The organism is Acinetobacter sp. WU_MDCI_Abxe161 (genome assembly GCF_025514355.1).
In the GTDB taxonomy this organism is placed as follows: domain Bacteria; phylum Pseudomonadota; class Gammaproteobacteria; order Pseudomonadales; family Moraxellaceae; genus Acinetobacter; species Acinetobacter pittii_E.
In genome coordinates this window covers 55,048-112,718 of sequence record NZ_JAHPTU010000006.1, presented here as the reverse complement: position 1 = coordinate 112,718, position 57,671 = coordinate 55,048, and the positions used below count along the sequence as shown (strand labels likewise).

The window sequence follows — 57,671 nt, the reverse complement described above, 5'->3', positions numbered from 1 at the left end:
CGCAATGCGCTATATGAAACAGCTTAAAGTTGATGCAGTTGCAGGCTTTGGCGGTTATGTGGCGGGGCCGGGTGGTTTAGCCGCACGTTTGTTAGGTATCCCTGTACTTATTCATGAGCAAAATGCAGTTGCAGGTTTTACCAATGCGCAGTTATCTCGCGTTGCTAAAGTGGTGTGCGAAGCATTTCCAAATACCTTTCCTGCTGGTGGAAAAGTCGTAACCACAGGAAACCCTGTGCGTCGTGAAATCACGGATATTTTAAGCCCAAAGTGGCGCTATGATGAGCGTGAGCAAGCGGGTAAACCTCTAAATATTCTAATTGTTGGCGGTTCTTTAGGTGCTAAAGCACTCAACGAACGCTTACCTCCAGCATTAAAACAATTACAAGTTCCACTCAATATTTTTCACCAGTGTGGCCAGCAACAAGTTGAGGCAACTCAAGCACTCTATGCTGATGCACCAGCTCATTTAACTGTTCAAGTTTTGCCTTTTATTGAAGATATGGCAAAGGCTTATAGTGAGGCGGATTTAATTATTTGCCGAGCTGGAGCACTCACGGTAACAGAAGTTGCAACAGCAGGTGTGGCCGCAGTTTTTGTACCACTTCCTATAGCAGTTGATGACCACCAAACTGCAAATGCCAAATTTCTGGCTGATGTCGGCGCTGCGAAAATTTGCCAGCAATCGACTATGACACCAGATGTTTTAAATGAATTGTTCACTTCGCTGATGAACCGCCAATTACTTACCGAAATGGCAGTGAAAGCGCGTCAACATGCCCAACCAAATGCGACTCAGCATGTGGTTGATCTTATCCAAAAAATGTAATCGGATTTACTATGTCTCCATCAACAGCTGCGAACCAAGCAAAAAAACTGATTAAAGTGCCTGAAATGCGCCGTATCAAACACATTCATTTTGTGGGGATCGGTGGCGCTGGGATGTGTGGCATTGCAGAGGTTTTGGGTAACCAAGGCTATAAAATTTCCGGTTCAGACATTAAAGCGTCTAAAACTACAGAACAATTAGAGAATAATGGCATCAAGGTTTATATTGGCCATCAACCGGAAAATATTAAAAATGCCAATGTGCTTGTAGTTTCTACAGCAATTGATCCGGAAAATCCGGAAATTAAAGCTGCGATTGAACAGCGTATTCCAATTGTACGTCGTGCAGAGATGCTAGGCGAACTGATGCGTTATCGTCATGGTATTGCTGTAGCAGGTACACATGGTAAAACCACAACTACAAGTCTTTTGACGACGATGTTGGCTGAAGAAAACCTCGACCCAACTTACGTTATTGGTGGTTTACTTAACAGTACAGGCGTAAATGCAGCGTTAGGTGAAAGCCGTTTCATCGTAGCTGAAGCTGATGAATCAGACGCATCTTTCCTTTATTTGCAACCAATGGCAGCGATTGTAACGAACATTGATGCTGACCATATGGATACCTATGAAGGTAGCTTTGATAAATTAAAAGATACATTTGTACAGTTCCTTCATAACTTACCATTTTATGGTTTAGCCGTAGTGTGTGGTGATGACGCCAATATTCGTGAGATTTTGCCGCGTGTAGGCCGTCCGGTTATTACTTATGGTTTTAATGAAGATAACGACATTCGTGCAATTGATATTGAACAAGATGGTATGCGCTCGCACTTTACTGTGTTGCGTAAAGGCCGTGAACCATTACGTCTAACGATTAATCAACCGGGTTTGCATAATATTTTAAATGCCTTGGCAGCAATTGGTGTTGCAACAGATGAAGGTGTTTCTGATGATGCAATTAGCCGTGCATTAGAAGGATTTAGTGGTGTAGGTCGCCGCTTCCAAGTGCAAGGTGAGTTTGAACTTGCTGATGGCAACGTTAAGTTAGTTGATGACTATGGACACCATCCTAAAGAAGTAGAAGCAACCATTAAAGCTGCTCGTCAAAGCCATCCGGATCGTCGTTTGGTTATGTTGTTCCAGCCACATCGTTACTCTCGTACTCGCGATTGTTTTGATGACTTCATTGAAGTGCTCTCTCAAGTCGATCAATTATTATTATTGGAAGTTTACCCTGCTGGTGAAAAACCTATTGTGGGTGCAGATAGCCGTACTTTGGCGCGTAGTATTCGTTTACGTGGACAAGTAGAGCCGATTTTGGTCGATCCGGTTGAAGGTAATTTGCAAAACATCATGCAAAATGTGTTACAACCAAATGACTTGTTATTAACGCAAGGTGCGGGTAACGTGGGAGCAATTTCAGTAGAACTTGCACAACACCATTTGTATGTGAAATAAACAAAAAGTATTGAATTATCGGGTTAAGGATTTAAACGTGTCAAATGCTACAAAATTCGGCAAAGTTGCCGTGTTATTTGGTGGGAAATCGGCTGAGCGTGCTGTGTCTTTAGATAGTGGTCAGGCAGTTTTGGACGCTTTGTTACGTTCAGGTGTTCAGGCTGAAGCATTTGATCCGCAAGACCGCAGTGTGACTGAACTTGTAAATTATGATCGTGCATTTATTGTATTGCATGGTCGCGGCGGTGAAGATGGCCAGATTCAAGGTGTTCTTGAATGGTTAAATCTGCCTTATACAGGAACCGGTGTACAAGGTTCTGCTATTGGCATGGATAAAGTTAAAACCAAGCAAATCTGGCAAGGTAGTGATTTACCTACAGCGCCATATCGCATTATTACTAAAGAAACAGATTTAGATGCGGTGATTGCTGAGTTGGGCTTACCTGTCATTATCAAACCTGTACATGAAGGCTCAAGTGTGGGCATGAGTAAGGTTGAGAAAGCAGAAGACTTTGCTGCAGCAATTGAAAAAGCGACTCAGCACGATGCTGTGGTGATGGCCGAAAAATGGATCACTGGTCGTGAATTCACAATTTCTTTCCTAAATGGACAGCCATTGCCGGTTATTCGTTTGCAGCCACCAGCAGATGTTGCTTTCTATGACTATGAAGCGAAATATCAACGTAATGATGTAGAGTATGGGATCCCTTGTGGTCTCAGTGAGACTGAAGAGAAAAACCTGCAAGCATTGTGTTTACGTGCTTTTCAGGCTGTTGGTGCAGAAGGCTGGGGGCGTATTGATGCAATGCAGGATGAGCAAGGTAATTTCTGGCTTTTAGAAGTAAATACTGTCCCAGGTATGACCAGCCACTCTTTAGTTCCAAAAGCTGCTAAAGCTGTTGGTTATAGCTTTGATGAATTGTGTGTTGCAATTCTTGAGCAAACATTGGAAGGTACGGCTTAAATATGGCACAACTTCCGGCTTCCATGCGCCGTAAACGTGCGGCCATCACCTCTATTCATGATAAACCGCCTACACGTAAGCAGAAACTTGCGAATGCTGGTGGATGGGTGCTGTTGGTTATTGCTTTTGTAGTGCTGGCAGTCGGAGTTTATGGGTTATATAAAGTTATTACAGATGCAAAAGTTGCAAAACTAGAAGTTGTCGGTTCAGCCTCATCGGTTGAAACACAACAAGTGATGCAACATGTTGCTCCAATTATAAAAGCAAATTATTTCACATCTGACTTAGAGCAGATTCGTGACAAAACATTAGAAATTTCATGGGTAGACCGAGTTGTTGTATCTCGTGCTTGGCCCAATGGTATTCGTGTTCGTGTCATGCCTCGACATGCTATCGCCCGTTGGGGAACAGGTCGCTTGTTAAGCGATGGAGGCGATGTGTTTAGTGAGGCGGAGCCAACAATTCATCCTGAACTTCCGTTGCTTCATGGGCCGGTAAGTCAGTCAAAAATGATGATGCGACGCTATAATGAAATTAATCAATTATTCCATCCTGTCAATTTACGCTTAAAAGAGTTATATCTGACTGAGCGAATGACTTGGTTTATGCAGTTTGACTCTGGTTTACGCATTATTGTTGACCAAGATCAAACAATGAATAAGTTGCAACGTCTAAGTCATTTGGCACAATCTGACTTAAAACAGGTGTGGCCGAAAATCTCAGCCATTGATTTGCGATATCGTAATGGATTATCTATTCAATGGAAGAACGCAACACCACCTAAAATTGTGAATGGTCAGTTTGTTGTAACGATTGATGACACAAGCATTGCAGGTGGAACAAAAGCAAAGCCATAATACGTGGCTTTAAAATAGGCAATTTGCCTGGTATTAAACAACAAAGAAATGGTATGAGTGATGAGTGAAGCTGTTCCCTCAGTTGTTGCGATTGACATTGGGACGCATAAAGTTTCAGTTTTGATTGGAAAAATTCATGCGCCGGATAACATTCAGGTTATCGGTATGGCAACTGCTCGCAATCGAGGCATGAATAAAGGAAAAATTGTAAGCCTCGATAAAGTCATTGCTGCGATTAAAAATGCTGTTGCGGAAGCGGAAAATATGGCCGAATGTCGCATTCATAGCGCATGGGTATCTATTCCGAGTACCGAGTTGCAAAGTTTTTATGCCTCTGGTCGCACACCAGTATCTAATCCAGCACATGTGATTACAACAAATGAAGTTGTGCGCGCGTTAGAATTGGCAAAAGCAAGTCATGTGACTTCTGATTACTATTTAGCAAGTGCAGTACCGCTAGGCTTTGAATTAGGTGATTCTGCTGAATGGGTTCAGAATCCAATTAATATGACTGCCCATAGTATGACTGGACATTATCAGTTAATGATGATGCCTATAGCGACTATGCAAAACCTTGATCGTGCGATGAAAGGCGCAAATATCGGGGTTGAAAAAATGGTGGTGTCTTGTCTGGCAACCGCTGAGGCAAGCTTGCTGAAAGATGAAAAAGAGTACGGTGTTTGTCTCGTTGATATTGGCGCAGGCATTACCAATCTTGCAGTTTATCTTGATGGACGTTTAGCGCTAGCGCGTACATTGCAGCGTGGTGGTGAGCATGTCACACGTGATATTGCCGCTGTATTGCAAACTACGACAGAAGAAGCTGAACGAATTAAAATTCTACATGGTTGTGTCGATTTAAGTGCTGTTAAGCCAGATCACATGATTCAAGTAGAAGGGATTGATGGCCCTCAAACTATTAGCCGGATTGAGTTGTCAGAAATTATTATTGCTCGTTATGAAGAGATCTTTAGCCAGATTCGCGATGAACTCGAACAAAGCGGTGCAATTCATGGTTTATACCATGGTGTAGTATTGACAGGGGATGCTTGTCAAATAGAAGGTATGGTGAGTTTAGCTCGTCGTATGTTGGGTGTATCTGCACATTTGGGTAATCCACCGTTACAGGTTTATGCTGATGATCAACATCAAGCAGCCTTACGTCGTTCTATGTATGCAACAGCAGCTGGTTTGCTCATGTTTAGCCAAAGTGAGTTGCAAGATGCTGTTGAAGAGCCTGAAGAGGCAAATGACCGTTCGGTATGGGAACGAATGGTAAATGGCTGGAATGCGTTTAATAGCAAGTTAAAAGCCATTTTTTAGGATGTATGTATTTATTGGTAGAATTGTTAGGAAGTTGTAAGAGAAAACCGCTGTACTTGACAAGGTTGGTATTGCACAGCATTCTTAAAATTAGTTATTTTTGAAAATCAAGGCAGTATACGGGCTGAAGTGACTGCCATAATGTATTAGGAACCCTAAAGGTCATGGCCTCATTTGAATTTATAGAAGATGAACTAAACGATGGCAACGGTCAAGCCCGTTTCACTGTATTTGGTGTAGGTGGTGGTGGCGGTAATGCCGTTCAACATATGGTGCAGTCTGATATTCAAGGTGTTAAATTCGTTTGTGCCAATACAGACAAACAAGCACTGGACTGTATGAATGCACCTTTTAAAATTCAGTTAGGCGAGCAAAGTACACGTGGTCTAGGTGCTGGTGCTAACCCTGAAGTAGGGCAAGTTGCAGCAGAAGAAAGCCGTGAAATTATTCGTCATCACCTTGAAGGTACCGATATGGTTTTCGTTACCGCTGGTATGGGTGGTGGTACAGGTACTGGTGCAGCACCTGTGGTGGCTGAAGTTGCCAAAGAAATGGGTATTTTGACTGTTGGTGTAGTTACAACTCCATTTAACTTTGAAGGCCGTCGCCGTTTAAAATCTGCTGAACGCGGTATTGAAGCACTTGAAGCACATGTTGATTCATTGATTATTATCCCTAACCAACGCTTATTGAGCGTATATGGGGATATTTCAATGAAAGATGCTTACAAAAAAGCTGATGATGTATTGTTAAACGCTGTACGTAGTATTTTTGACTTGGTTGTTAACCGTGGTCACATTAACCTTGACTTCGCCGATTTGAAAACTGCAATGAGTACACGCGGTTACGCAATGATGGGTGCTGGTTTAGGTCGTGGTGAAGACCGTGCGCGCCAAGCTGCTGAACAAGCGATCCGTAGTCCATTACTTGATAATGTTAATATTATTAATGCCAAAGGCGTGTTAATTAACATTACGGGTGGTGATGATATTACGTTACGTGAAACAGAAATCATTACTGATGTTGTGAACCAGATTGTTGACCTTGATGAAGGCGAAATCTTCTACGGTACAGTATTTGATCCAGATGCACGTGATGAATTACGTGTAACAGTGATTGCAACCGGTTTAACTCGTAATGCAGCAGATGCTGAACCGAGAAAGCGTAATACGGTAAGCCATGCATCAACTCAATCAGCTCAATCTGTTGATGAAGATGATGTTCCTGCAATCAATAAACGTCAAAATACTGATAATGAAGTCAGTAGCGCAGCAAGTTCTACTCCGCGTTCTTCTCCAATGAGTATTCAAGATTACTTGAAAAATCAGCAACGTAAGTAAATAATCGTTAGATTTAATGAAAGGCAGTGTTTAAACACTGCCTTTTTTTATTTTTGATCAATGACTAAATATGCTAACGTATAGCGGTTTTAAAAAAGAAGTTACAAAGCATGGTGAAACAACGTACTCTCAGTCGTGTGGTAAAAGCGAGTGGAATAGGTCTTCATAGCGGTCAAAAAGTGATGATCAATTTCATTCCACATACCGTGGATGGAGGTATTGTATTTCGCCGTATCGATTTGGATCCACCGGTTGATATCCCTGCCAATGCATTATTGATTCAAGAAGCTTTTATGTGCTCCAATTTAGTCACTGGAGATATAAAAGTGGGAACAATTGAGCATGTAATGAGTGCAATTGCAGGTTTAGGAATTGATAACCTGATTGTTGAAGTATCTGCGTCCGAAGTTCCGATTATGGACGGAAGTGCTGGTCCATTTATTTATCTTTTAATGCAAGGTGGATTGCGTGAACTGGATGCACCGAAAAAATTTATAAAAATATTAAAACCAGTTGAAGCACTCATTGATGATAAAAAAGCAATTTTTAGCCCGCATAATGGTTTTCAATTAAATTTCACAATCGATTTTGACCATCCTGCATTTGCAAAAGAATATCAATCTGCAACGATCGACTTTTCGACAGAAACTTTTGTTTATGAAGTTAGTGAAGCACGTACGTTTGGTTTCATGAAAGACCTAGACTACCTGAAAGCAAACAATTTAGCGCTAGGCGCAAGTTTGGATAATGCGATTGGTGTAGATGATACAGGGGTTGTCAATGAAGAAGGCTTACGCTTCGCCGATGAATTTGTCAGACATAAGATTTTAGATGCAGTAGGTGATTTGTATTTGCTTGGTCATCAAATTATTGCCAAGTTCGATGGCTATAAATCAGGACATGCTTTAAATAATCAGCTGTTACGCAATGTTCAAAGTGATCCGAGTAATTATGAAATTGTAACATTTGATGACGAGAATCAGTGTCCAATTCCATATGTCAGCGTGACATAAGTCATTGTCTTTACTTGGCTACGTTATAATGTAACATTTAAAAGTGTGATTATAATCACATAACAAGAACGATTCTAATTAAGAAATAGAAAGCTGATCATTTTTTATTGCTTGCCAAACGTAGTAAAGCTTGGCTAAGCTTAGGGTCGCTCACGAAGTCGGCTGCACTACGTAACATTTCTTGTGTTTCCGGGGGGATGGGTTTAGATGGCTCAGATGAGGGTGCATTGGGAATATTTTTATTTCTCAATCGAACCTGAATTCTTTGTAAGTCTTTTAACCCTTCAAGCTGAGATAATTTAGATACATATTGGTTCTGTAAGTAACTGAGTTGACTGATCATCGCTTGATTTTCACCAGTAATGATTAAAGAACCATTTTGATAACACACGACCTGCCATTGTTCCGGTTGGGGCAATAAGGGTTGGATAATTTTCGTAAGTCTTTGCCATTGCGCGACTTGCGTTGTTAGAAACGTAAGGTTTCCTGTTTTTATGTGTTTTCCGGTTTGTTGAAAAACGTTATCGGGTTTAGACATGTTCATTCTCGGATGGATTCTTGTCTTAATCTTAAGCGTTCATTTCAATCGATATCAAGGAAGAGATCATAAGGAACTTGAGTAAGAACAGTTTCAAGAGGTTTTTATGCACACGCGTCGTATTTTATTAGCGTTTTCACTTGCCGCTTCGGCAGCATCAGTTGCTTTTGCAGATTATCAAACAATTAACCAATCTACTGACTCAGATCGATTGGAACAGCTATCAAAAACATTATCTCAAGGTTCATATACTCATCCTGACGATTTAGATCTTCCGGCGAGTGCGAAAGTTTCAGTGACCTTACGCCAAAAAACAGTTGAACTCAACAATGAGTCGCTTGCAAAGAAGTACGGTAATGCGACTGCAAAGAATTCTTTTAATACCTCTTCTTCAACTTCTTACTCTTGGTTAGTTTCTCATCCTCTTCCTGATACTGTACGAGTTTCTTCAAACTTTGGTGGTCGCACCATGGGTGGTCGTGCAGAACATCATGGTGGTTTAGATATGGCTGCTCCGAGTGGCACACCAATCTATGCGACAGGTCCAGGTATCGTAACCAAATCTGGTTGGGGCACTGGCTATGGTCAATATGTTGAAATTAACCATGGCAATGGTTACTTAACGCGTTATGCTCATGCTTCACGTTTAATGGTTCGTGTAGGCGACCAAGTGTCAGCAGGCGAGCATATTGCTAATGTAGGTTGTACAGGTCGTTGTACTGGCCCACATTTACATTATGAAGTAGTAAAAGATGGTCAACGTAAGAACCCAACGACTTACTTAGCGATGCTTCCATAAAAGCATAGTTAAAAAGGTAAGGTTATTAAATTTATGAATCTAAAACTAAGCTAAACCTTTTTTAACGTAAAGATTGTATAAAAAAACGCCATTATTGGCGTTTTTTTGTTATTTTGTTTAATGCTCGGTCAATGACTATTCATTCAGAAAATAATAGAGCCCCCTCACATTCACCCGAGGCAATAACTTGAAAGGGGTAAAACGTGGTAAAAATACAAAGTAGATTAGAGAACAAGGAACAGGTGAATTATGGCGTTTTACGGTGACTCCGACGCACAAGAAACCCAAGAATGGCAAGATGCATTCGATTCAGTTTTACAACATATGGGAACTGAACGAGCGGCATTCTTGTTGGAAAAACTTTACCAACAAGCAATTGCTAAGCATGTTCCAATTCAACGTCTCAATACACCTTACTTAAATACAATTTCTGTTGAAGAACAACCTGCAATGCCAGGCGACCAAGATATGGAACGCCGTATTCGTGCATTGATTCGTTGGAATGCCTTAGCAATGGTACTTCGTGCGAATAAAACAGGTGATGATTTAGGTGGACACTTGGCGAGCTTCGCATCAAGTGCAACATTATATGACGTAGGTTTTAACCATTTCTTCCGCGCAAACAGCAATAATTTTGGCGGAGATATGATTTATTACCAAGGACACTGTGCTCCTGGTATTTATGCACGTTCATTCCTTGAAGGACGTTTAACTGAAGAACAGTTAAGCAATTTCCGCCGTGAAGTTGGCGGTAACGGTTTACCAAGCTATCCACATCCATATTTAATGCCTGACTATTGGCAATTCCCAACCGTATCAATGGGTCTTGGTCCAATCATGTCGATTTATCAAGCACACATTCAAAAATATTTGATGAACCGTGGCTTGATCAAAGAAGAAGACCGTAAAGTTTGGGCTTATCTTGGCGATGGTGAGATGGACGAGCCAGAAAGTACTGGTGCGATTTCGCTTGCTGGCCGTGAAAAGCTTGATAACCTTATTTGGGTTGTTAACTGTAACTTACAGCGTCTAGATGGTCCTGTACGTGGTAACGGTAAAATTATTCAAGAGTTAGAATCTTTATTCCGTGGTGCGGGCTGGCGTGTAATTAAAGTTGTATGGGGCCGTCATTGGGATCCACTTCTTGCAAAAGACACCTCAGGCGCTTTAAAAGCGGTAATGGAAGAAACAGTTGATGGTGAGTACCAACGCTACCAAGTAAAAGGTGGTGCATATACACGTGAGAAATTCTTTGGCAAGTACCCAGAAGCTGCGGAACTTGTAAAAGATTTAAGCGATGAAGACATCGATAATCTCAACCGTGGTGGTCACGACCCTTACAAAGTTTTTGCTGCATATGCAGAAGCAATGAAAGCCAAAGGTCAACCAACAGTTATTCTTGCGAAAACTGTTAAAGGTTACGGCTTGTCTGAAGAAATTGAAGCGGTGAACAAAACTCACCAAATCAAAAAAATGCAGATCGACTCTTTGAAATATGTACGTGACCGTTTCAACCTTCCATTTACAGACGATAAGTTAGAAGAGCTTCCATTCTATCGCCCAAGTGAAAACTCTCCAGAAATGAAGTATATGAAGGCGCGTCGTGAAGCATTAGGTGGCTACTTACCTGCACGTCGTCGTGAGAGTGAAACTTTAGCGATTCCTGAATTATCTGTATTTGATGCTGTATTAAATGGTTCAGGTGGTAAAGAACAATCTACCACTATGGTAATGGTTCGTTTAATTGCTTCTTTACTCAAAGAAAAAGCGATTAAAGACCGCGTAGTACCAATCGTTCCAGATGAAGCACGTACTTTTGGTCTAGAAGGTATGTTCCGTCAGCTCGGTATCTATGCCGCTCACGGTCAAAAATATACGCCTGAAGACCAAGAACAGCTAATGCATTACCGTGAAGCAAGTGACGGTCACATGCTTCAAGAAGGGATTAACGAAGCTGGTGCGATGAGTGCATGGGCTGCGTTGGCAACAAGTTATTCAACAAATAACTTGCCGATGATTCCAATGTACATGTATTACTCAATGTTTGGTTTCCAACGTATTGGTGACATTGCATGGGCAGCTGGTGATGCGCAAGCTCAAGGTTTCTTGTTAGGTGCGACTGCTGGTCGTACAACATTGAACGGTGAAGGTTTACAGCACCAAGATGGTCATTCGCATATCTTGGCGAACACGATTCCAAACTGTGTATCTTATGATCCATGTTTTGGTTATGAGTTAGCTGTAATCGTACATGACGGTTTAAAACGTATGTATGTGAACCAAGAGCGTGTGTTCTACTACTTAACTGTAATGAATGAAAACTACGAGCATCCTGCAATGCCTGAAGGCGCTGAGGAAGGCATTAAACGTGGTATGTACTTGTTCGAAAAAGATGAAAAAGCAACTGTCCAATTGCTTGGTTCAGGTGTGATTCTTCGTGAAGTGATCAAGGCGGCGAAAATCTTACGTGATGAATACCAAATCCATTCAAACGTTTGGAGTGTAACAAGCTTCAATGAGTTGTCACGTGATGGTATGGCATGTGAAGAATACAACCGTTTACACCCACTTTCTGAAGAAGTGAAAGAATCATGGGTATCTAAACAGTTACGTGGTACAGAAGGTATCGTTGTTTCAGCAACTGACCATATGCGTGCTTATAGCGAACAAATCCGTGCTTATCTTCCAGATGGTCGTCCATTTGTTGCATTAGGTACAGATGGATATGGTCGTTCAGATACACGTGCTAACTTACGTAGTTTCTTTGGTGTTGATGCTGCACATATCGTTGTTGCTACTTTGAAAAAATTAGCTGACGAAGGTGAAGTAGATGCACGTTTGGTTAAAGACGCAATTTCTAACTTTGAGTTAGATACTGATCGTCCTGTGGCATGGGCTCCTCAAGCGCATCCAGAAGTTCAAGCAGTTGCTGAATATAATGAAACACAAACAGGTGAGGGGAACTAAGCATGCAAATTAAGACCCCTGATATTGGTGTAGATAAAGCAGTTGTTGCTGAAATTTTAGTAAAAGTTGGCGATAGCATTGCCGAAAATGACAGCCTTGTTTTGCTTGAGTCAGATAAAGCCTCTGTTGAAGTGCCTAGCACTTCAGCAGGTGTAGTAAAAAGCATCTTAATCAAAGAAGGTGATAGCGTAACTGAAGGTACGGTATTGCTTGAACTTGAAGCTGAGGGAGCTGCACCTGCAGCTCAAGCAGAAGACGCTCCAAAACCTGCACCAGCAGCTGAACAAACTGCAGCGCCAGCAGCGGCACAACAGTCTCCAAGTGCTGCTCAACCAGCAATTGCAACCACTAGCCAAGTGGTTGAAGTTCAAGTTCCCGATATTGGTGTTGAAAAAGCACTTGTTGGTGAAATTTTAGTAAAAGTTGGTGAGCAAATCGATGTTGAGCAAAGCATCGTTGTGGTTGAGTCTGACAAAGCAACTGTAGAAGTACCAAGCAGTGTTGCGGGTACTGTAGAAAGCATTCAAGTTAAAGAAGGCGATACAGTTAAAGAAGGCGTGGTTCTCATTCAAGTGAAAACAACGTCTACATCTAGTGCACCGGCTGAATCTGCTCCTACAACAGCAGCTCCAGCGGCTGCACCTGCACCAGCTCAGCAAGAAACTGTAGCATCGACTGCTACTCAATCCGGACCAGTTGATATTAATGTTCCTGATTTGGGTGTAGATAAAGCCGTTGTTGCTGAAATATTGGTTCAGGTTGGTGACAAGGTTGATGTAGATCAAAGCCTTGTTGTTGTTGAGTCAGATAAAGCAACTGTGGAAGTTCCAAGTACTGTTGCGGGTGTTGTGAAAGCAATTCACTTGCAAGCAGGCCAACAAGTTTCACAAGGTGTATTGCTTGCAACAATTGAAGCTGAAGGCCAAGCACCTGCTGCTGCACCAGCGGCAAAAGCAGAAGCAGCTCCAGCTCCACAGGCAGCAGCGCCTAAAGCGGCGGCTCCTGCTCCGACTCAAGCAGTATCTGCTCCAGCCTCTTCTGGTAATGATAAATTAACCAAAGAACAAGAAGCTGAAAACGCTAAAGTGTATGCAGGCCCTGCTGTGCGTAAGCTTGCTCGTGAGCTTGGTGTAGTTTTATCTCAAGTTAAAACTTCTGGTGAACATGGTCGTGTTGTTAAAGAAGATATCTTTGCATATGTGAAGACTCGTTTAACTGCGCCACAAGCTGCCCCAGTTGCTGCGGCTGCTCCAGCGGTTTCGGGCCTACCAAAGCTTCCTGACTTTACTGCGTTTGGTGGTGTAGAAGAAAAAGTACTGACGCGTTTGCAGCAAGTATCAATTCCGCAATTGTCGTTGAACAACTTTATTCCACAGGTAACTCAGTTTGACCTTGCTGATATTACTGAGTTAGAAGATTGGCGTAATGAGCTAAAAGGCAACTTCAAAAAAGAAGGTATCAGCCTGACGATTATGGCATTCATTATCAAAGCGGTTGCGTATTTGTTGAAAGAAGAGCGTGAGTTCGCAGGTCATCTATCTGATGACGGTAAATCAGTGCTCTTGCGCAATGAAATCCATATGGGTATTGCTGTTGCAACATCTGATGGTTTAACTGTGCCAGTACTTCGTAACCCAGACCAAAAATCAATTAAGCAAATTGCAGTTGAATTGGGTGTGTTAGGTCAAAAAGCACGTGATAAGAAATTAACACCAAAAGACTTACAAGGTGCGAATTTCACCATTTCAAGTTTGGGCGCAATAGGTGGTACAGCATTTACACCACTTGTGAACTGGCCACAAGTTGCAATTTTAGGTATTTCACCTGCAACAATGCAGCCTGTTTGGAATGGTAAAGACTTTGACCCACGCTTAATGTTGCCATTGTCGTTGTCTTATGACCACCGTGTGATTAATGGTGCAGATGCTGCTCGCTTTACTAATAAACTTACGAAACTGCTTAAAGATATTCGTACTTTATTGATCTAATATTTTGAAATGAATCATTAAAACCTCGCTTCGGCGGGGTTTTATTTTGATATTTAATTTAATTGATTTTAGGTTAATCTAAAGCCCAGTATTGAATGATCGAGAGAAAGGAGAAATTTCTCGTTATTAAGCAAAGGAGAAATACTAAATGACGGGTTTTTTAAAAATCATGGTACCCATCCTATTGATTGTATTTTTATTGATGGGGGTATGGGTGAGTCTTTTACACTTTCCTTGGGAATGGATGACCTATGTTGCAATGGGTTTGGAAGTGTTTGTGGCCATGCTTATTTTGCCATTTGAATTTCAATCACAGCACGTAACTGGCATCAATAATTTCGGATTTATTAACTTAAGTATTTGTTTAGCTTTGCTATTGGGTTTAGGTCGATTGTTGGTTTGGGCATGGATAAAATTTTTTATTTGAAAAATAGAATTGCTCGAATATAATGAGCACATACTTCATTGGGGAGTAGCCGCTATTCATTTCCGAATGAATAGGTGATGATCAACATAATTGTTCAACAGAACATGGTCATCATAGCTTAAACGTCTCATCGTTTCTGAGTTGGCAAGACCTTTGATTTACCACTCTGCAGATATTTGGCTAGCAGGAGGGGTAGGTCATGGGCATTTATGCTAGCCAGAGAAACGACATGCAAGAATTTCTGATTTCTACCTCAATTGTTGCCCTCGCTGAAATGGGCGATAAAACGCAACTATTGGCCCTTTTACTGTCTGCACGTTTTCGTAAGCCAATCCCTATTCTCATTGCGATTCTTTTAGCAACTCTAATCAACCATGGTATTTCTGCTGTACTTGGACAGTGGATTACAACCGTGCTGAGTCCCGAAATTTTAGTCTGGGTACTTGCAGCTGGCTTTATTGGTATGGCGTTCTGGATGCTTATTCCGGATGAGCTGGATGATGAAACAGCAAGTATTAATAAATGGCAAAAATTTGGTGTTTTTGGTGCAACCTTTATTTTGTTTTTCTTAGCTGAAATTGGTGATAAAACCCAAATTGCAACAGTGGCTTTGGCTGCTCGCTACGACAGCATTTTTTGGGTGATGTTGGGTACAACTTTAGGGATGATGATTGCCAATGCGCCAGCTGTGTTTATTGGTAATAAATTAGCGGAACGTTTATCTATTTCGCTCATTCATAAAGTTGGTGCTGTTATTTTCTTAATTGTTGGTATCTCTACGTTGGTACAACATTATTTTTTCTAAGTAATTTTAAGATTGTATAAAAAACGCACTCAATTCGAGTGCGTTTTTTTAGTGAAGTTTAATAGTTAAATTTCACGGTGAAGTTAATTTGACGTGGATTGCCTAGAGTTACCATATTTTCATTTAAGGCACCTGCGTAATAATCTTTATCGAATAAATTACGGATTGCAAGTTGAGCACCCCAGTGTCCTGCATCGTAGCCAGCTTCTGTATCAAATACGGTATAACCAGGAATATGGACATCTAGCTTATCCATAGTTTTATATGTTTCGCCTCGGAATCCACCGCCAACATACCAACCAATTTTTGATGCAGGGTCAAACTTATAACGAGCAGACAGGCTGTAAGCATGCTCAGGAATGTTATCTAGTGCTTTGCTGACATTGCTTGAGTTCGCATCTTTACTAATTTCAGCATCTGCGGTGTAAGTATAGGTTGCCGTTAATTTTAAGCCATCTAATACATCTGCATTTAACTCAGTCTCAATACCACGAGTTAATTGTTCACCGCGCTGTATTTTGAAAGTAGTATCTGTAGGGTCGTTGACTAAAACATTTTGACGTTTTAAATCATACCAAGCAATGCTACCTTGTATCCGCTGATCAGGACTTTGCAGTTTCATCCCGACTTCGACCTGTTTACCTTCTTCAGGTTTGAACGGATTATTATTTACATCAGTACCACTGTTAGGTGTAAATGAAGTGGCATAGCTGACATAAGGGGCAACAATGTCATTAAGGGTATACATGACAGAGGCGCTACCCGTAAATGCATTGTCTGATTGTTTACTAGCACTACTTGTAACTAAGCTTGTGCTTTGGGTTTGTGTCCAGTCTTGGCGTCCTGATAAGCTTAAAATTAATTGGTCATTGAGTTGAATGCGATCACGTAAATAAAGCCCTAAATATTTGAGACGGTTGATGTCACGAACATTTTGCGTCAATTTCACATTTTGATCGTAAACAGGGTTATAAATATTTAAATCGCCAATGTCGTATTTATCATTGGTGTAATCACTTTTTTCCTGAAAAGCATCTACTCCAATACTAACGTCGTGTTGCATACCATATAAATCAAACTGTTTATTTAAACGGTTATCGATGGCAAAGCTCAAATTATCAATAATTTGATGGCGGCTATTGTTTTTACGGCTAATGGTTGTGTAGTCGATTTCACCTTGTTTGTTTTTTGCCCAGAAATTTGTGCCTGTACGAGCAAAAACCGCTTTACCATCCACTTCGGTTTTTTGCACGGCAAAATTCTGGTTAAAGTTCCAACCGTTATCAAAAGCGTGTTTAAAGGTATAACCTGTGCGGTAAACATCTGCCTCATATTTACCGAAGTTAGGATCGCCAATATATAAACTTCGGTCTATAGCGCCGTTAGGATTATCTTTTAATGTACCAATGACGGGTAAACCTTGCTGACGAATATATTCGCGGTGCTGATAGCTTGCGATTACAGAGAGGTCAGTGTTATCTCCTAAGTCAAAGTTATAAGAAGGGGAGATATAGAAATTTTTAAAATAGACATAATCTGTCGGATCATCTTGATCAGAGATACGTCCATTTAAACGAAAAGCCCCTTTTTCACTATTATTAGGACTATAGTTTAAGTCGAATGTACCTTCTTTTAAGTTATAGCTGCCATAAGTCATACTGGCCCGAGCAAAGTTTTCTGCTTCAGGTCGTTTAGTGACTAAATTCACCATGCCGCCTGGTGCAACCAAACCGAAATTAATAGAGGCAGGGCCTTTTAAAACTTGGACCTGATCCATACCCGATAGTTCAGTGGCAACGTAAGTATTTTGTCCAACTCTTAAACCATCTATATAAACTGAATCGGAAGAGGTCTGCCCTCGAATAACAAAATCATCCCAACCACGACGGCCAAGTTTTCCAGCTTCCACACCTGCAATACCTTCAAGTGCATCTGCTAGAGTTCTAGCTTGTTTTTGGTCGAGCTGCTCGCGGGTCACTACTGAAACCGACTGAGTAGTTTTAAATAAGGGCACATCTGATTTTAAGGCAGAGGTTGCTTTTGTTGCGACATAAGGTGAAGAGCTTTCTTTTTGTGCTTGAACAGAAATTGTGGGTAGGACATTGGTTGAATTTCCTTGTTCTGTTATTTCTTCAGCATGACTTGCTGTCATCGAAGTAAAAATAGCAACTGCTAACAATGTTTTTGAAGTCGAAAAACGGAAGGGTTGAGTCATGGGAGGCCTAAACAGCACAAAAAGTAAATTTGATAATGAGAATTATTTTAATTTATTGCGAGTTAATTTTAAATAACATTATGATTCATTTCTAAAATAAGAAAATCTAAACCCATTTTAAAATATTATGAGAAAAATCAAACAATTCATTGCAAGAATTATAGAATCCCATTATTTTATTATGGATATAAAAATATCTAATATTTAAAGCTTTTTTGGGGAATTGTATGGGGTTTGAAAAAACAACGTCGCAGATATTATTTGATAATGGCGTACATAAATGTATTAGTTTTACCAGTTTGGTCAAAGGGGAAGGTATCCAAGCCAATCAATTTTTAATTATTGACCATGAACGAGCTGCTGTAATCGACCCGGGTGGCGACTTGACCTATGTTCCATTAACGATGGAATTAAATAAATATACACGTTTGAAAAATTTGGACTATGTGATGGCTTCGCATCAGGATCCGGACATTATTACTTCAATGCCGCGTTGGTTAGTCTATACCGATGCTAAAGTCGTGGCGTCAAAATTATGGGCACGATTTTTACCGCATCTAAATTCCTCATTTATGAGTGAGCGTATGAAAGGTAATTGGGAGGACCGTCTTATTGAATTGCCTGACTGTGGCCAAGTGATTCAATTGGGCGAGTCAAAGCTTGTGGTGGTTCCTGCACATTTTCTACATTCGGTAGGTAATTTCCAGTTTTATGATCCAATCGCTAAAATTTTATTTTCGGGTGATATGGGAGCATCTATTGTTGAGGATGCTAATCAACCTTTAAAAGATTTCGATACACATATCATGAAAATGAAAGCCTTTCACCAACGTTATATGTGCTCCAATAAAGTTATACGTTTATGGGTCAATATGGTCCGGCAGATGGATATTGAAATGATTATTCCACAGCATGGCAGCCCGTTTATTGGTAAACAAATGGTTAAGTAATTTTTAGACTGGATTGAAACATTACCTTGTGGTGTTGATTTAATGACGGAACAAGTTTTTAGTTGTCCTGCATAAATCTAAATATTATTTCTAATAATTAACCCAGATGAAGTTCTGGGTTATAAAAAGATAAAAGCTAAAAATAGAGCTAAAAGTATAATTAAGCGGGAATTATTTAGTACAGGCCGATATCTATTGCTGAAAAAGGCAAAGATAATATGAAAATTGCATTGAAATTTGTTTATAATAGCTCACGGAATTTACCAGTGAGATTGTTATGCTGACCATCGTTCAAGAAGCGCTAACCTTCGATGATGTCTTATTACTTCCTGCCTACTCTACTGTTCTCCCAAAAGATGTCTCTTTAAAGACACGTTTAACTCGCGGCATTCATTTAAATATCCCATTAGTTTCAGCTGCAATGGATACAGTGACTGAGTCACGTATGGCGATTGCTATGTCACAAAATGGTGGTATCGGGATTTTGCACAAAAACATGGATATTGCTGCTCAAGCTGCAGAAGTACGCCGTGTGAAAAAATTCGAAGCGGGTATGGTGAAAGATCCTATCACTGTAACGCCTGAAACTACAGTACGTGAACTGATTGCAATTACCAGCGCTAATAACATTAGCGGTGTACCTGTTGTTAAAGACGGCAAGGTTGTTGGTATTGTGACAGGTCGTGATACGCGTTTTGAAACCAATTTAGAACAACCTGTTAGCAACATCATGACAGGCCAAGATCGTTTAGTCACTGTACGTGAAGGCGAGTCTAAAGAAAATATTCAAGCATTATTGCAAAAACACCGTATTGAAAAAGTCTTGGTCGTTGGTGAGAGCAACGAACTCAAAGGCTTAATTACAGTAACTGACTTCCGCAAAGCTGAGAGCTATCCAAATAGTTGTAAAGATGATCTTGGCCGTTTACGTGTTGGTGCTGCGGTAGGTACAGGGGCTGATACACCAAGTCGTGTGGAAGCATTGGTTGAAGCTGGTGTTGACGTAATTGTTGTTGATACAGCACATGGTCACTCTGCTGGTGTAATTGAACGTGTACGTTGGGTGAAACAAAACTTCCCTCAAGTACAAGTGATTGGTGGCAACATTGCAACTGGTGATGCTGCATTAGCATTATTAGATGCAGGTGCAGATGCTGTAAAAGTTGGTATTGGCCCTGGTTCTATCTGTACCACACGTATTGTGGCGGGTATTGGTATGCCACAAATTTCTGCGATTGACAGCGTTGCTAACGCACTGAAAGATCAAATTCCTTTAATTGCAGATGGCGGTATCCGTTTCTCTGGCGATATGGCTAAAGCGATCGGTGCGGGTGCAAGTACGATCATGGTTGGTTCATTACTTGCGGGTACTGAAGAAGCGCCGGGCGAAGTTGAGTTTTTCCAAGGCCGTTACTACAAAGCATATCGTGGTATGGGTTCATTAGGTGCAATGGCGGGAGCAACTGGTTCTGCTGACCGTTATTTCCAAGACTCAAAAGCGGGTGCTGAAAAGTTAGTACCAGAAGGCATTGAAGGCCGTGTTCCATATAAAGGCCCAATGGGTAATATCGTTCATCAAATGATGGGTGGTTTACGTTCATCGATGGGTTATACAGGTTCATCGGTAATTGAAGATCTTCGTCAAAATGCGAAATTTGTGAAAATTACTTCAGCGGGCATGTCTGAGTCACATGTTCACGATGTAACGATTACTAAAGAAGCTCCAAACTATCGTGTTGGTTAGATTTTGGTAACCAAAACAACGAAGAAAGCCGTCATTACACTGACGGCTTTTTGTTTTTGGTGTAAAGTAAATCTGACGAAAAGAAATATGGCGGAATTGCCATATATGAAGTAAGCCACGGTTGAAGTGGCGTAAGAATGAGATAAGCTATGAGTTATTTTGGAACGGATGGTATTCGTGGAAAATTTGGGCAAATGCCTATTACTCCAGAGTTTGCTTTAAAACTCGGTTTTGCTGCAGGGAAGGTATTAAAACGAACGAGTCCGAAAAATAAGCCACTCGTTGTATTAGGAAAAGACACTCGTTTATCTGGTTATATTTTAGAGTCTGCTTTACAGGCAGGTTTGAACGCTGCTGGCGTGTATGTTCATTTACTTGGTCCATTACCAACACCAGCAATTGCACACCTTACCCGTGCTTTACATGCCCATGCAGGTATTGTTATCTCTGCATCGCATAACCCATATTTTGATAATGGTATTAAATTTTTCTCAAGCGAAGGCAAAAAATTACCAGATTCGTTGCAAGAAGAAATTAACCTTGAATTAGAAAAAGATTTATTAATTGAGGATACTGCAAACTTAGGTAAAAGTGTTCGCGTAACTGATGCAAACGGTCGCTATATCGAATTTTGTAAATCTACTTTCCCTTACCACTTTGAATTAAATAATTTAAAGATCGTATTGGACTGTGCTCATGGTGCTGCATATAGTGTTGGACCTTCAGTTTTTCGTGAGTTAGGGGCAAAAGTTGTTGCTTTATATAATGAGCCAGATGGCCTAAATATTAATGAAGGTTGTGGCTCAACTCACCCTGAAAACCTACAAAAAGCAGTAGTTGAACATCAAGCAGATTTAGGGATTGCTTTTGACGGCGATGCTGACCGTGTCGTGATGGTCGATAAGTTTGGTAACTTAATTGATGGCGACCATATTTTATATATTTTAGCGACTCAAGCTCAGAAAAAACCAGCAGGTGTTGTTGGTACTGTCATGAGTAATATGGCACTTGAGGTTGCACTTGAAAAAGCGAATGTTGGCTTTGTACGTGCTAAGGTTGGTGACCGATATGTACTACAAGCTTTAGAAGAAAACGGCTGGGTAACAGGTGGTGAGCCTTCTGGTCATATTCTAACTTTAGACAAGAGTACGACAGGTGATGCGATTATTGCAGCACTTCAAGTTTTAACCGTGATGGTCGAGCAAAATAAAGCTCTTCATGAATTGGTTCAAGACTTTAAACTATTCCCGCAAATTCTTGTGAATGTACGTTTAGAACAAATGCTTGATCCGTATTCAATTCCGGCATTGGTTACTGAATTTGATAAAGCAGAAGAACAACTTAAAGGCCGTGGTCGTATTTTGATTCGTAAATCAGGAACTGAGCCTGTGATTCGTGTCATGGTTGAAGGTGATAACGAGCAAGAAGTGAATGCTTTGGCTGAGCACTTGGCAAATGCGGTTCGTTCACAAGCACAAGTTGCGTAAGGTGCATGACATGAGTGATGTCATTAAAGATTTAAGTGAATTACGCTTAAGTTATGAACAAGGAGAGCTGCATGAGGGGCAGGTTGAATCTAATCCTCATCAGCAGTTTCTAGGTTGGTTTAACCATGCTTTAGCAGCGAATTTACATGAACCCTATGCAATGTCATTAGCAACAGCAGGCGCGAATGGCAGACCCCATGTTCGAACAGTTTTGTTACGGGGGGCCACAGAAGCTGGGTATGATTTTTATACTAACTATGACAGTCAAAAAGGTATAGATTTGGCAGAAAACCCATATGCCGAATTATTATTTTATTGGCCAAGTCTAGAGCGTCAGGTGAGAGTTGGTGGTCGTGTAGTTAAAATTGCTGAGCAAGAATCTACAGATTATTATCTTAAACGGCCCCGTGATAGCCAGATTGCAGCACATATCAGTACTCCACAAAGTGGTAAAATCGAAAGCCGAGAGCTGTTACAGCAACGCTTTCAAGACTTACAACAGCAAGTCGAAAGTCGTGAAGTGCTTGATAAGCCAGAGTTCTGGGGAGGCTATCGTTTGCAACCGGATTATTATGAATTCTGGCAGGGAAGACCAAATCGTTTACATGACCGCTTAAGTTATGAAAAAATCGATGATCAATGGACGCTGCACCGACTGATGCCTTAAATGACAAAAATACAAATCAAACAAAGACCTTTATTAACACGCCCTGAACAGTTTCAGGGCGTGCCTCCGTTTATTGCTGAAATTTTAGCAAGACGTGGAGTGAAATCTGAACAGGAATTAGAGTTAAAACTTAAGAACTTATTAGCTCCACAGCTCAAGGGACTAGAAACCGCTGTGGCATTAATAGATCAAGCCATTGATGAGCAGAAAAAAATTGTTATTGTCGGTGATTATGATGCCGATGGTGCAACCAGCACAGCATTAATGGTATTGGTGCTTCGCGATATGGGAGCACAAGTCGACTATTTGGTTCCAGACCGATTTAAATACGGTTATGGACTTACCCCTGCAATTGCAGAACTTGCACATCAAACATATCAGCCTGACCTACTGATTACTGTTGATAATGGTATTTCCAGTCATACTGGTGTGGATGCCGCGCATGCGCTAGGCATGCAAGTTATTATTACCGATCATCATTTAACGACCAAAGAAACGCCTCTGGCAGAAGCAGTGGTAAATCCTAACCAGTTAGGTTGTGAGTTCCCAAGTAAAGCGCTTGCAGGTGTTGGAGTTGCATTTTATGTGCTGGCTAATTTAGCGAGTTTACGTAGTAAACAAGGTAAAAGTACGAGTAAAGTCACTCAATATTTAGATTTGGTTGCTTTGGGAACTTATGCCGATGTTGCTGTCCTAGATTATAACAACCGCATTTTGGTCGATGCAGGCGTGAAGCGCATTCAGCAACATCAATGCCGAGTTGGAATATTAGCACTGTTAGATATTGCTGGCCGTGAGGCTTCATCTTTGCGCGCACAAGATTTAGGTTTTGTTTTAGGTCCGCGTATTAACGCTGCTGGCCGTATGGAAAGCATGCGCATCGGGATCGAATGCTTGTTGGCAGACTCTATGGAAACTGCCTATCCGATCGCGAGACAATTAAATCAATTAAATATTGAGCGGCGTCAAATCGAAGGGGAGATGAAGCAACAAGCCTTATCTGCTTTAGATAGCTTGCAGCTTTCAAAAGAAGATATTCCTCCAGCTCTTGTACTCTTCGAAGAAAATTGGCATCAAGGTGTGATTGGAATTGTAGCAGGGCGTTTAAAAGAACAGTTTCATCGTCCCACTATTGTGTTTGCACCAGATGAAGACGGTATCCATATTAAGGGGTCTGCACGTTCAATTGACGGTGTACATATAAGAGATACGATTGAACAGGTTGCGGAACAACATCCAGAACTGGTCAGCCATTTTGGCGGTCATGCAGCAGCGGCTGGTTTAACCATACGTAAAGAAAACTTTGAGGCTTTTAAAACAGCGTTTACCAATTGCATTGCAGAAATGGAAGAATCTTTGTTTCAAGCAACTCTCTGGACGGATGGAGAACTCCCTGCTTCTGCCTTACAACTCGATACTTTAGACTGGATAGAACAGCTAGGGCCGTGGGGACAAAAATTCCCTTTTCCGCAATTTGAAGGGTATTTTAAAGTTGTTGATTATCGTTGGCTTAAAGAAGCACATCTCAAACTTAGATTGGCACTAGATCAATATGTTTTTGATGCAATTGCTTTTAATGCCGCAGGCAAATTTGAATTTAACCCTATGCAAGATGAAGTTCATTTGGTCTATGAAATAGACCGAAATGCATTTAATGGTAATGTAAATTTGCAATTGCGCATCATACATTTGAACCAATAAAAAAATCCGCTCAATTGAGCGGATTTTTTATGACTTTAGGCTTGATTAGAAGCGGTATGCTGCACGAACACCATAAGTCTTGTCGTTATCACCGAATCCAACACGACCTTCAACACTTACTTGCTGATTTAAGAATTTTTTAGCATTGATACCAAATTCATCTTTATCAGTTAAGTCGTTGTTGTAGTAATCTGCACCAACACTTAAAGTTTTGTCGATGTAGTAGTCACCACGAACTTTATATTCGTCTAGGTCACCAAACGCGCCATAAGCTTCAAGATTTACGTCATGTTGACCTACTTGAGTTACGTATTTAGCACGTACTGTTGGATCAGCACCGTCTTTACCGTCTTTTTCGTCGTAACCTTTAACACCTAGAGCAAGTAATAAACCAGGAGCTGGTAAATAACCTACTTCAGCTGCATAAGTCGTTACTTTACGGTCAATATTAGTGTTATCAATTTCACGTTCAGTTCTACCTACATCACCGCTAAGGTAGAAATCTGAGTTAGGAACGTAATATTCAACACCTACGCCATATTGAGTATCTTTTGTACCGCTGTTATCGCCATAGTTGATAAGGGCGTTAACGTTACTTGCGCGGCTTAAAAATGCTGCTTCGGCAAGTGGAGCATTACGAGTTTGAACAGGATTAAAGTAATAAGTCCCGTCAACACCGAATTTACTTACGCTGCTACCGTTGTCTGGATCAAGATAATTGTAAGAACCACCAACTTCAGCTTGGTAAGCGTTTGCTGCGCCACTTACTGCAAGAGCAGATAAAAGAGCTGATGCAATTGCTAGTTTTTTCATGGAATCTCTCCCCTCTAAAAAGCGATTTTATAAATGTTTTGTTACAACTTTAAGTCTAGACGAAAAAGCTTGATCGTCAATCTTGCTCAAGTAACCGTACTGTAACCGTGTGCTATTTATGTAAAGTAATTTAATTTAACCAATTGATTTTAAAATATAAAAACATAATGTTTTATTTTATTAAAATTGAGGATATTTTGTGTAGATCATAAAAAATGCTGTAAAAATACCCAATTTTGTATGAGGATGTTACTAATTAAACTTAAAATAAAATGAAAAATGCTCAAGGAAAATTTCCTTGAGCATCATATTTTTAATAGTAAATACTTATGGATTAGAAACGGAATGTTCCATTAATACCAAAAGAGTCAGCATCATCAACAGTTGTGTAAGTTAAGCCTACTGCTACTTGAGGTGTAAAGAATTTCTGAGCGCGAACACTAAAGATTGTATCTGAATCTTCTGCTGTTGAATCTGCAAAAGATGCTCCAATACTTAAAGTAGGATCAAGATAGAGATCTGCACCTAAACGGTAAGTGGTTTCATCACCAATATAGGTTTGTCCTTCAAAATTAGTATAAAAACCCGAAATTTGAGTAACATACTTGGCGCGTAAAGTTACTGCGGTATCATCATCTTCACCAGTTACGGCTACGACATTTGAAAGCGAAGTAATGAAGCCATATTTAGCTGCTTGTAGTGGATCAAAACTTTCAGACAAGTCTGTTACACCAGCAGCCAATAACAAACCATTGGTTGGCAAGAAACCAAATTCTACAGCATAGCCGTTACCACTATCATCAACCGAACCAAAACCATTTGCAGTGACTTCAGTTTTTGTACGGTTAAATGCTCCTGATAAATAGAATGAGGTATTTGGAATAAAGTATTCACCCGTAATCCCTAAAGAACTAAATTCGAGTTTTCCAGAGTCTTCGTCATCTTCTAATTTGCTATAGGCATATCCAAGACCAATATTAGAAGCTTTATTTAAAAAAGCAGCTTCAGCTAAAGGGAAAGTTTTTGCTTCTACTGGATTAAAATAATATTTGCCATTAATTCCGAAGCTATTATTTTCTCCTTCATCCATATCTGTAAATTCATACATTGTACCAATTTCAGTTTGATAGGCATTTGCATTGAAAGCACATACAGCTGTGAAGAGTGCAAACAAAAATTTTGATTTTTTCATGGGTAAAACTCTAGAGTAATATATGTTATAAAGTTATTAAGACTTAAGTTATTAATTTTAATGTATTTTTAACAGATAAATCAATAATATTATATTTGTTTTTCATCAATAAGATAATAAAAATCAATGTGTTTGAGCCTTTTTGTTTGAGTATGGCAAGCTATGCTAAAATAATTGACTGTTTATCTGCTTTTATGGGAACACTCACGTGGAAATTAATCCTTATCTAAACCAATTGAAAGACTTAACTGATCGTAGCCAAACACTACGGGGGTATCTTTGACTACGATCTGAAAAAAGAACGTTTAGAAGAAGTTTTACGTGAGTTAGAAGATCCTGCGATCTGGAACGATCAAAGCCGTGCTCAGGCAATGGCGAAAGAAAAGGGCGAACTAGAAAACGTTATTAATGTATTGGATGGCTTATCTACACAGCTTGACGATGCAAAAGCGATGTTGGATTTGGCTGTAGAAGCTGACGATGAGAGCTTGCTTGAGGATGTTCAATCAGAGCTTGGTGCGGCTGAAGATGAACTAGCTAAACTTGAATTCCGTCGTATGTTTAGCAACCCTATGGACCCGAATCCTTGTTATGTAGAGATTCAATCAGGTTCAGGTGGTACCGAAGCACAAGACTGGGCATCTATGCTATTACGTATGTATATGCGCTGGATTGAACGTCATGGCTTTAAAGCAGAACTTATGGAAGTGTCTGATGGCGATGTCGCTGGTATTAAATCAGCAACGATTCGTGTTGAAGGTGAATATGCCTACGGTTGGTTACGCACAGAGTCAGGCGTACACCGTTTAGTCCGTAAATCACCATTTGATAGTGGTAACCGCCGTCATACTTCATTCTCTGCGGTATTTATTTCACCAGAAGTTGATGACAATATTGAAATTGATATTAATCCTTCTGATGTTCGTACTGATACCTACCGTGCATCGGGTGCAGGTGGTCAGCATATTAACAAAACCGACTCTGCTGTACGTTTGACTCACATTCCAACAGGTATTGTGGTGGCGTGTCAGAACCAACGTTCGCAACATGCTAACCGTGACCACGCATGGAAACAGTTACGTGCGCGTTTGTATGAATTAGAAATGCAAAAACGTAATGAAGCGGCTCAAGCTCTAGAAGACTCGAAGTCTGATATTGGTTGGGGAAGCCAAATTCGTTCATATGTATTAGACGATTCTCGTATTAAAGATTTACGCACAGGTGTAGAAAACTCTAATACAGGTGCTGTTCTTGATGGTGACCTTGATCGTTTTATCGAAGCGAGTTTAAAGCAAGGTTTATAGGAGTCTGCTGAACTTTTAGTTTAAATACAGTTCATCTATGAATATGTAGAACTCTTGGATTTTTAGCGATTAAAACGGCAAAGCAGTTCAGCCTTCGAATGTTAATCGAAAAAATACGATATGAATATCGGAAAAAATAGATATGAATATCGAAAAAATGCGATATTATGTTTTCGAAATGCTGAACAAAGCTTTGTTCGTTTAAAAGACGTGTTGAGCCTATGGATATTGATGCAATTAGCAAAGCCCTTTCCAATCCTCTTCGTCGGCAAATTTTGCAATGGTTAAAAGAACCTGCACATTATTTACCGATTGAAGAATGTGGTGGTAGTTTTGAGAAGGGTGTTTGCGCAGGTCATATTGAACGTTTGGGTAAAGTAGCTCAGTCTACGATGTCTAATCATTTGTCTGTATTACAACAGGCGGGGCTTATTCAGGTCCAAAAATATGGTCAATGGTCTTATTTTTCACGTAACGAAGCTTTGATTCAGCAATATATCGAACATTTAAAACAAACACTTTAAATTATTAAAAGTGTAAGTCGAGGCGATTATGGCTGAACTCAATACTCCTTTAACGATTGGTGATTTTGAAATCAAGAATCGATTGGTCATGGCTCCATTAACGCGTGCGCGTAGTGGTGAAAGCCGAGTACCTAATGATTTAATGGTTGAATACTATCAACAACGTGCAAATGCTGGTCTAATTTTGACTGAAGCAACAGTAATTGGTTCAAAAACTGTGGGTTATGCAGATACCCCGGGGTTATGGTCAGAAGAGCAAGCACAAGCTTGGAATAAAATTATTGAGGCAGTTCATGCTCAAGGTTCCAAAATTGTAGTTCAACTTTGGCATGTAGGCCGTATTTCGCATCCTGAGCTTTTAGATGGTGATATTCCTGTTGCACCAAGCGCGATTCAACCTGCGGGTGAAGTGAGCCTATTACGCCCTAAACGCCCGTATGTAAAACCGCGTGCGCTTTCATTAGAAGAAGTGAAAGAGGTGGTCGCTCAATATAAACATTCAGCAGAATTAGCTAAAGCAGCTGGTTTTGATGGTGTTGAGTTACACGCTGCAAATGGTTACTTAATTGACCAGTTCCTTCAAAGTAATACCAACCAACGTGATGACGAATACGGTGGTCCTGTTGAAAACCGTGCACGTTTATTATTAGAAGTGGTTGATGCATTTATTGAAGTGTGGGGCGCTGGCCGAGTAGGTGTACATATTGCACCACGTGGTGATTCACACGATATGGGTGATGAAAACCCGTTAGCAACGTTTGGCTATGTGGTTGAACAGCTTAACCAACGTAATGTAGCTTTCATTTTCTCTCGTGAATATGAAGCTGCTGACAGTATTAGCCCTAAACTCCGCGAAAAATTTAATGGTGTATGGATTGCCAATGAGAACCTCACACCAGAGTCAGCAAAACGTATCTTGCGTGAAGATCAGGCAGATGCTGTATCTTTTGGTAAGGCATATATTGCTAACCCAGATCTTTTACAGCGTTTAGAGCAAGATTTGCCACTAAACGAGCTTCAACCAACAACTTTATATGCGAAAGGTGCTGAAGGTTATACAGACTATCCAACACTAGAAGCTTCATAAGATTCTTTGAAATGATGTTTTGCTGACTTCATCCATTTCTGAATTCAGTAAATCGCTTTTCTTGTAATGGTAGAGTTTAGGTATCGAAACTCTGCCATTTTTTCTATCTATGTTATATTTTCCCCAGTTTAAAACTTTGATGATTTGAGGCAAACCGCTTGGCGACCCCTTTTTGGTACAACACCGCACTCCATTTATTAAAACCTTTTTACCACTGGCGGATAAAAAAACGTGCAGAAAGCCAGAAACTATATCATCAGGAATGTCTGGAAAGATTTGGGCCGTTTGAAACTCCGAAAAATGTGAGAGCAATTTGGTTCCATGCTGTTTCGGTTGGAGAAACCAATGCTGCACAGCCTTTAATCGAGCATTATCTTAAACTTGGCCAGCCTGTATTAGTGACCAACACAACGAAAACAGGACAGGCACGTGCCAAATCATTATTTTTAAAAGCGCCTTATTTAGATTTATTTCAAGCAGTTTATTTGCCTGTTGACCAAAAACATCTTTTAAAACAATTTTTTGAGTTGTACCAGCCAAAACTTTTAGCATTGGTTGAAACTGAGCTTTGGCCAAATTTAATTGATCAAGCCAAATTACAACAGGTTCCTTGTTTATTATTAAATGCGCGATTATCAGAAAAATCAGCTAAAGGTTATAGCCGCATTTCAGGTCTAACAGCAGGAATGCTGAAACAAATTGACTGGGTATTGGCACAAGATAATGCGACTCGCCAACGCTATGTCGAGCTTGGTTTAGATCAACAAAAAAGTCAGGTAGTTGGAAATATTAAATTTGATATTCATGCACCTGAAGCTTTTATAAATCAGGCTGAGCAATTACAACAACAATGGTATTTGGGACAGCGTAAAGTCCTGACAATTGCCAGTACACATGCGCCCGAAGAACAACAAATTTTAGAAGCGCTTGCACCTTATTTAAAATCAGATCCAGATTTAGTTTGTATTGTCGTACCTCGACATCCTGAACGTTTCGACGAAGTCTTTGAAATTTCCAAAAACTTAGATCTCGTCACTCATCGTAGAAGTATGAATCATAGTATTCATGCCAGTACACAAGTTTATCTAGCGGATAGCATGGGTGAGCTTTGGTTATGGTACGCCTTAAGTCAGGTGTGTTTCGTGGGTGGATCGCTTAATGAACCGGGTGGTGGGCATAATATTTTAGAGCCTATGGTTTTAAATGTGCCGACCGTAATCGGGCCTCGTTACTTTAATTTCCAAACTATTGTTGATGAATTCATTGATGAAAATGGAGTGCTCATTGCCCAAGATGCTGAGCAAGTCGTAGCAATCTGGATGGCATGTTTAGCTGAACCTGATCAGACTCAACAAATGGTTGAGCAGGCGCATAAAGTCTTGCAGCGTAACCAAGGTTCATTACAGAAACATATTGGCGTAATTAATCGGTATTTGGCCGAAAAATCATGAATATCGTTTTGCTAGAACCTGAAGATGTTCAGTCAGAGTTATGGTCAATCCGTTCAAAGCGCCAATTACAGCATTTACGTGAACATCTTGATATTACGGTTGGCCAAAATTTAAAAGTTGGTATTCGTAATGGCGCACGTTATATCACTGAAATTGTTTCGATTAATGAGCATGAAGTTTGTATACGTCCTATTAATGCAGAAGCTGTACCTGCAAAACTTCCGGTTCATTTAATCGTAGCTTTACCAAGGCCCAAAGTTTTACGCCGTTTAATTATGGACAGTGTGACTTTAGGGGTTGAAAGAATTAGTTTGATTCATAGTTATCGTGTAGATAAGAGCTATTGGCAAACGCCATTTTTACAACAACTCGATAACTATGTAACTTTAGGCCTTGAGCAAGCAGGCGATACGATTGTTCCTGAAATTAAAATATACAAACGCTTTAAACCTTTTGTTGAAGATGTTTTGCCAAGCTTAATTTCAAAGGAAAGCCCCGCTTATGTGGCTCATCCTTATGCCGAGCAAAGTATGCCATTCAATATTCCACATGCGTGTAGCGTAATCGTGGGACCTGAAGGCGGCTTTATTCCTTATGAAGTTGATTTGCTCACAAAAAACGGCTGCCAAGCTGTGAGCTTAGGCAACCGTATTTTAAGAACTGAAACGTCTATTTCTTATATTTTAGGTCGTCTCTTTAGTTGATGTTTCTGGGGTTAAAAGTGGCTGGTTGGCAGCCATTTTTAATTCCTGAATTGGGTAAGGAATATTAATATCGTTGTCATTGAAAGCTTGTTTTACTTGAGCTTGAATTGTACTGATAGATGACGACATATCTGTTTCAGTGGTATCAACCCACCAACGTACAGTCAGGTTAACCGAGAAATCTGCCAAAGCTGTAACGTTAACCGAGAAAGCCGGTTGACTGAGTACATTTCGGTCATTATTAAGAATATCTAAAATGATCTGCTTGGCTTTTTGTTCGTCGTCATCATATCCAATTCCGACTACAAACTCGCAGCGTCGTTGTTGATAAGCTGTATTTACAGTTAATGCACTCGTATAAACAGTGGCATTTGGAATAACGATACGGCGTCCATCTGGTGAGCGTAAGAATGTTGCACGAATTTGAATATCTTCAACAGTTCCTTCAAGTGAATTCACCACGATTGAATCACCAATACGGAATGGTTCACTTAATAAAATCAAAATACCTGAGAGCAGGTTTTGAAAAATATCTTTAAATGCGAAACCAATTGCAACCGAACCAATCCCAAGTGCACTCATGAGTTGTCCCGGCGTAAACCCTGGAATCATGATGACGAGTGCAATTAAAAATCCAAAAAATAAAATTGTTGTGCTACCGACACGGTTTAAAACAAGAACCAGATTTTGACGCGTGTAAGAGCGATTTTCTAAGGTTTTACGAACAAAGAATTTAAATAATTTGGTGAGTAGCCAAAAAATAACGAAGACGATAATCGCAATACAAATATAAGGCACACGCTCCCAGAAGCTATCCACGATTTTATCAATGGTGGTATAGGCATCATGATACTTTTCAGTATGGGCTAAAACCGTTTGTGTGGTTTTAGTACCTGCTTCTTGCAAAAGTTCGCCTGTATTTTTTGCAACATCCGTTAAGGAGTTTTGTTCATCAGCCACGACAAGTCTCTATTTAAAAAAATGATGAAAGCGATGATCGGCTTTCATTATAGTAGGAGATAAAATGTGCGCCTACTATAATGAGTTCATCTAAATAATAAAGTGTTTTTTAATTAAAAGTATTCCGTTCCTTTTTGTAAGATTTGTGACGGAGTTTCTATAGTATCGGTACCAGAGAAGTAGTAAAAAAAGCCTGCGGTAGAAATAAGGCTAATTAAAATAGCCAATAAAATAAACCAAGCCATAAGTTTTTCTATAAATGTAGATGGTCGAGCTGGACCATATTCGTTGGGACCCGCTGTACCTGATGCAAGCAGTAAATAAATCATAAAAAAGAACTGAACAACTGGAATGAATAATAGCAAACCCATCCAGCCACTTTTATTTAGATCGTGCAAACGTCGAACAACGAGAACAATATTTAAGTAAATCAGAAATATCCAAAAAGCCCAGACGATCAAGGCACTAACACCAGAAAGAGAGCTATAAAACTCAAAATTAAATAGATTGCTTGAAAGCTGAAAACTTCCAAGAAATGAAGCCAAAATGAAATAGCCCACGAGAGTGACTAAATAAATCAGCCCATAACCGCCTAAATAGCTCATGCGATTAAAGCGCCCATGAATTGAAAACGGACTATCTTTTAAAGGGAGTTGCGGTGGGCGTGAAGAGCTAGTTTGGGCAAACATATTATTTTATTCCTGAGTTGCATATGAGAGACAAAATAATCTTTGTTGATGATCAAAACCATCAAATCTTGAAAAAATTATAAAAGTAAAAGCTATAGACAAATGTTTTAAATCAACTTAATTTTATAAAAATGTTCATAATTTCGTATGCTTGAGTAAGTGGTTAATATATGACCAAAGTCGCATTGTCTAGGCTTTGAAACAGTCATCATACTGAAAAGGCATACAAATAAGATCCAGTAAAATAATAGCCACAGTCTCGAGATGGGATGCACAAGATCAAGGAAGTTGCGTATGAATGAGATCTATCCAGTACCAGAGGAATTTAAAAAGACAGCTCGTACTGTTGAAGCAGACTACTTTAAACGTTATCAACACTCTATCGAGAACCCAGATGAATTCTGGGCAGAGCAAGCTAAAATTGTCGATTGGATAAAGCCATTTACCCAAGTTAAAAATACGAGTTTTGACAAAGACAATTTCAAAATTGAATGGTTTGCTGATGGTGAGTTGAACGTATCAGCAAACTGCCTAGACAGGCATCTTAAAGAACATCCACATAAACCTGCAATTATTTGGGAAGGTGACCATCCTTCTCGTCATAAAATCGTTTCTTATAAAGAATTACACGACGAAGTCTGCCGCTTTGCTAACGTTTTGAAGAAATATGGCATTGGTAAAGGCGACCGTGTTGTACTGTATATGCCGATGGTCACTGAAGCTGCAATTGCCATGTTAGCCTGTGCCCGTATTGGTGCTGTTCACTGTGTCGTGTTTGGTGGTTTCTCGCCAGATTCTTTAGCAAGTCGGATTGAAGACAGCCAAGCTAAATTGGTGATTACTGCAGATTCAAGTCTACGTGCCGGTAAACTCTTACCACTTAAAGAAAACGTCGATTTGGCTTTAGCATTGCCGGGCACAGAGTGCGTTGAAAATGTAGTTGTGGTTTACCGTAATGCCAACCCGATCGAAATGAAGCCGGGTCGTGATTTGTGGTATCACCTTATTATTATGGAGGTTGATGCAAACTGTCCTCCAGAACCGATGAAGGCAGAAGACCCATTATTCATTCTTTATACATCAGGTTCGACTGGTAAACCTAAAGGTGTTTTGCATACGACTGGTGGTTATTTAGTTTATGTGGCTAGTACCTTTAAAGAAGTTTTTGATTTAAAACAGGATGATGTGTACTGGTGTACAGCCGATGTAGGCTGGATTACAGGTCACAGTTATCTCATTTATGGACCACTAGCAAATGGTACTACGACCTTAATGTTTGAAGGGGTGCCTCAATACCCAACGTGGGCACGTCTTGGTCACGTAGTTGATAAACACAAAGTCTCGATTTTATATACAGCGCCAACCGCAATTCGCGCAATGATGCGAGAAGGTGATTCGTTTGTACGTGAAAGTAACCGTAGCAGCTTACGTTTACTCGGTTCAGTGGGTGAACCTATTAACCCTGAGGCTTGGAACTGGTATTACAACGTAGTTGGCGAGGGCCGCTGCCCGATTGTTGATACATGGTGGCAAACCGAAACAGGCGGTATTTTGATTGCCCCATTACCAGGTGCAACAGCCCTAAAACCGGGTTCTGCAACACGTCCTTTATTTGGAATTCAACCTGCCATTGTCGATGGTGAGGGCAATGAACTAGAAGGTGCAGTTGAAGGTAATCTGGTGATTAAAGATTCATGGCCGGGCCAGATGCGCACTATTTGGGGAGATCCGGACCGCTTTATTGAAGCGTATTTCTCGACCTTTAAAAATACTTATTTTACGGGTGATGGTGCTCGCCGTGATGAAGATGGTTATTACTGGATCACAGGTCGTGTTGACGATGTCTTAAACGTTTCGGGACATCGTTTAGGTACGGCTGAAATTGAAAGTGCTTTGGTATCACATGAAGCCGTGGCCGAAGCTGCGGTAGTAGGGATGCCACATGATATTAAAGGGCAGGGTATTTGTACTTTTGTGACTTTGCAAGCAGGCGTTCCAGAGTCGGAAGAACTACGTAAAGAGTTAATTAGCTGGGTCCGTAAAGTACTTGGGCCAGTAGCTTCACCTGACGCATTACACTGGGCACCAGCATTACCTAAAACGCGTTCGGGTAAAATCATGCGCCGTATTTTAAGAAAAATTGCAGCGAATGAATTGGATAGTTTAGGTGATACTTCTACCTTGGCTGAACCTGCTGTGGTAGATCAGTTAATCGCCACAGTTTATCCCGATAGACAAAAATAACATTTTAATAAAAAAGCCCCGATAGGGGCTTTTTTATTGGGCTTTATTTAAGACTTTCCTAAAAAGTCAGCAGTATTTTGTACATTTGCAAATGTACTCAGCGCAGTTAAAAAAGCGGTTTGTACGTCTTCAGCTTTTACAGTTTTTCCGTCATGGCTTAAATCGCGAGTTGCGGTTGCATCTGCAATTAAGATCGGTTGATAGCCAAGTTCTTTGGCTGCACGTGTACCTGAATCAATACACATGTGTGTCATCATGCCTGTAATAACGAGTTGCTCAATTTGATGTGCTTTTAAAAGTTCATTTAAATTGGTTTCTAAAAAACTGTTTGGATAATGCTTTGTCACGATCAATGACTCATCGTGAGCACTAAGTTCAGGGTGAAGTAAAACACCGTTAGTATTTTCTTGAAAGAAGCTCGCTTGTGGTGGATTAATATGTTGTACGTAAATGATGGGCAAGTTTTTCTCGCTAAAATATTGTTCAAGTTGTTTTATTTTTTCTAGCGCTTGCTCTGGCCCAACCAATTCCATTTTGCCATTTTTAAAATAATCATTTTGTACATCGATAACTAATAATGCTTGTTTCATGAGATTACTCTTGTTGATATGAGATACAACAAGATTATTCTCTGCTTGAAAAATCGGCTATAGTCAGATGAAAGCATTACCGCTCGTTTTCTTTCGCCATGAAAAATGAATATTGAATTAGACCCGATCGATCTAAAAATTATTGCATTGCTTAAACAAGATTCCCGCCTCACAAATAAAGAAATTGGGCAACGCGTGCACCGGACAGGGCAGGCAGTGGGTGCTCGAATTGCTCAGTTGATGGATGCTGGGGTGATTAAAAATTACACGATTGCCGTGCAGTATTCATATAAACAATTTATTCATTTGCATTTAAATGAACAACGCGCATTTGAAGAAATTGAAAATTTGGTCAAACAATATGAACAAATTGATGAATGTTTTAAAGTCATGGGCAATGCTTGCTATATGATCGTAAGCCATTTTGAACACATAGCATTAAATGAATTTATAGAGAAACTTTCCAAATGGTGCCGTTACTCAGTTGAAACTGTGATTCGAGAAGTTGAGAAATCTTAAAAAATAAAGGCTCCAAGCCGAGTCTTGGAGCCAATAAATTCTTTATTTTTAATTTATTGTTTTTATTATCTTGCGCTGTTTTAACTGGGGTTTTAGGCTGATTTAGCTTGAATTTCTACCTCCTTTTCCTGTTGAAGTTCTAACTGGCGAACAAGTGGTAGAACCTTTTCTCCAAAATATTCCACCTCTTCAATAAAATGTAAGAATCCTGAAAGAATCAAATCAACGCCTACATTTTTAAGCGCCACAATCCGCTCTGCAATTTGCTGTGGTGTACCAATTAAATTGGTTTTAAATCCATCGTTATATTGCACTAAATCTTCAAAACTTGATTTTGCCCAGTTGCCTTGTTGCTCTGGGGAAGCCGCACCCGCTTCGCGAGTTGCATCACCAAACGCATTTACGGCTTCAGTGTTGGCTTTATCAATAATTTCGTGAAGTACTGCTTTTGCTTCTTCTTCGGTATCTCTGGCAATAATGAAAGCGTTTACCCCAATTTTGACATAATGATTATTGGCTTTTGCTTTGGTGCGAATGTCTTCAACTTGTTTTTGAATTTCTTCGACAGTATTACCATTAGTAAAATACCAATCAGATACACGAGACGCCATGTCGCGTGCGGCACGTGAGCTACCGCCTTGAAATACTTCGATATAAGGCTTTTGCAGAGGTTTTGGTTTAAGTGTGTAGTTTTGGAACTGATAGTATTTACCATCGAAACTGTAGTTATCTGTGGTCCAGATTCCTTTTAGCGTACGAATAAATTCTTCAGAGCGAACATAACGTTCGTCATGCTCAGGCCACTCTTCTCCAATGGCATCAAACTCACCTCTGAACCAGCCACTCACCACATTAATGGCAATACGGCCTTCGGTTAGATAATCAATCGTTGCAAGTTGTTTGGCTGCAAGTGCCGGTTTCCAGGGGCCGGGCAGAATCGCCGCAATGACTTTAAGTTTTTCAGTTTTTGCCAGTAATGCATGACTGAAACTTACAGATTCATGTTGGTTTTCTGCCCCGTACCCCGCCGTAAAACGAATTTGGGTGAGCGCATATTCAAAACCATTGTTTTCGGCAGCCTGTGCAAGTCGAACATTGTAGTCATAACTCCAGTCTGTACGTTGTTCGATGTTACTCACCACAAGGCCACCGCTTACGTTTGGTACCCAATAAGCAAATTTAATTGGTTGTTGTAATTGCGTCATGGTTCACTCTCCCAATTCGTTCTTTTTATTTAGCTCTATTGCGCTTAGGCAACATGCGTTAATGATTTGCCAGACTTGTGATGCAAACGGGACTCTGCCGCATCAAGATCTGGTACAGCTGCTGAAGGTAATACTTCTTCTTGTTCAATTTGCTTGTTAATACCAAGCTCTTGATTTGCCTGCTGTGATTTAGGTTTAACCACCTCAGCACGTTTACCTTTTGCTGGTGCCCATTCTAAAATTGGCAATGCACGTGCTACCGCTAAGGTAATACGATCTGATAATTGCTCGCTTTTCACCGTATATTCAGGAGTAAAGTCACGATCGGTCGCATATACACCAATCGGTAAAGTTTGTGCTTGGAAGAAGCTAAATAACGGTCGAAGTTGATGCTCGAGTACCAGCGCATGGCGATCACTACCGCCTGATGCTGCTAAAAGCACAGGTACATCGACCAACGCAGTTTGTTCAACAAAATCGAAGAAATGTTTGAAAAGACCTGTAAAAGAGGCACGATAAACAGGTGTACCTACAATTAAAGCATCTGCTGCTTCAACTGCTGCAAGATCATCTTGTACGCGCTGTGGAAGTTGGTTGCGATAAAATGCACCCCCTAATAAAGGTCCAATTTCGCTTAATTTAATGAAGTGAACTTTAATATCGATTGCTTCGGATAACTCATCAAGAATGGCTTGAACCAGACTTTCCGTTTTAGATGGGGTATTTAAGCCACCAGAAACGGCAACAATATTTAAAGGTTTTGGTGATGTGATACCAGTCATAATTTGGTTCCTAAGCCTAAAACAAGAGATTAGACTTATTAATCAACAACGACGGTAAACTGTAAAATAACGAAATTGGTCAACCTTATCAGTTTTAAATATAAAAGATAAATAGTGGATTTTTATACTTTATTTTTATATTAACCTATTGTTTTTATTTTATATAATTATAGGTGATATATTTTTTATAATAAAAAGGAAGCTTATATAAAAAACAGATTAATTTTGATTAAAAGTTAAAAAACATCTGAAAATCTTGGCTAAGTTCTACATTTATCAACATTTTGCATAAAAATGGATAAGATGAACGTATCTTTCATCTAAATAGTAGGGTTACAATAGGCCATACTTATGCTCAAGATTACTTTAATCGCTTATGAATATTTTAATCGTTGATGATCATCCTTTGTTTCGTCATGCTTTAATTCAAGCAGTACGTTATAGCCTGCCACAGGCACAAATCCATGAAACAGCCTCGGTTGATGAGTTTTATGAGCGTTTGGAAAATGGGGCAGAACCTGATCTAGTATTACTCGATTTAAATTTACCGGGTGCTTCAGGCTTTTCGGCTCTGGTTTATGTAAGAGCACAGTATCCATCTATTCCGATTATTGTTGTTTCTGCACATGAAGAAACTTCAATCATTCAGCGTGCAATTGCTCATGGTGCGATGGGTTATATTCCTAAGTCGGCTCATCCAAGTCATATTGGCGAAGCGATTCGTCAAGTCTTAGAAGGTGATATCTGGTTACCACCTAACTTGCCATCTAATCTTAACCTTGACCCAAGAGCAGCAGATGAAACTGCTTTAGCTGAACGTATTCAATCTCTAACACCTCAGCAATTCCGTGTTTTGATGATGGTTGCGGAAGGTTTGTTAAATAAGCAGATTGCATACGAGCTTGATGTTTCAGAAGCAACGATTAAAGCCCACGTAACGGCTATCTTTAGAAAATTAGGTGTGCAAAACCGTACACAAGCCGTATTGGCTATTAGTGCACTCAATATTGAAGATAAGAAAATCTAAAAAGAAAAAAGACCTCGATTGAGGTCTTTTTTATGGGTGTCATTTAAGCAAGGCAATCTTGCTTAGGTGTTAGGCTGTCGCAGTACAACGGGTTAAGTGCACATTGCAAATCATCAATTTGTTCTTGAGTCACATAGCCTTTCATTTTTAAATATTCAGCCACACGGTCATCACGTAAGCTTAGGAAGGCTGCATCATAAACACCTAAATCAACAAACAGAGCAGCTGTTTCTAGGCTGTTGAAACGATCCAAGAAAATATCATTGCCATACATCAAGAAGATATGGTCAAGTTTTGCTTTTTCATCAACATGTAGTCGTTCAGCAAGTTGATGTGGAGGTGTCTTAATAAAGAGCAAGTCAGAAAGCTCATCAAACTGAGTCATATCTAACTGGTTTTCGCCGAGTTTGACATGACCAAGCCAAGCTTTGAAAACCAAAACCGCACCGCCACGGAGTAGCATGCTCCAGATTTGATGACGTGTGTCATGGTCAAGATTTTCACTTTCAGCACTAAGAACTTTTAAGAAGTTTTCTTCTTGTTGTGCCAATTTATCAAACAAGCCTAGTCCTTGCGGATGATAAGCCGCAGGTGCAAATACATCAAAATTTAGGTCGTGGAATACATTGAGTGCGAGGGGGACAGCAGACTGATAAATTGTATTTAACGCTTTGATATGTGCTTCATTAAGTTTGCTGTGAGGGAAAATACTTTGCCAATCTAGTTCAGGAAGTAAAGCATTGGCACTGTATTGACGATAAAACTGTTGAGACGAAAGTTGGCCTTGTGGGCTGTTATCAGAAATATTCATGGCAATTGTCCTTTGCATTAATTCGTGAGCAGGGGTGCTTAATATGGAAATGGGTTATAAAAAATATCGGTACATAGAATAAATTGGTTTTGAATATTTATGTGTCATGAAGAATGCAAGTAGAATACGACTAAAGTCGTATATGGTTGTTTTTATATAATTATAATTTTAAAAAACAGTTACTTATGAAATTGTAACTAAGTATACAAGTGTTCACTTACAAAAAAGGTGGGCTTTGCCATAGAAAAAGAGCTATTGGAAAGTTTAGCCAATTATTTAATAAGCAAAAGTAGACTTTTTGAGCAGTTCTGCCTATTGGCTTAAATTAGACCTATAATTTTTGCCAAAAATCTCTCCCAAACTTACTAAGGCGTTGGGAGAGAAAAAAATTAATCTGTTTCACTGGCAATTTTAAGACCCGATAACCATGCTCTTAAAGAAGCGGGTTTAAGCGGTTTTTTAAGTAAAACGATATTCAGTTCTTTCAATTGTTGAGGTAACTCTGGATGGGAGTCTGCTGTAATGAGGGCAACCGGAACATCATGTTGACGATTTTGCAAAATAAAATCGACACCGAGTTGGTTGTTATTTAAATGCTGATCGATAAGCCAGACTTGAATATTCTCTTTTTGAATAATTTTAAATGCTTGTTCGGGTTCAGTGGCTTTAAAAACCTCGTAGCCCCATCGACCTAATAAGCTACTCATGCCCTCAAGAATTGTTTCATCATTGTCTAAACATAAAATTCGATAGGCTTTAGTTTTTAAAGGCACTGCTTGTACGGTTGGCGTGACTATTTTTGGAGCTGCTACCACTGGAACCTCAATCATAAAGCAAGAGCCTTTATCGAGTTGTGAGTAGACATGAACCGGATAATTCAACAAACCAGTCATACGCTGCACGATAGCAAGTCCCAAACCTAAACCTTGCTCACCCCAAGGTGATAAATGTCCACAGCGTTCGAATTCTTGAAATAGTTTAATACGTTGCTCTTCGGCAATTCCGGGGCCTGTATCCCAGACACCAATTCGAATATGACCAGGTTTTTGAGCAGAACGTAATACACCAACAATCACTCGGCCTTTGGCTGTATAGCGCAAAGCATTACTTACAAAGTTTTGAATAATGCGTCGAATCCACTGTGGATCTGTATCAATCCAGAACGATACATCATGAACTTTTAATGAAATATTTCGCTGTGCAGCAATTGATTTGAACTGGAGTTCAAGATCGCTTAATAAATCGTGTAAAGGATAAGGCTGTCTTTTGGGTTGTATGGTGCCGCCTTCCAAACGTGCAATATCGAGTAGGGCAGAGAGCATACTTTCTGCGCCATACAGAGCACGGTCAAGTTGCTGCAAAGTTTGACGATCTTCTTCAGTTGCGATGCTTTGTTCAAGAACCGTACTAAACAAACGAGCAGCATGCATAGGTTGTAATAAGTCATGACTGGCCGCTGCAATAAAGCGGCTTTTCGACATATTGGCCATATCGGCTTGTTCGCGTGCAAGCTGTTGCTCGCTTAAGGCGTCGGCAAGTTGTTGTGTTCGATCTTTTACGCGTGCTTCAAGTATTGCCTCATTCGCACGGAAAGCAGTAATGTCGGCAAACGTTGTAACGAAGCCTCCACCTGAAATAGGATTACCACGCATTTGAATAACGCGCCCGTCTTTACGGATTCGTTCAAATTCATGCGCACTTCCGACTTTCATCCAGTGTAAGCGTTTACGAACATGCTCTTCGACTGAACCGGGGCCACATTCGCCGCGTTCAGCGTTATAACGAATCAGATCGGCAATTGGACAACCCACATAGACTAAATCTTTAGGGTAGCCAAACAATTTTAAATATTGGTTATTCCAAGCCACCAAACACATATTTTTATCGACCACACTTACCCCTTGGGTCATGTGGTCAATCATGGTCATCAGCAGGTTTTGATTAAACCGTTGCCATTGTGAGGCTTGGTCTAAAATATTGGCGACTTGGCCTAATGCCAAACCATTGTTAATCATTGCTGTCGTCAGCAACGTACGTGCAGAAGCAGCCCCGATAATGCCAGCTAGATATTGCTCGGTGAATCGCCACCACATGCCATTGGCAATACTATTCGGATTGAGTGTGAGATGATTTTGCTCACAAAAGTTCTCAAACGCTTGTGTTGTGGGTTGCTCACCCGTAATTCTTTTAGCAAGGGCGAATAGATCGCCTACTTTTAAACGTGCAGCATCGTGTGGTAAATAGGTCAAATCGGTAGACGTATGCGGTGATGGCAAAGGCTTAGTTTCATAATAGAAAAAGCTTTCTGCCTGTATTTGTTCTGCCACACTTGGGCGGTAAAGTTTAGAAATCCAGATATATAAAACAATATTTAAACCAAGTGACCAGATTACGCCGTGTGTAAGTGGAGCAAATGATTCAAAACCAAAAAGTGACTCTGGACGTAAGGCATTAATTCCAAAAGGCCCAAAAAGTAAAATACTTTGAGCTGTGTCCTGATAGATCTCTGGCAAGCTACGTAAAATCGTTGGAAACAGTAATGTGTAACTCCACATTAAGAATCCAACAATAAGACCAGCATAGACACCTTGGCGACTTCCGCCTCGCCAATACAAACCGCCAATGAGAGCAGGTGCAAACTGGGCAACCGCACTAAATGCTAATAAACCGAATACTGAAAGTTGATTAATATCATTAAAGAAATGGAAGAATAAAAAGCCAAGAAGCATTACTGCGACAATACTAATACGACGGCTAAATTTAAGAACTTTCGGTAAGTGTTTATCGTGTCGTGAAAGTAATTTGAACCGCCACAGGGCAGGCATAATCAAGTCGTTACTGAGCATGATAGACAAGGCAACAGATGAAACCAGTAACATGCCGGTGGATGCAGAGAACCCGCCTAAAAAGGCCAATAGGGCTAACCATTCTTGGTTATAACTCAATGGTAATGAGAGTACTGCAACATCGGGCACTGTTAGGAATTTTGGCGCTGCATGTAAAGCCCAGCTTGCAATCGGGATAATAGCTAGAATCGTTAAAATGAGATAAGCCGCAAACCATTTACGTGCACCGCGAATATGCTTTTCATCGCGTAATTCAACAACAGCTACATGGAACTGACGGGGTAAACAGATAATCGCTAGTCCTGCCAATAATGTCTGAATCCAAAAAGTTTCAGGGACCCCAAATAATTGAACTTCCTGAAAGGTTTGGTTTACGTCGGCTGTAACTTGAACTAAGTTCGCGGGTGCTTCAAAAATAAAAAATAAAGCGACACAAATTAGCGCGAATAATTTTACAAAAGATTCAAAAGCGACAGCTAACATGAGGCCGCCATGCTGTTCGGTGTTTGCAATTTGCCTTGTACCAAAAATCATGGCTAAGATTGCAAGGACACTGGTTAAAAGTAAAACGCTATTGGTGGTCGTATGAATATGAGCATTCTGCTCCAATATGACTGATGTACTTAAGGCAATTGCACGTAACTGTAGGGCGAGGTAGGGAATAATCGCAATAACTGCCAAGATCGTGACCAGCGATGCCAAGACGCCACTTTTTCCATAACGTGCAGCAACAAAATCGGCAATTGATGAAATCGCGTGATGCTGACGCACTCGGCCTAAGCGTCGCCAAATGTCATAACCAAACCAGACAAATAATAGTGGCCCTAAATAAATCGGTAAGAAAATAACACCTTCTCGGACGGCAGCCCCAGTTGCGCCGTAAAATGTCCAAGATGAGCAATAAACACCTAAGGTCAAACTGAACAAGAACATGCGGCCACGTGTACTTAAACGGCTGGCATGCTTTTCACCAAAGAAAGCACAAATAAATAAGAGTGCGATATAGAGGGTGAGTACCCCGATAATCAGCCAGCTGTTCATATGACCCACATGATTAAAACCTTATGCCTATCATACCCCAAGCCGAAACAAAGCTATAAATTGATTAAATTTTAACGACCAAAGTCTAAGTTACGAATTACACATAATTTTGGTAGTTTTAGGCTTAGAAACTACTATTAAAATGGCGGCCACGGTTGGCAGCATGTAAGGAGTTTGGTTATGGATCAAAGCCAAGTAGAAAAGATTCTACACAATCCAAAGTTTCAGAAAATGGTCAAGAAAAAAAGTGCATTAAGCTGGACGCTCACAATCATTATGTTAGTGCTTTATGTGGGCTTTATGCTACTTGTTGGCTACAACAAAGAATTTTTGATGAGTTCATTTAGTGGTGGTGTAACGACATGGGGGATTCCACTAGGCTTAGGAATTATCGTTTTATCTTTCCTACTGTGTGGCGTGTATTCCTATATCGCAAACAATACCCTTGACCAGTTGAGTGAAGAAGCGTTGAAGGAAGTTGAAGCCATCACGCATGAGAAAGGATTACACTAATATGAAATGGAATTCATTAAAAGCGAAAGCCTTATTGGCAGCAGCATCGCTATATTCAACTGTTGCTATGGCAAGCCCGGACTTAGGTGAAGCTGAGCAACAAGCCACCAACTGGCATGCCATCATTATGTTTGTCATCTTTGTGGGTTTCACTTTATTTATTACCAAGTGGGCGGCAAAACAAACCCAATCAGCACAAGATTTCTATACCGCAGGGGGCGGAATCAGCGGTTTCCAGAACGGATTGGCAATTGCCGGTGACTATATGTCAGCTGCATCTTTCCTCGGTATTTCCGCGATGGTATTTAGTTCGGGTTTTGATGGCTTACTTTATTCTCTTGGATTTATGGTAGGTTGGCCAATCGTTTTATTCTTGGTTGCAGAGCGTTTACGTAACCTCGGTAAATACAATCTTTCAGATGTAGTGTCATTCCGTCTCGAAGAAAAACCGGTCCGTACCTTAGCTGCCTTAAGCTCGCTTGTTGTTGTTGCATTTTACTTGATTGCTCAAATGGTAGGAGCGGGCCAGCTCATCAAATTACTATTTGGTTTGAACTACAATATCGCTGTCGTGATCGTTGGTCTATTAATGATGGCATATGTGATCTTTGGTGGCATGTTGGCAACGACATGGGTACAGATCATTAAAGCGGTTATGTTGCTTAGCGGTGCGACTTTCATGGCATTCATGGTGATGAAAGCGGTTGGTTTCAGCTTCAGCAACATGTTCACTCAATCAATTGAAGTATTCAGTAAAGTTCATAGCGTAAGCTTTGAAGAAGCTGCAAAAATTATGGGTCCGGGTAAACTTGCCGCAAACCCGATTGATGCATTGTCTCTTGGCTTAGCACTCATGTTTGGTACAGCGGGTCTTCCACATATTCTTATGCGTTTCTTTACTGTAAAAGACGCAAAAGAAGCGCGTAAATCAGTTGTTGTTGCGACAGGTTTCATTGGTTACTTCTATCTTTTAACTTTCATTATTGGTTTCGGTGCGATCCTTTTCGTATCAAACAACCCACAGTTCCTTGATGTTGCGAAAATGGCAGTATCAGGCAAGCTTGAGCTTGTTGGTGGTAATAACATGGCAGCCGTGCATTTAAGTGACGCTTTAGGCGGTGACTTATTCATGGGCTTCATTTCAGCAGTAGCGTTCGCAACGATTCTTGCTGTTGTTGCTGGTTTAACACTTTCAGGTGCATCTGCAATCTCACACGACTTATACGCTAACGTATTCAAAAAAGGTCAAACGACTCCCGCTTCAGAACTGCGTATGTCAAAAATTGCGACACTTGGTTTAGCAATCTTTGCCATGATTTTGGGTATCTTGTTTGAAAAACAAAACGTCGCTTTCATGGTGGGCTTAGCATTCTCTGTGGCATGTTGTGCGAACTTCCCGATCCTTGTTCTTTCAATGTTCTGGAAAGGTTTAACCACTCGTGGTGCGGTAATTGGTGGTGTAGTTGGTCTTGTAACAGCAGTGGTACTTATTATTCTGTCTAAAGCAGTTTGGGTAGATACCTTAAAAATCTCTGATACACCAATCAACCCGTTCAACGGCCCTGCATTATTTGCGATGCCATTATCATTCCTGTGCTGTTGGTTCTTCTCGGTGACTGATAACTCTGCACGTGCTAAAAAAGAGCGTGCTGCATTCGATGCCCAATATGTTCGTTCAATGACAGGTATCGGTGCTTCTGGTGCGTCAGACCACTAAAATCAATACTAATAAATATCTCATTAAAAGCCCTTAGGGGCTTTTTTTGTTTATCTTATATACTGAGATGAAAGAGCTTTTTAATAAAGAACAACTTGTTTATCCTATTTTTTGTACAGTATGATTTTCTATAATTCAAAATATAACGAAAAAGGAAAATAATTAAATGCGCTCTATTATCGAGTTCTGGGCGAGCTTTCGATTGCTACCTTCTGCGTGGCTGTTGCTGGTTCAGTTTGTTTTATTGATCTTAGCTATGCTGACTTTTAACGATGCCTCTTATCGAACTCTCACTTGGGCGTTAGGAGTACTTGCCTTACTCATTATTGCCAAAGTGATTCGCCAAACCCCAATGTTTAATTTTCTGGGTCTAAGCTTTGTCAGTGGAGCGATTATATCTTCGGTCTTTATTTTATTGGGCTATAGCAATTTAGCGATCCAGATATTTGCTCATAGTTGTGAAGCGTTAGCTTATTTTTCGGCTGCGTATGGTTTATTTCGTTATATGTTTGCTGACCGATATTTAACAAGGGATGAATTATTTGCAGCCGCTGCAGTTTTTACTCTGCTTGCTTGGGGCTTTGCATTCCTCTACAACATTTGTCAGTTATTAATTCCTACTAGCTTCCAAAATCCAAATAATGCTCATCATTTACAGACGTGGTTAGATCTACTCTTCCTGAGTTTTAGCTTACAGTCAGCGACAGGCTTATCTGATTTAATGCCGCTTAGTCCGCCAGCACGCGTTTTAGCGATGTTACAAATGTTTTGCGGCGTGATGTATCTCGCTTTGATTGTTACACGTTTGATTGCTCTACAGTATATTGCTCATCCGCCAAGGAGAAATACCGACAAATAAAGAAGAGGGTGTTTCAATTTGTTTACACCTTTGTAACTGCAATATTATTTAAGTTTATTTAGAGTATTATCGGCTTTCTCTATTGAAAGATTTAAATTGGTTCATTCCGTGAATATCTCTATTGGCTTAATGCCTGTCACTTTTCATTAAAATAACATGGAGGAGTTATGCCTTCCAAACAACCAGGTTGGTTCGCAAACGTTAATCCTAACGTATTTTTTGGTACGGTCATTATCATTGCCTTATTTTTAGCAGTTGTGGTGATCGCCCCGAGTTCCTTTGAACTTCTAACGCAGCAATTAAAACAATGGATCACCGATTCATTTAGCTGGTTTTATGTTTTATCTGTTGCCTTCTTTCTCATTTTATTGATTTATATCGCCTGCTCATCAATAGGCCGGATTAAGTTAGGGCCTGACCACAGCCAGCCTGAATATAATAATGGGTCTTGGTTCGCCATGCTGTTTACAGCAGGGATGGGAATCGGTCTAATGTTCTTCGGGGTTGCCGAACCCGTCATGCATTATGTTAATCCACCGAGTGGGGACGCCCAGACTATTGATGCAGCTCAGCAAGCACTCAGAGTAACCTTCTTCCACTGGGGCTTACATGCATGGGCAATTTATGCAGTAGTCGGATTGGCATTGGCTTATTTTGCTTATCGACATAATTTACCCTTAAAGACCCGTTCAGCACTCTATCCGCTCATTGGTAAAAAGATTTATGGACCATGGGGCGACAGCATCGATATATTCGCGACCATTGGTACGGTATTTGGTGTAGCGACTTCTCTCGGGTTCGGTGTAACTCAGATTAACTCTGGTTTACATTATTTGTTCGGTGTTGAGCAAAGCACCCATATTCAAGTTTTACTCATTATTTTTGTGAGTATCTTAGCTTCCTTGTCTGTATTCCTAGGTCTTGATAAAGGGGTTAAACGCTTATCAGAGCTAAACTTAGTCTTAGCCTTAATTTTATTAGCATTCGTTTTTATCGCTGGTCCAAGTATCTATTTACTTCAAACCACTATTCAAAACACTGGGCAATATATCTCTAATCTTTTTACCATGACATTCAATTTATATGCTTATCAGCCAAATGGATGGATTGGTGGTTGGACAATTTTGTACTGGGCTTGGTGGATTTCATGGTCACCATTCGTGGGAATGTTTATCGCAAGGGTTTCACGTGGTCGTACTATTCGAGAGTTTATCGTAGGAGTTCTGCTCATCCCGACAGGTTTTACGATTATCTGGATGGGCTTTTTAGGAAATGCTGCGTTATTTAGTATTATTCATGAACATCAAACCACTCTCATTCAGGCTGTTCAGCAAGATTCCTCAGTTGCACTATTTGAGTTTTTAGGTCACTTGCCATGGTCAGGTGTCATGAATATTTTGGCTACTATTTTAGTCGTTTTATTCTTTGTAACTTCTGCTGACTCGGGAGCATTGGTCACCGATTATCTAACAGCAAAAACTGAAAACTCACCTACTTGGCAGCGTTTGTTCTGGACGGTGCTGATGGCTCTACTTGCCATTATCTTATTGCTAGTCGGTGGTTTAGCCGCGTTACAGTCTTCAATTATTATGAGTGCATTGCCGTTTACTGTGGTCATGCTTTTAATGAGTTGGGGATTGATAAAAGCATTGCATCTTGATGTCACCAAAATGACAGCCATTCAGGAAGCACGCATTACTCCACGTGCTATTCATAATCCACGAAGCTGGCAACAGCGTCTCGGATTAATCATGCACTATCCTCATAGTGCAGAAGAAGTAAGAGAATATATTGAAAAGCAAGTAAGTCGTGCGTTTGAAAATATTAAACATGAATTTAGACGCCGTCACTTAGAAGTTTCAATTACTCAACTTGAAGATGGAATGCAACTTCGGGTCGATCACCATCATGAAATTAATTTTATTTATAAAGTTGTTTCACGTGAAACAGTGCCGCCAAGTTTTTTAATTGGACGTACTGAAGCTGAAGATGGGCAATATTTCCAAGCTGAGGTCTTTTTAAGAGAAGGTGGGCAAAACTATGACGTAATGGATTGGACTCAAGAAGATTTAATTCAAGACATTATTGATCAATATGAACGTCATTTATATTTCTTAAATATTGTACGAAGTTAATATTTAGCTGTAAAAAAAGGACTCAAATGAGTCCTTTTTTTTAATTCGATTTCTAATTTAAATTAGAAGCGAACTTTAGCATTTAAGCCGATAGTTTGTGTATCGTAGCTAGACTTTTTAACGTCAGCTTTCATGTACGATGCACCAACTGCTACAGCTGGAGTAATGAAGTAGTTTACGTTACCACCCCAAGCTTGACGGAATTCACCAAGGTCATTGCCTTTGATGTCAGCTGAACCATCGTTACCAATGAAAGACGCGCCAACGCTTAACTTAGGAGTTAAGTAAAGGTCAGTTTTTAAACCATATTGGTTTTCTTGACCGAAAGCACCAGCAGCTTCAAAACCGATTGCCATGTTAGTTCCATCGATTGGACCTACATATTTAGCACGAGCTGTAACAGCATCTTGGTCGTCTTGGATCGCAGCAGTTTGGTTCACAGCAGAGTAGATACCGTTGCTGATGATGCCAAAGTTGTCTAAAGCGAATTGGTTAGCAACGCTTGTATAACCAACAGTCATCAAGAAGTTAGGTAACAACATAGCACCAACTTCTAATGCATAACGGTCACCGTTGTCATCACGAGAGATAGCGTTTTTACCATCAACATCAGTGTGGTTATAAGTTGCGCTAGCGTATACAGGAAGGTAAGGAGTAGGAACGTAAGCCTCACCTTTAACACCGTATGTACCAACGTGGTAGTTTAAACCGTTGCTTTGGTCATACTGTTGGTAGCTATAACCTAAAGATACGCTAGAAGCTTGGTTCAAGAAAGCTGCTTCAGCTAAAGGACCTTTAGCGGTATCAACATTTTTTAAATAGAATGTACCAGCAACGTCACCAGTGAAGTTTTTATCATTTGCAGTTGTGTCAACGTATTCAGATTGACCTTGAACTTCAAATTGATAAGCATGAGCACCGGTCATGGCTAATAATACAGCAGTGGCTAAACCAAGTTTTTTCATAATCATTTCCAGCATTAACAAGAGATAAAGCTGGGGTCATTGTATTGTAACAATTTATGAAGTCAATAATGTAGGAAAGGTAATGTTAAAGATATTTGACACTTATGTTAAAATTGGTGAAAAACTAATCAAATGAAAAGTGAATTGTCAACCTGATAAAAAAATGAACATTTACAATAAGCTAATAATTATATTTCATTATGAATTAAGAAGTAAATATTAAAAAGATATTACAATTGCAATTGGAAAAACTGATTATATTGATCGGTTTTAACATTAACAAAAGTATCGCTTTGTTTACAAAGTGAGTAAAAAATAGCCATTTTATTATCTAATTTGTTTTATTTTGAGGAATAGTTAACAATATTTAGATTAGTTTAGCTAAAAAATTTAACTATTCTTAATTATTATATAAGTGAATAAAGTAAAAGAAATCTCTATTTTAAGTCAAAAAAACGATTAAAGTTTTAATTCTGATTAATTTAATCAACTTTACAAAAGTAGAGATAAATCACATAATTCAATGGCAAAGTTCACTGCCTAACGTTTTTAGGATTTAAAGTGCTTGCCCAGATACGATGTGTATATCACATCAGATTTTACGAGCTCAGCTTTCCCCAAGGTTGAGCTTTTTTTTATCTATAAGAAAATCTAAAAATTCTAATAAAAATTATGTGAAATTTATTTTAAAACATTTGGTCAAAAAGAACCCAGCTTAAAGAAGCTGGGCAATGGATGCTGGGAGAAGCATCCAAGAGGACAAGTGAATATGTTTGATTATCATCACCAAAACAGTTTAATCTGTAAAATGGAGTTTTTTTATAAAAATTATTCAATTTTCCGATTCTGTTTATTAATTAAGCTTACGGTATGTAGAGCTCTTATAATTATTAAGAAGAGAAAAGATCAGTTTATTGATGAAATTTTAGTTATTAAAATGCTAGGATAAATTTAAGCCTAATTTATATCGCATTAAAAATGGCAGGGCATTTACGGAGTATCAGCTAGAAATGGCAGGATTACGTTCAGAACATATTAGTAATCGACTGTTCCTTTTCATGCTGGTCATTATTTTGTCCTTATTATTCATGGCAATACCTCTTATTGTGGGAAGCTATCAGGATTATATAAAAACTAGACAAGCTTTAGCTGAAATAAAAAGTTTAAGAGCAGTGGCAGATATTGCTTATAAAATTTCTAAGGAACGTGCTCCTGCTAACAAAATGATGTCGAGTACTCCTGAGGATTTATTAAAGAATCAACAAGAATTAAAAAAATTTCGTTTAATTGTCGATGAGCAAATTGATTCAAGCATTCTTATTTTAAAACAAGCGGGTTATGTTTCATTAGCTAATGAGTTGCAAACCAGTTTAAAGGAAAATATTAGACAAGCGAGAGCTGTCGTTGATTATTATGGTGAAACTCCCTATGCAGCAAGGACTTCCGTTCAAATGGATAATGCTATTTTAGGGATGTTTGGCGCATGGGATCATTGTAGGGAAATCCTGCAAAAATTGATGTTGCAGTTAAAAAGTAAAGACAGCCGTATTTCTAATTATTTTACGCTTATTATTGTGCTGACTGATATGCGTGATCAAGCTGGACGCATGGCCTCTAACATTATTGCTCCCGTTAGTTTTAATGAAGAGATTCCAAGTAATAACAGGGCACGTTCTCTACAAACTCAGCATCAAGCTAGATATTTATGGATATTAGTCGATACTTTGCAGCCTGAACAGGCAAAAACTCCAGAATATCGTCGATTATATTCACAAGTAAAAACGGAATTTATAAACAAAGGTATTCCAATTGTAGAAAAGCTATTGGAAGAGAGCCAAAAGGGCGAGCCGTATTTTCTAAATGGTACACAGTTAACCGAAGCAATCGTAGGTAAATTTACTACTGTCGTTGATTTACAAACATATATCCTTAATGAAAGTGTGGTGATTGCAAATCAAGAAAATGCGATTGCTCGAAATGATTTCTTTTTAACTTTATTTATTTCTTTAATTTCTTTGGCTACAGCATTACTTACTCTGATATATGCCCAAAGACGTGTATTTTCTCCTTTAATTAAAGCGAGAACTTTAATTTTAGATTTATCTCATAGTTCTGATCATTGTACAGATGACATGCATGTCACCACAAAAGGTGAATTTTTTTCTTTGTTTGAAGCGATAGATCGATTGCAGCGTATGTTACAACAACGAGATGCTTTTGAGTTTCAATTAAAAAATATCGCGAATACGGACCCCCTCACTGGTGTGTCTAACCGTTTAGCTCTATCTGAATATCTAAAAATTGTTGAAAGTTATCCTCAAAAATTTACCCAGACATGTTTGATGATTATCGATATAGACCGTTTTAAACAGGTGAATGACCAATATGGACATATTGTGGGTGACCGTGTCATTGTCAGTATTGCTGAGCAATTAAAACAAAATATTCGAAGTTCAGATTTAATTGTACGTTATGGGGGAGATGAGTTTTTAATATTGCTAGAGCAGGTGCAATTTGTAGATGCCCGTCTTTTAGCAGAGAAAATTCGAATGGCGATTTCTTTAGAAGAGATTGATTTATCTGGATCAGAAGAAAAATTGCATGTGTCTGTCAGTATTGGTTTTGCGATAGGAGCGATGAGTTGGATTGAGCTTTTAGAAAAGGCTGACAACTCACTCTTAAAAGCTAAAGCCAGAGGGCGAAATGCAGTTGAGGGATAAAAAAGCCGGAAATGATTTCCGGCTTTTTATTTTATTGCTTCAACATCGGCTTTAAGAAACGCCCCGTATGGGAAATCTCAACCTCAGCCACTTGTTCAGGTGTGCCTTCAGCAATGATCATACCGCCACCAGAACCACCTTCAGGGCCTAAATCCACAACCCAGTCGGCTGTTTTAATCACATCAAGGTTATGTTCAATCACCACAATGGTATTACCCTTGTTACGTAGCTCATGCAAAATGTCGAGTAACTTGGCAATATCATGGAAATGCAGACCTGTTGTTGGTTCATCCAAGATATATAAAGTTTTACCCGTATCTCGTTTTGCTAATTCACGTGCAAGTTTCACACGTTGCGCTTCACCACCAGAAAGCGTGGTAGCAGCTTGACCTAAACGGATGTAGCCTAAACCTACCTGAGTTAAGGTTTCTAAGCGGCGATGAATCACTGGAATTGCACTAAAGAACTCCGCAGCATCTTCAACAGTCATTTCTAAAACATCAGAAATATTTTTGCCTTTATAGCCCACTTCAAGCGTTTCACGGTTATAACGTTTGCCATGACACGCGTCGCAAGGTACATACATGTCTGGTAAGAAGTGCATTGCGACTTTAATCATACCGTCGCCTTCACACGCTTCACAGCGTCCGCCTTTTACGTTAAACGAGAAACGACCCGCACTATAACCACGAGCTTTTGCTTCTGGTGTTTGTGCAAATAATTCACGAATTGGCGTAAATAACCCTGTGTAGGTCGCTGGGTTAGAACGTGGTGTACGTCCAATTGGGCTTTGGTCAATATCGACAACTTTATCTAGATGTTGAAGACCATCAATCGAGTCAAACTTCTCGGCCGTTAATGTCGTTGCACCGTTAAGCTGTGTTGCAGCCAATGGAAGTAATGTGCGGTTAATCAACGTCGATTTACCCGAACCTGAAACCCCAGTTACGCAGGTCATAATGCCAAGCGGAATCGTTAAATCGACATTTTTTAAGTTGTGGCCACTTGCCCCAGAGAGTTTGATGACCTCATCTGGACGTGGGGATTGAGTACGTTTTTTGGGTACTTCAATTTTGAGTTTGCCCGAAAGATATTGACCTGTAAGAGAATCGGCATGTTTAGCCAATTCATCATAAGTCCCTTCAGCAATAATCACACCGCCATGTACACCAGCACCCGGACCGATATCAATAATATGGTCAGCCGCACGGATTGCATCTTCATCATGTTCCACGACCAATACTGTATTACCTAAATCACGTAAGCGAATCAGGGTTTGTAATAGACGGTCATTATCACGTTGATGCAAGCCAATCGATGGTTCATCGAGTACATACATTACGCCCATTAAACCTGCACCAATTTGTGAGGCTAAACGAATACGCTGTGCTTCACCGCCCGATAAGGTTTCGGCAGAGCGAGCTAGACTTAAATAGTTCAGACCCACACTCACTAAGAAGTGTAGACGTTCACGAATCTCTTTAAAGATTTTATCTGCGATTTCGCCTTTAGCTCCTTCAAGGTTTAAACCTTGGTAGTAGCTTTCAGCATCACCAATCGACATGCGAGTAATGTCAGCAATGGTTTTATCTTTCACACGAACGTTGCGTGAAATTTCATTGAGACGTGAACCATCACATGCATCACAAGCTGCATTAGAGAGATATTGAGCTAAATCATCACGTACATAGTTACTTTCAGTTTCACGATAACGGCGTTCAAGGTGAGGCAAGATTCCCTCAAAGGGTTGTACGCGAGTATGTTTACGGCCACGTTCGTCGATATAGCTTAAATCGACTTTTTCTTTGCCCGTACCTTGTAAGAATTTCTTTTGAGTATCTTTATCTAGCTGGTTCCAAGGCGTATCAAGTTTTAAACCAAAATGATCGGCAACTTTTTGCAGCATCGAATAATAATATGGGCGCTGACGATCCCAACCACGGATAGCACCTTCACTGATCGCAAGGTCAGGATTTGGAATAAGCTTTTCAGAACTAAAATGACTGCGTGTACCTAAGCCATCACAAACAGGGCAGGCACCGAACGGGTTGTTAAATGAAAACAAACGTGGCTCAAGCTCTGCGACAGCGCGATCACATTCTGGACATGAGTGCTTTGCAGAAAAAACGCGATCAGGATGTTCACCATTCATCCATGATAAAACAGCAATATCTCCACCTAAACGCAGTGCGGTTTCAAATGATTCTGCAATACGGTTACCTAAGTCTTTACGCACTTTAAAGCGGTCAACTACAACTTCGATGGTGTGTTTTTTCTTTTTGTCGAGTTCTGGTGGCGTATCAATATCAATGATTTCACCATCTACACGAGCACGAACAAAACCTTGACCTTGTAGTTGTTCGAATAAGTTACTGTATTCACCTTTACGCTCACGAACGACAGGGGCAAGCAACATGAGTGCTGTGCCTTCCTCAAGGTTTTTTACTGCATCGACCATTTCAGAAACAGTTTGCGCAACCATTGGCAAGTCGTGTTCAGGGCAGTAAGGCGTGCCGACACGTGCGTAAAGTAAACGCAAATAGTCATAAATTTCGGTAATCGTACCGACGGTTGAACGTGGGTTGTGACTGGTAGATTTTTGCTCAATCGCAATCGCTGGTGATAAACCTTCAATCGAGTCGACTTCAGGCTTTTCCATTTGCGATAAAAACTGACGGGCATATGCTGAAAGCGATTCGACGTAACGGCGTTGTCCTTCGGCATACAGGGTATCGAAGGCTAGAGAAGATTTTCCTGAACCTGATAACCCCGTAATTACCACAAATTTGTCGCGTGGAATATCGAGAGACACATTTTTTAAATTATGGGTACGTGCGCCTCGAATACGGATATGACTTTGGCTCATAAAACATCTCAATTATGTATTGATGAAAATTTAGGTGTTGTTTGATCAGCCGCAGGGAAGTGTGACTAGGAGTAAACAACAGACCTTATATATGATAACGATTTAAAATTGTTCAAGTGGTACAAAATGATTTAATGCGACAAATTGTGACGGTTAAACGACAATCGACAAAATTTGTTTAAATAAGCAGGTTGTATTTTTAACATTCCTTAGTTCGGATTTCTACTCTAGACAAATTTTAACCAGCAACATAACTTTACTAGACGACTGGTCTAATAGTTGTTTATGATGTACGCATGAAACGATTAAATAAAAGTGAAACCACCCGACAACACATTTTAGATACCAGCTTTGAGCTGGTACTACATAAAGGTTTTGTTGGTGTTGGTTTACAAGAAATCTTAAAGGCTTGTGACGTACCTAAGGGTTCGTTTTATCACTACTTTGCTTCGAAAGAGGCATTTGGCTGTGCATTATTAGAACAATACATGGCTGATTATAAAGTTCGTGTGGAACAACTTTGGCAGCACAGCGAGCGAAGCGCCCATGCCCGTTTAATGGCATTGTGGCAGGCGTGGATTGATGACCCGGTAAATGGCAGTTGGGCTGAAAATTGTTTGATTGTGAAGTTGGCAGCTGAAGTGTCCGATTTGTCAGAAGATATGCGCCAGATTCTCAATGAAGGCGTGCACAAATTAACGCAACGTTTAGCTTTACTGCTTAAAGAAGGGCAACAAGAAGGTTCAATTCCAAAACATATTGAGCCTTTAAAAACTGCGCAAGTCATGTACCAGTTATGGTTAGGTGCTGCTTTACTCACAAAATTGTCGCAAGACAAAGCACATCTCCATCTAGCCCTAGAAACTACTCAACAACTCATAAAACCGATAGAGGAATAAAGCATGCGAAGTATTATCCATCGTAATTTTGGCGAACCTGTAGACGTTTTAGAGCAGGCGGATATGCCAAAGCCAGAACCAAAAGCAGGCGAAGTGCGTATTAAAACCATCATGTCTCCAATTCATAATCATGATGTATGGACAGTACGCGGAAGCTATGGCTATAAGCCGACTTTACCTGCGATTGGCGGTAGTGAAGCGGTTGGTATTGTAGATGCGTTGGGCGAAGGCGTCGAACATATACAGGTAGGTCAACGTATTGCAGTGGCAGCTGTGCATGGCAGTTGGGCTGAGTACTTTATTGCACCTGCTCAAGGACTTATTCCACTTAATAATGAAATTGATGACGAAACAGCAGCACAGCTCATTGGTATGCCAATTAGTGCCCTGATGCTTTTAGATTTTGTTAACGTTCAACCAGGTCAATGGCTCATTCAAAACACGGCGAACGGTGCAGTCGGTAAAACAGTTGCGATGATTGCTCAGGCACGTGGTTTATCTGTGATTAATCTGGTTCGTCGTACGGATGCAATTGCAGAAATGCAGGCATTAGGCATTCAACATGTTGTTGCGACCGATCAACCTAACTGGAAAGAACAAGTTAAACAGATTCACGGTGACCAACCTCTGATTGCTGGTGTAGATTCGATTGGTGGAACCGCAAGTGGTGAAATGTTGCACTTACTCAGTGAAAATAGCTTGCTCGTTTCGTTTGGTAGTATGACAGGTGAAACCATGCAGATTTCATCGGGTGATTTAATTTTCAAACAAGCGACAGTAAAAGGGTTCTGGGCGAGTGTGGTTAATAAAGAAATGCCAGCTGCTCGTAAAAAAGAACTGATTGTTGAGCTATTAACATTAGCGACTCAGAAAAAATTAATCCTTCCTGTAGAAGGTGTATTTAGTTTTGATGAGATTAAAACTGCTGCTCAAAGCGCAACGCAAGGTGCTCGTCAAGGCAAAGTGTTGTTAAAGCCGTAAAATACTAAAAGATCAGTCGAGAGACTGATCTTTTTTCATATCTTTAAAATAAAAAGGAAAATTGTATGATCGGACAAATTTTAATTGCGCTTATCGCAATATTACATGTCTATATTTTAGTGTTAGAGATGTTTTTGTGGGATAAACCTTATG

General features: G+C 40.1%; 45 protein-coding genes, 1 pseudogene and 1 riboswitch (2 of these 47 only partly in view). Of the genes and pseudogenes, 33 read left to right on the top strand and 13 right to left on the bottom strand.

Annotation, left to right across the window (positions count from 1 at the left end):
* From murG to lpxC, 7 genes are all read left to right on the top strand, one after another.
* On the top strand, positions 1–829 hold the 3' portion of the coding sequence (gene murG, locus KTI78_RS08875; RefSeq protein WP_224992172.1) for an undecaprenyldiphospho-muramoylpentapeptide beta-N-acetylglucosaminyltransferase. Its footprint begins 269 nt before the window's first position; only the last 829 of its 1,098 coding nucleotides appear in the window; its start codon lies off the left edge, out of view; it ends in the stop codon at positions 827–829.
* Positions 830–840: 11 nt separating this feature from the next.
* Positions 841–2,289 carry a UDP-N-acetylmuramate--L-alanine ligase gene (murC, locus tag KTI78_RS08870; RefSeq protein WP_016142752.1) on the top strand — a complete coding sequence of 483 codons (1,449 nt, stop codon included), beginning with the start codon at positions 841–843 and terminating at the stop codon, positions 2,287–2,289.
* Between the two features lie 37 nt (positions 2,290–2,326).
* Entirely contained in the window at positions 2,327–3,253 is a 927-nt protein-coding gene (locus KTI78_RS08865; protein WP_002121862.1) for a D-alanine--D-alanine ligase, read from the top strand.
* Positions 3,254–3,255: 2 nt separating this feature from the next.
* Positions 3,256–4,110 (top strand): cell division protein FtsQ/DivIB, encoded by an 855-nt coding sequence (locus KTI78_RS08860; RefSeq protein WP_224992170.1) that lies wholly within the window; start codon positions 3,256–3,258, stop codon positions 4,108–4,110.
* 60 nt (positions 4,111–4,170) lie between these two features.
* A complete protein-coding gene (gene ftsA, locus KTI78_RS08855) occupies positions 4,171–5,433 on the top strand; it encodes a cell division protein FtsA (RefSeq protein WP_002122057.1) in 1,263 nt (420 codons plus the stop codon).
* Positions 5,434–5,597: 164 nt separating this feature from the next.
* Complete coding sequence (gene ftsZ, locus KTI78_RS08850) at positions 5,598–6,773, top strand: cell division protein FtsZ (RefSeq protein WP_262445841.1); 1,176 nt, start codon at positions 5,598–5,600, stop codon at positions 6,771–6,773.
* A 110-nt stretch (positions 6,774–6,883) separates the two neighbouring features.
* Positions 6,884–7,786, top strand: a complete 903-nt coding sequence (gene lpxC, locus KTI78_RS08845; RefSeq protein ID WP_224992168.1) for a UDP-3-O-acyl-N-acetylglucosamine deacetylase — start codon at positions 6,884–6,886, stop codon at positions 7,784–7,786.
* 97 nt (positions 7,787–7,883) lie between these two features.
* Here lpxC and KTI78_RS08840 read toward each other — a convergent pair whose 3' ends face one another.
* Positions 7,884–8,330, bottom strand: a complete 447-nt coding sequence (locus KTI78_RS08840) for a DciA family protein (RefSeq protein WP_079284272.1) — start codon at positions 8,328–8,330, stop codon at positions 7,884–7,886.
* A 100-nt stretch (positions 8,331–8,430) separates the two neighbouring features.
* Here KTI78_RS08840 and KTI78_RS08835 point away from each other — a divergent pair, with 100 nt between their 5' ends.
* From KTI78_RS08835 to KTI78_RS08815, 5 genes are all read left to right on the top strand, one after another.
* Positions 8,431–9,123, top strand: coding sequence for a M23 family metallopeptidase (locus tag KTI78_RS08835; protein WP_224992167.1), 693 nt, complete (start codon positions 8,431–8,433; stop codon positions 9,121–9,123).
* Between the two features lie 249 nt (positions 9,124–9,372).
* The gene (gene aceE / locus KTI78_RS08830) at positions 9,373–12,090 is read left to right on the top strand and encodes a pyruvate dehydrogenase (acetyl-transferring), homodimeric type (RefSeq protein ID WP_104080033.1); all 2,718 of its coding nucleotides are present in this window, start codon (positions 9,373–9,375) and stop codon (positions 12,088–12,090) included.
* A 2-nt stretch (positions 12,091–12,092) separates the two neighbouring features.
* On the top strand, positions 12,093–14,078 hold the full coding sequence (locus tag KTI78_RS08825; RefSeq protein ID WP_262445840.1) for a 2-oxo acid dehydrogenase subunit E2: 1,986 nt from the start codon (positions 12,093–12,095) through the stop codon (positions 14,076–14,078).
* A 148-nt stretch (positions 14,079–14,226) separates the two neighbouring features.
* On the top strand, positions 14,227–14,505 hold the full coding sequence (locus KTI78_RS08820; protein WP_262445839.1) for a hypothetical protein: 279 nt from the start codon (positions 14,227–14,229) through the stop codon (positions 14,503–14,505).
* Between the two features lie 28 nt (positions 14,506–14,533).
* A riboswitch (yybP-ykoY riboswitch) is annotated at positions 14,534–14,719 on the top strand.
* A gap of 15 nt (positions 14,720–14,734) precedes the next feature.
* On the top strand, positions 14,735–15,310 hold the full coding sequence (locus tag KTI78_RS08815; RefSeq protein WP_239967084.1) for a TMEM165/GDT1 family protein: 576 nt from the start codon (positions 14,735–14,737) through the stop codon (positions 15,308–15,310).
* A gap of 58 nt (positions 15,311–15,368) precedes the next feature.
* Here the strand turns inward: KTI78_RS08815 and KTI78_RS08810 are convergent, their stop codons facing one another.
* Complete coding sequence (locus KTI78_RS08810) at positions 15,369–17,525, bottom strand: TonB-dependent siderophore receptor (RefSeq protein WP_262445838.1); 2,157 nt, start codon at positions 17,523–17,525, stop codon at positions 15,369–15,371.
* Between the two features lie 227 nt (positions 17,526–17,752).
* Between KTI78_RS08810 and KTI78_RS08805 the strand changes: the two are divergent.
* From KTI78_RS08805 to recJ, 5 genes and pseudogenes are all read left to right on the top strand, one after another.
* Positions 17,753–18,550: pseudogene (locus KTI78_RS08805) on the top strand (MBL fold metallo-hydrolase).
* A gap of 202 nt (positions 18,551–18,752) precedes the next feature.
* A complete protein-coding gene (guaB, locus tag KTI78_RS08800) occupies positions 18,753–20,219 on the top strand; it encodes an IMP dehydrogenase (protein WP_016143775.1) in 1,467 nt (488 codons plus the stop codon).
* 149 nt (positions 20,220–20,368) lie between these two features.
* Entirely contained in the window at positions 20,369–21,706 is a 1,338-nt protein-coding gene (gene glmM, locus KTI78_RS08795; RefSeq protein ID WP_262445837.1) for a phosphoglucosamine mutase, read from the top strand.
* Between the two features lie 10 nt (positions 21,707–21,716).
* Positions 21,717–22,373: a pyridoxamine 5'-phosphate oxidase gene (gene pdxH / locus KTI78_RS08790; protein ID WP_239966986.1), complete on the top strand. Its 657-nt coding sequence runs from the start codon at positions 21,717–21,719 to the stop codon at positions 22,371–22,373.
* Positions 22,374–24,074: a single-stranded-DNA-specific exonuclease RecJ gene (gene recJ / locus KTI78_RS08785; protein ID WP_262445836.1), complete on the top strand. Its 1,701-nt coding sequence runs from the start codon at positions 22,374–22,376 to the stop codon at positions 24,072–24,074.
* Between the two features lie 45 nt (positions 24,075–24,119).
* Here recJ and KTI78_RS08780 read toward each other — a convergent pair whose 3' ends face one another.
* Positions 24,120–24,887 carry a putative porin gene (locus KTI78_RS08780; protein WP_016142769.1) on the bottom strand — a complete coding sequence of 256 codons (768 nt, stop codon included), beginning with the start codon at positions 24,885–24,887 and terminating at the stop codon, positions 24,120–24,122.
* Between the two features lie 334 nt (positions 24,888–25,221).
* A complete protein-coding gene (locus tag KTI78_RS08775) occupies positions 25,222–26,079 on the bottom strand; it encodes a putative porin (protein WP_016142770.1) in 858 nt (285 codons plus the stop codon).
* 208 nt (positions 26,080–26,287) lie between these two features.
* Between KTI78_RS08775 and prfB the strand changes: the two genes are divergently transcribed.
* The 5 genes from prfB to KTI78_RS08750 all read left to right on the top strand — a co-directional run bounded on the left by prfB (position 26,288) and on the right by KTI78_RS08750 (position 31,149).
* Positions 26,288–27,383 (top strand): peptide chain release factor 2 gene (prfB, locus tag KTI78_RS08770; protein WP_155237660.1). Its coding sequence is split into 2 segments (ribosomal slippage): positions 26,288–26,359 and positions 26,361–27,383, totalling 1,095 coding nucleotides; the frame shifts between segments, so codons are not numbered across the junction.
* Positions 27,384–27,604: 221 nt separating this feature from the next.
* Positions 27,605–27,907, top strand: a complete 303-nt coding sequence (locus KTI78_RS08765) for an ArsR/SmtB family transcription factor (protein ID WP_017399836.1) — start codon at positions 27,605–27,607, stop codon at positions 27,905–27,907.
* 28 nt (positions 27,908–27,935) lie between these two features.
* Positions 27,936–28,994 (top strand): alkene reductase, encoded by a 1,059-nt coding sequence (locus tag KTI78_RS08760; protein ID WP_262445834.1) that lies wholly within the window; start codon positions 27,936–27,938, stop codon positions 28,992–28,994.
* Positions 28,995–29,152: 158 nt separating this feature from the next.
* Positions 29,153–30,445, top strand: coding sequence for a 3-deoxy-D-manno-octulosonic acid transferase (locus tag KTI78_RS08755; RefSeq protein ID WP_262445833.1), 1,293 nt, complete (start codon positions 29,153–29,155; stop codon positions 30,443–30,445).
* The gene (locus KTI78_RS08750; protein ID WP_224992158.1) at positions 30,442–31,149 is read left to right on the top strand and encodes a 16S rRNA (uracil(1498)-N(3))-methyltransferase; all 708 of its coding nucleotides are present in this window, start codon (positions 30,442–30,444) and stop codon (positions 31,147–31,149) included. The genes KTI78_RS08755 and KTI78_RS08750 overlap by 4 nt, the downstream gene beginning before the upstream one ends.
* On the opposite strand, the gene KTI78_RS08745 is transcribed toward KTI78_RS08750, so the two are convergent.
* Entirely contained in the window at positions 31,129–32,109 is a 981-nt protein-coding gene (locus tag KTI78_RS08745) for a mechanosensitive ion channel family protein (RefSeq protein WP_224992157.1), read from the bottom strand. The two genes, KTI78_RS08750 and KTI78_RS08745, sit on opposite strands and share 21 nt — an antisense overlap.
* Before the next feature lie 113 nt (positions 32,110–32,222).
* Positions 32,223–32,798 carry a DUF805 domain-containing protein gene (locus KTI78_RS08740; RefSeq protein WP_016142777.1) on the bottom strand — a complete coding sequence of 192 codons (576 nt, stop codon included), beginning with the start codon at positions 32,796–32,798 and terminating at the stop codon, positions 32,223–32,225.
* Between the two features lie 294 nt (positions 32,799–33,092).
* Between KTI78_RS08740 and acs the strand changes: the two genes are divergently transcribed.
* On the top strand, positions 33,093–35,042 hold the full coding sequence (gene acs, locus KTI78_RS08735; protein ID WP_016142778.1) for an acetate--CoA ligase: 1,950 nt from the start codon (positions 33,093–33,095) through the stop codon (positions 35,040–35,042).
* A 47-nt stretch (positions 35,043–35,089) separates the two neighbouring features.
* On the opposite strand, the gene KTI78_RS08730 is transcribed toward acs, so the two are convergent.
* On the bottom strand, positions 35,090–35,632 hold the full coding sequence (locus tag KTI78_RS08730) for a cysteine hydrolase family protein (protein WP_016142779.1): 543 nt from the start codon (positions 35,630–35,632) through the stop codon (positions 35,090–35,092).
* Positions 35,633–35,737: 105 nt separating this feature from the next.
* On the opposite strand from KTI78_RS08730, the gene KTI78_RS08725 reads away from it, so the two are divergent.
* Positions 35,738–36,151, top strand: coding sequence for an Lrp/AsnC family transcriptional regulator (locus tag KTI78_RS08725; protein ID WP_262445831.1), 414 nt, complete (start codon positions 35,738–35,740; stop codon positions 36,149–36,151).
* A gap of 92 nt (positions 36,152–36,243) precedes the next feature.
* On the opposite strand, the gene sfnG is transcribed toward KTI78_RS08725, so the two are convergent.
* Together sfnG and msuE are read right to left on the bottom strand one after the other, a co-directional pair.
* A complete protein-coding gene (gene sfnG / locus KTI78_RS08720; RefSeq protein WP_262445830.1) occupies positions 36,244–37,356 on the bottom strand; it encodes a dimethylsulfone monooxygenase SfnG in 1,113 nt (370 codons plus the stop codon).
* 44 nt (positions 37,357–37,400) lie between these two features.
* Entirely contained in the window at positions 37,401–38,138 is a 738-nt protein-coding gene (gene msuE, locus KTI78_RS08715; protein WP_016142782.1) for an FMN reductase, read from the bottom strand.
* Between the two features lie 376 nt (positions 38,139–38,514).
* Between msuE and KTI78_RS08710 the strand changes: the two genes are divergently transcribed.
* Positions 38,515–39,165, top strand: coding sequence for a response regulator (locus KTI78_RS08710; RefSeq protein ID WP_002122041.1), 651 nt, complete (start codon positions 38,515–38,517; stop codon positions 39,163–39,165).
* A gap of 43 nt (positions 39,166–39,208) precedes the next feature.
* Here KTI78_RS08710 and KTI78_RS08705 read toward each other — a convergent pair whose 3' ends face one another.
* On the bottom strand, positions 39,209–39,976 hold the full coding sequence (locus tag KTI78_RS08705; RefSeq protein WP_262445829.1) for a hypothetical protein: 768 nt from the start codon (positions 39,974–39,976) through the stop codon (positions 39,209–39,211).
* A 389-nt stretch (positions 39,977–40,365) separates the two neighbouring features.
* Entirely contained in the window at positions 40,366–43,863 is a 3,498-nt protein-coding gene (locus KTI78_RS08700) for a PAS domain-containing hybrid sensor histidine kinase/response regulator (protein ID WP_262445828.1), read from the bottom strand.
* Positions 43,864–44,043: 180 nt separating this feature from the next.
* Here KTI78_RS08700 and KTI78_RS08695 point away from each other — a divergent pair, with 180 nt between their 5' ends.
* The 4 genes from KTI78_RS08695 (at position 44,044) to KTI78_RS08680 (ending at position 49,087) form a co-directional block, all read left to right on the top strand.
* Positions 44,044–44,376, top strand: coding sequence for a DUF485 domain-containing protein (locus tag KTI78_RS08695; RefSeq protein WP_016142785.1), 333 nt, complete (start codon positions 44,044–44,046; stop codon positions 44,374–44,376).
* Position 44,377: 1 nt separating this feature from the next.
* A complete protein-coding gene (locus KTI78_RS08690; protein WP_016142786.1) occupies positions 44,378–46,093 on the top strand; it encodes a cation acetate symporter in 1,716 nt (571 codons plus the stop codon).
* A 166-nt stretch (positions 46,094–46,259) separates the two neighbouring features.
* Positions 46,260–46,952, top strand: a complete 693-nt coding sequence (locus KTI78_RS08685; protein ID WP_262445827.1) for an ion channel — start codon at positions 46,260–46,262, stop codon at positions 46,950–46,952.
* 167 nt (positions 46,953–47,119) lie between these two features.
* Entirely contained in the window at positions 47,120–49,087 is a 1,968-nt protein-coding gene (locus tag KTI78_RS08680; protein WP_262445826.1) for a BCCT family transporter, read from the top strand.
* 62 nt (positions 49,088–49,149) lie between these two features.
* Here the strand turns inward: KTI78_RS08680 and omp33-36 are convergent, their stop codons facing one another.
* Positions 49,150–50,052, bottom strand: a complete 903-nt coding sequence (gene omp33-36 / locus KTI78_RS08675; protein ID WP_016142789.1) for a porin Omp33-36 — start codon at positions 50,050–50,052, stop codon at positions 49,150–49,152.
* 1,010 nt (positions 50,053–51,062) lie between these two features.
* Here omp33-36 and KTI78_RS08670 point away from each other — a divergent pair.
* On the top strand, positions 51,063–52,772 hold the full coding sequence (locus tag KTI78_RS08670; protein ID WP_262445825.1) for a GGDEF domain-containing protein: 1,710 nt from the start codon (positions 51,063–51,065) through the stop codon (positions 52,770–52,772).
* Between the two features lie 31 nt (positions 52,773–52,803).
* Here KTI78_RS08670 and uvrA read toward each other — a convergent pair whose 3' ends face one another.
* Positions 52,804–55,638 carry an excinuclease ABC subunit UvrA gene (gene uvrA, locus KTI78_RS08665; protein WP_262445824.1) on the bottom strand — a complete coding sequence of 945 codons (2,835 nt, stop codon included), beginning with the start codon at positions 55,636–55,638 and terminating at the stop codon, positions 52,804–52,806.
* A 296-nt stretch (positions 55,639–55,934) separates the two neighbouring features.
* On the opposite strand from uvrA, the gene KTI78_RS08660 reads away from it, so the two are divergent.
* The 3 genes from KTI78_RS08660 to KTI78_RS08650 form a co-directional block, all read left to right on the top strand.
* Positions 55,935–56,537: a TetR/AcrR family transcriptional regulator gene (locus tag KTI78_RS08660; protein ID WP_262445823.1), complete on the top strand. Its 603-nt coding sequence runs from the start codon at positions 55,935–55,937 to the stop codon at positions 56,535–56,537.
* A 3-nt stretch (positions 56,538–56,540) separates the two neighbouring features.
* Positions 56,541–57,518: a zinc-binding dehydrogenase gene (locus tag KTI78_RS08655; RefSeq protein WP_224992143.1), complete on the top strand. Its 978-nt coding sequence runs from the start codon at positions 56,541–56,543 to the stop codon at positions 57,516–57,518.
* A gap of 65 nt (positions 57,519–57,583) precedes the next feature.
* Positions 57,584–57,671, top strand: partial view of a DUF1304 domain-containing protein gene (locus KTI78_RS08650; protein ID WP_262445822.1) — the 5' portion only. Its footprint extends 266 nt past the window's final position; 88 of the gene's 354 nt are visible here — the first part of the coding sequence; it begins with the start codon at positions 57,584–57,586; the stop codon falls past the right edge of the window.

Bases quoted from the DNA above. Each gene is read 5' to 3' on its own strand.
- murC (WP_016142752.1), top strand. From the start codon at position 841: ATGTCTCCATCAACAGCTGCGAACCAAGCAAAAAAACTGATTAAAGTG.
- KTI78_RS08860 (WP_224992170.1), top strand. From the start codon at position 3,256: ATGGCACAACTTCCGGCTTCCATGCGCCGTAAACGTGCGGCCATCACC.
- ftsA (WP_002122057.1), top strand. From the start codon at position 4,171: ATGAGTGAAGCTGTTCCCTCAGTTGTTGCGATTGACATTGGGACGCAT.
- ftsZ (WP_262445841.1), top strand. From the start codon at position 5,598: ATGGCCTCATTTGAATTTATAGAAGATGAACTAAACGATGGCAACGGT.
- lpxC (WP_224992168.1), top strand. From the start codon at position 6,884: ATGGTGAAACAACGTACTCTCAGTCGTGTGGTAAAAGCGAGTGGAATA.
- KTI78_RS08840 (WP_079284272.1), bottom strand. From the start codon at position 8,330: ATGAACATGTCTAAACCCGATAACGTTTTTCAACAAACCGGAAAACAC.
- KTI78_RS08835 (WP_224992167.1), top strand. From the start codon at position 8,431: ATGCACACGCGTCGTATTTTATTAGCGTTTTCACTTGCCGCTTCGGCA.
- aceE (WP_104080033.1), top strand. From the start codon at position 9,373: ATGGCGTTTTACGGTGACTCCGACGCACAAGAAACCCAAGAATGGCAA.
- KTI78_RS08825 (WP_262445840.1), top strand. From the start codon at position 12,093: ATGCAAATTAAGACCCCTGATATTGGTGTAGATAAAGCAGTTGTTGCT.
- KTI78_RS08820 (WP_262445839.1), top strand. From the start codon at position 14,227: ATGACGGGTTTTTTAAAAATCATGGTACCCATCCTATTGATTGTATTT.
- KTI78_RS08815 (WP_239967084.1), top strand. From the start codon at position 14,735: ATGCAAGAATTTCTGATTTCTACCTCAATTGTTGCCCTCGCTGAAATG.
- KTI78_RS08810 (WP_262445838.1), bottom strand. From the start codon at position 17,525: ATGACTCAACCCTTCCGTTTTTCGACTTCAAAAACATTGTTAGCAGTT.
- guaB (WP_016143775.1), top strand. From the start codon at position 18,753: ATGCTGACCATCGTTCAAGAAGCGCTAACCTTCGATGATGTCTTATTA.
- glmM (WP_262445837.1), top strand. From the start codon at position 20,369: ATGAGTTATTTTGGAACGGATGGTATTCGTGGAAAATTTGGGCAAATG.
- pdxH (WP_239966986.1), top strand. From the start codon at position 21,717: ATGAGTGATGTCATTAAAGATTTAAGTGAATTACGCTTAAGTTATGAA.
- recJ (WP_262445836.1), top strand. From the start codon at position 22,374: ATGACAAAAATACAAATCAAACAAAGACCTTTATTAACACGCCCTGAA.
- KTI78_RS08780 (WP_016142769.1), bottom strand. From the start codon at position 24,887: ATGAAAAAACTAGCAATTGCATCAGCTCTTTTATCTGCTCTTGCAGTA.
- KTI78_RS08775 (WP_016142770.1), bottom strand. From the start codon at position 26,079: ATGAAAAAATCAAAATTTTTGTTTGCACTCTTCACAGCTGTATGTGCT.
- KTI78_RS08765 (WP_017399836.1), top strand. From the start codon at position 27,605: ATGGATATTGATGCAATTAGCAAAGCCCTTTCCAATCCTCTTCGTCGG.
- KTI78_RS08760 (WP_262445834.1), top strand. From the start codon at position 27,936: ATGGCTGAACTCAATACTCCTTTAACGATTGGTGATTTTGAAATCAAG.
- KTI78_RS08750 (WP_224992158.1), top strand. From the start codon at position 30,442: ATGAATATCGTTTTGCTAGAACCTGAAGATGTTCAGTCAGAGTTATGG.
- KTI78_RS08740 (WP_016142777.1), bottom strand. From the start codon at position 32,798: ATGTTTGCCCAAACTAGCTCTTCACGCCCACCGCAACTCCCTTTAAAA.
- acs (WP_016142778.1), top strand. From the start codon at position 33,093: ATGAATGAGATCTATCCAGTACCAGAGGAATTTAAAAAGACAGCTCGT.
- KTI78_RS08730 (WP_016142779.1), bottom strand. From the start codon at position 35,632: ATGAAACAAGCATTATTAGTTATCGATGTACAAAATGATTATTTTAAA.
- KTI78_RS08725 (WP_262445831.1), top strand. From the start codon at position 35,738: ATGAATATTGAATTAGACCCGATCGATCTAAAAATTATTGCATTGCTT.
- sfnG (WP_262445830.1), bottom strand. From the start codon at position 37,356: ATGACGCAATTACAACAACCAATTAAATTTGCTTATTGGGTACCAAAC.
- msuE (WP_016142782.1), bottom strand. From the start codon at position 38,138: ATGACTGGTATCACATCACCAAAACCTTTAAATATTGTTGCCGTTTCT.
- KTI78_RS08710 (WP_002122041.1), top strand. From the start codon at position 38,515: ATGAATATTTTAATCGTTGATGATCATCCTTTGTTTCGTCATGCTTTA.
- KTI78_RS08705 (WP_262445829.1), bottom strand. From the start codon at position 39,976: ATGAATATTTCTGATAACAGCCCACAAGGCCAACTTTCGTCTCAACAG.
- KTI78_RS08700 (WP_262445828.1), bottom strand. From the start codon at position 43,863: ATGAACAGCTGGCTGATTATCGGGGTACTCACCCTCTATATCGCACTC.
- KTI78_RS08695 (WP_016142785.1), top strand. From the start codon at position 44,044: ATGGATCAAAGCCAAGTAGAAAAGATTCTACACAATCCAAAGTTTCAG.
- KTI78_RS08690 (WP_016142786.1), top strand. From the start codon at position 44,378: ATGAAATGGAATTCATTAAAAGCGAAAGCCTTATTGGCAGCAGCATCG.
- KTI78_RS08685 (WP_262445827.1), top strand. From the start codon at position 46,260: ATGCGCTCTATTATCGAGTTCTGGGCGAGCTTTCGATTGCTACCTTCT.
- KTI78_RS08680 (WP_262445826.1), top strand. From the start codon at position 47,120: ATGCCTTCCAAACAACCAGGTTGGTTCGCAAACGTTAATCCTAACGTA.
- omp33-36 (WP_016142789.1), bottom strand. From the start codon at position 50,052: ATGAAAAAACTTGGTTTAGCCACTGCTGTATTATTAGCCATGACCGGT.
- KTI78_RS08670 (WP_262445825.1), top strand. From the start codon at position 51,063: ATGGCAGGATTACGTTCAGAACATATTAGTAATCGACTGTTCCTTTTC.
- uvrA (WP_262445824.1), bottom strand. From the start codon at position 55,638: ATGAGCCAAAGTCATATCCGTATTCGAGGCGCACGTACCCATAATTTA.
- KTI78_RS08660 (WP_262445823.1), top strand. From the start codon at position 55,935: ATGAAACGATTAAATAAAAGTGAAACCACCCGACAACACATTTTAGAT.
- KTI78_RS08655 (WP_224992143.1), top strand. From the start codon at position 56,541: ATGCGAAGTATTATCCATCGTAATTTTGGCGAACCTGTAGACGTTTTA.